This is a genomic window from Methylothermus subterraneus, from assembly GCF_054656915.1.
Genome location: NZ_BAAHXK010000002.1, coordinates 1 through 56,738, shown reverse-complemented (window position 1 = coordinate 56,738; position 56,738 = coordinate 1). Strand labels below are relative to the sequence as shown.

55 protein-coding genes (1 of these 55 running past the window's edge) are annotated in these 56,738 nt (G+C 61.6%); 20 read left to right on the top strand and 35 right to left on the bottom strand.

What is annotated here, in order from left to right:
• The 6 genes in view from tsaB to rpmH are tightly spaced (at most 41 nt apart) and all read right to left on the bottom strand, a layout consistent with a single transcriptional unit that may run on beyond the window.
• Positions 1-60 carry the beginning of a tRNA (adenosine(37)-N6)-threonylcarbamoyltransferase complex dimerization subunit type 1 TsaB gene (gene tsaB / locus ACYQ3M_RS02110; RefSeq protein ID WP_460034395.1) on the bottom strand. It extends 609 nt beyond the left edge of the window, so 60 of the gene's 669 nt are visible here — the first part of the coding sequence; its start codon is at positions 58-60; the stop codon falls past the left edge of the window.
• Between the two features lie 3 nt (positions 61-63).
• Complete coding sequence (mnmE, locus tag ACYQ3M_RS02105) at positions 64-1,410, bottom strand: tRNA uridine-5-carboxymethylaminomethyl(34) synthesis GTPase MnmE (RefSeq protein ID WP_460034394.1); 1,347 nt, start codon at positions 1,408-1,410, stop codon at positions 64-66.
• A complete protein-coding gene (gene yidC / locus ACYQ3M_RS02100; protein WP_460034393.1) occupies positions 1,394-3,013 on the bottom strand; it encodes a membrane protein insertase YidC in 1,620 nt (539 codons plus the stop codon). The genes mnmE and yidC overlap by 17 nt, the downstream gene beginning before the upstream one ends.
• Entirely contained in the window at positions 3,006-3,284 is a 279-nt protein-coding gene (gene yidD, locus ACYQ3M_RS02095; protein WP_460034392.1) for a membrane protein insertion efficiency factor YidD, read from the bottom strand. The genes yidC and yidD overlap by 8 nt, the downstream gene beginning before the upstream one ends.
• Positions 3,227-3,550: a ribonuclease P protein component gene (gene rnpA / locus ACYQ3M_RS02090; protein WP_460034635.1), complete on the bottom strand. Its 324-nt coding sequence runs from the start codon at positions 3,548-3,550 to the stop codon at positions 3,227-3,229. The genes yidD and rnpA overlap by 58 nt, the downstream gene beginning before the upstream one ends.
• Before the next feature lie 41 nt (positions 3,551-3,591).
• On the bottom strand, positions 3,592-3,726 hold the full coding sequence (rpmH, locus tag ACYQ3M_RS02085; RefSeq protein WP_460034391.1) for a 50S ribosomal protein L34: 135 nt from the start codon (positions 3,724-3,726) through the stop codon (positions 3,592-3,594).
• 182 nt (positions 3,727-3,908) lie between these two features.
• On the opposite strand from rpmH, the gene dnaA reads away from it, so the two are divergent.
• Both dnaA and dnaN read left to right on the top strand, forming a co-directional pair.
• Positions 3,909-5,243 carry a chromosomal replication initiator protein DnaA gene (gene dnaA / locus ACYQ3M_RS02080; RefSeq protein WP_460034390.1) on the top strand — a complete coding sequence of 445 codons (1,335 nt, stop codon included), beginning with the start codon at positions 3,909-3,911 and terminating at the stop codon, positions 5,241-5,243.
• 5 nt (positions 5,244-5,248) lie between these two features.
• A complete protein-coding gene (dnaN, locus tag ACYQ3M_RS02075) occupies positions 5,249-6,352 on the top strand; it encodes a DNA polymerase III subunit beta (protein WP_460034389.1) in 1,104 nt (367 codons plus the stop codon).
• Positions 6,353-6,400: 48 nt separating this feature from the next.
• Here dnaN and ftsZ read toward each other — a convergent pair whose 3' ends face one another.
• The 17 genes from ftsZ to ACYQ3M_RS01990 form a co-directional block, all read right to left on the bottom strand.
• Entirely contained in the window at positions 6,401-7,567 is a 1,167-nt protein-coding gene (gene ftsZ, locus ACYQ3M_RS02070; protein ID WP_460034388.1) for a cell division protein FtsZ, read from the bottom strand.
• Positions 7,568-7,614: 47 nt separating this feature from the next.
• Positions 7,615-8,850: a cell division protein FtsA gene (gene ftsA, locus ACYQ3M_RS02065; protein ID WP_460034387.1), complete on the bottom strand. Its 1,236-nt coding sequence runs from the start codon at positions 8,848-8,850 to the stop codon at positions 7,615-7,617.
• 2 nt (positions 8,851-8,852) lie between these two features.
• Positions 8,853-9,551 carry a cell division protein FtsQ/DivIB gene (locus ACYQ3M_RS02060; RefSeq protein WP_460034386.1) on the bottom strand — a complete coding sequence of 233 codons (699 nt, stop codon included), beginning with the start codon at positions 9,549-9,551 and terminating at the stop codon, positions 8,853-8,855.
• Positions 9,544-10,470, bottom strand: a complete 927-nt coding sequence (locus ACYQ3M_RS02055; protein ID WP_460034385.1) for a D-alanine--D-alanine ligase — start codon at positions 10,468-10,470, stop codon at positions 9,544-9,546. The genes ACYQ3M_RS02060 and ACYQ3M_RS02055 overlap by 8 nt, the downstream gene beginning before the upstream one ends.
• Complete coding sequence (gene murB / locus ACYQ3M_RS02050; protein ID WP_460034384.1) at positions 10,467-11,345, bottom strand: UDP-N-acetylmuramate dehydrogenase; 879 nt, start codon at positions 11,343-11,345, stop codon at positions 10,467-10,469. The genes ACYQ3M_RS02055 and murB overlap by 4 nt, the downstream gene beginning before the upstream one ends.
• A complete protein-coding gene (murC, locus tag ACYQ3M_RS02045; RefSeq protein ID WP_460034634.1) occupies positions 11,342-12,733 on the bottom strand; it encodes a UDP-N-acetylmuramate--L-alanine ligase in 1,392 nt (463 codons plus the stop codon). The genes murB and murC overlap by 4 nt, the downstream gene beginning before the upstream one ends.
• 68 nt (positions 12,734-12,801) lie before the next feature.
• Positions 12,802-13,860, bottom strand: a complete 1,059-nt coding sequence (gene murG / locus ACYQ3M_RS02040) for an undecaprenyldiphospho-muramoylpentapeptide beta-N-acetylglucosaminyltransferase (protein WP_460034383.1) — start codon at positions 13,858-13,860, stop codon at positions 12,802-12,804.
• Positions 13,848-15,035 (bottom strand): putative lipid II flippase FtsW, encoded by a 1,188-nt coding sequence (gene ftsW, locus ACYQ3M_RS02035; RefSeq protein WP_460034382.1) that lies wholly within the window; start codon positions 15,033-15,035, stop codon positions 13,848-13,850. Before ftsW ends, murG begins: the two co-directional genes overlap by 13 nt.
• Entirely contained in the window at positions 15,026-16,372 is a 1,347-nt protein-coding gene (murD, locus tag ACYQ3M_RS02030) for a UDP-N-acetylmuramoyl-L-alanine--D-glutamate ligase (protein ID WP_460034381.1), read from the bottom strand. The genes ftsW and murD overlap by 10 nt, the downstream gene beginning before the upstream one ends.
• Before the next feature lie 2 nt (positions 16,373-16,374).
• Positions 16,375-17,457 (bottom strand): phospho-N-acetylmuramoyl-pentapeptide-transferase, encoded by a 1,083-nt coding sequence (gene mraY, locus ACYQ3M_RS02025; protein WP_460034380.1) that lies wholly within the window; start codon positions 17,455-17,457, stop codon positions 16,375-16,377.
• Between the two features lies 1 nt (position 17,458).
• Positions 17,459-18,796 (bottom strand): UDP-N-acetylmuramoyl-tripeptide--D-alanyl-D-alanine ligase, encoded by a 1,338-nt coding sequence (locus ACYQ3M_RS02020; RefSeq protein ID WP_460034379.1) that lies wholly within the window; start codon positions 18,794-18,796, stop codon positions 17,459-17,461.
• Entirely contained in the window at positions 18,787-20,238 is a 1,452-nt protein-coding gene (locus ACYQ3M_RS02015) for a UDP-N-acetylmuramoyl-L-alanyl-D-glutamate--2,6-diaminopimelate ligase (protein ID WP_460034378.1), read from the bottom strand. The genes ACYQ3M_RS02020 and ACYQ3M_RS02015 overlap by 10 nt, the downstream gene beginning before the upstream one ends.
• A gap of 1 nt (position 20,239) precedes the next feature.
• Positions 20,240-21,964: a peptidoglycan D,D-transpeptidase FtsI family protein gene (locus ACYQ3M_RS02010; RefSeq protein ID WP_460034377.1), complete on the bottom strand. Its 1,725-nt coding sequence runs from the start codon at positions 21,962-21,964 to the stop codon at positions 20,240-20,242.
• A gap of 5 nt (positions 21,965-21,969) precedes the next feature.
• A complete protein-coding gene (gene ftsL / locus ACYQ3M_RS02005; RefSeq protein WP_460034376.1) occupies positions 21,970-22,254 on the bottom strand; it encodes a cell division protein FtsL in 285 nt (94 codons plus the stop codon).
• Positions 22,251-23,129 (bottom strand): 16S rRNA (cytosine(1402)-N(4))-methyltransferase RsmH, encoded by an 879-nt coding sequence (gene rsmH, locus ACYQ3M_RS02000; protein ID WP_460034375.1) that lies wholly within the window; start codon positions 23,127-23,129, stop codon positions 22,251-22,253. Before rsmH ends, ftsL begins: the two co-directional genes overlap by 4 nt.
• Positions 23,130-23,131: 2 nt before the next feature.
• Entirely contained in the window at positions 23,132-23,638 is a 507-nt protein-coding gene (gene mraZ / locus ACYQ3M_RS01995; protein ID WP_460034374.1) for a division/cell wall cluster transcriptional repressor MraZ, read from the bottom strand.
• A gap of 71 nt (positions 23,639-23,709) precedes the next feature.
• On the bottom strand, positions 23,710-24,288 hold the full coding sequence (locus ACYQ3M_RS01990) for a CPBP family intramembrane glutamic endopeptidase (RefSeq protein WP_460034373.1): 579 nt from the start codon (positions 24,286-24,288) through the stop codon (positions 23,710-23,712).
• A gap of 77 nt (positions 24,289-24,365) precedes the next feature.
• Between ACYQ3M_RS01990 and ACYQ3M_RS01985 the strand changes: the two genes are divergently transcribed.
• The 4 genes from ACYQ3M_RS01985 (at position 24,366) to glnA (ending at position 28,361) form a co-directional block, all read left to right on the top strand.
• Complete coding sequence (locus ACYQ3M_RS01985; protein ID WP_460034372.1) at positions 24,366-25,406, top strand: tRNA (5-methylaminomethyl-2-thiouridylate)-methyltransferase; 1,041 nt, start codon at positions 24,366-24,368, stop codon at positions 25,404-25,406.
• The gene (locus tag ACYQ3M_RS01980; protein ID WP_460034371.1) at positions 25,403-25,627 is read left to right on the top strand and encodes a sulfurtransferase TusA family protein; all 225 of its coding nucleotides are present in this window, start codon (positions 25,403-25,405) and stop codon (positions 25,625-25,627) included. The genes ACYQ3M_RS01985 and ACYQ3M_RS01980 overlap by 4 nt, the downstream gene beginning before the upstream one ends.
• Positions 25,624-26,775, top strand: a complete 1,152-nt coding sequence (locus ACYQ3M_RS01975) for a cation diffusion facilitator family transporter (protein ID WP_460034370.1) — start codon at positions 25,624-25,626, stop codon at positions 26,773-26,775. The genes ACYQ3M_RS01980 and ACYQ3M_RS01975 overlap by 4 nt, the downstream gene beginning before the upstream one ends.
• A gap of 176 nt (positions 26,776-26,951) precedes the next feature.
• Positions 26,952-28,361, top strand: a complete 1,410-nt coding sequence (gene glnA / locus ACYQ3M_RS01970) for a glutamate--ammonia ligase (RefSeq protein WP_460034369.1) — start codon at positions 26,952-26,954, stop codon at positions 28,359-28,361.
• Positions 28,362-28,364: 3 nt separating this feature from the next.
• On the opposite strand, the gene ACYQ3M_RS01965 is transcribed toward glnA, so the two are convergent.
• The 3 genes from ACYQ3M_RS01965 to glnK form a co-directional block, all read right to left on the bottom strand.
• On the bottom strand, positions 28,365-29,564 hold the full coding sequence (locus ACYQ3M_RS01965) for an ammonium transporter family protein (protein WP_460034368.1): 1,200 nt from the start codon (positions 29,562-29,564) through the stop codon (positions 28,365-28,367).
• Positions 29,565-29,658: 94 nt separating this feature from the next.
• On the bottom strand, positions 29,659-31,020 hold the full coding sequence (locus tag ACYQ3M_RS01960; protein WP_460034367.1) for an ammonium transporter: 1,362 nt from the start codon (positions 31,018-31,020) through the stop codon (positions 29,659-29,661).
• A 23-nt stretch (positions 31,021-31,043) separates the two neighbouring features.
• Positions 31,044-31,382, bottom strand: coding sequence for a P-II family nitrogen regulator (glnK, locus tag ACYQ3M_RS01955; protein ID WP_460034366.1), 339 nt, complete (start codon positions 31,380-31,382; stop codon positions 31,044-31,046).
• Between the two features lie 201 nt (positions 31,383-31,583).
• On the opposite strand from glnK, the gene glnL reads away from it, so the two are divergent.
• Both glnL and ntrC read left to right on the top strand, forming a co-directional pair.
• A complete protein-coding gene (gene glnL, locus ACYQ3M_RS01950; protein ID WP_460034365.1) occupies positions 31,584-32,645 on the top strand; it encodes a nitrogen regulation protein NR(II) in 1,062 nt (353 codons plus the stop codon).
• The gene (gene ntrC, locus ACYQ3M_RS01945; RefSeq protein ID WP_460034364.1) at positions 32,638-34,065 is read left to right on the top strand and encodes a nitrogen regulation protein NR(I); all 1,428 of its coding nucleotides are present in this window, start codon (positions 32,638-32,640) and stop codon (positions 34,063-34,065) included. Before glnL ends, ntrC begins: the two co-directional genes overlap by 8 nt.
• 58 nt (positions 34,066-34,123) lie before the next feature.
• Here ntrC and ACYQ3M_RS01940 read toward each other — a convergent pair whose 3' ends face one another.
• A complete protein-coding gene (locus ACYQ3M_RS01940) occupies positions 34,124-34,378 on the bottom strand; it encodes a type II toxin-antitoxin system HicB family antitoxin (protein WP_460034363.1) in 255 nt (84 codons plus the stop codon).
• Between the two features lie 121 nt (positions 34,379-34,499).
• Between ACYQ3M_RS01940 and ACYQ3M_RS01935 the strand changes: the two genes are divergently transcribed.
• The 11 genes from ACYQ3M_RS01935 (at position 34,500) to ACYQ3M_RS01885 (ending at position 48,230) form a co-directional block, all read left to right on the top strand.
• Positions 34,500-34,820 (top strand): hypothetical protein, encoded by a 321-nt coding sequence (locus ACYQ3M_RS01935; protein WP_460034362.1) that lies wholly within the window; start codon positions 34,500-34,502, stop codon positions 34,818-34,820.
• Positions 34,821-34,829: 9 nt separating this feature from the next.
• On the top strand, positions 34,830-37,379 hold the full coding sequence (nirB, locus tag ACYQ3M_RS01930; protein ID WP_460034361.1) for a nitrite reductase large subunit NirB: 2,550 nt from the start codon (positions 34,830-34,832) through the stop codon (positions 37,377-37,379).
• The gene (gene nirD / locus ACYQ3M_RS01925; RefSeq protein ID WP_460034360.1) at positions 37,376-37,741 is read left to right on the top strand and encodes a nitrite reductase small subunit NirD; all 366 of its coding nucleotides are present in this window, start codon (positions 37,376-37,378) and stop codon (positions 37,739-37,741) included. The genes nirB and nirD overlap by 4 nt, the downstream gene beginning before the upstream one ends.
• Positions 37,738-38,655 (top strand): PhzF family phenazine biosynthesis protein, encoded by a 918-nt coding sequence (locus ACYQ3M_RS01920; protein WP_460034359.1) that lies wholly within the window; start codon positions 37,738-37,740, stop codon positions 38,653-38,655. The genes nirD and ACYQ3M_RS01920 overlap by 4 nt, the downstream gene beginning before the upstream one ends.
• An 82-nt stretch (positions 38,656-38,737) precedes the next feature.
• Positions 38,738-40,591: a RelA/SpoT family protein gene (locus tag ACYQ3M_RS01915; RefSeq protein WP_460034358.1), complete on the top strand. Its 1,854-nt coding sequence runs from the start codon at positions 38,738-38,740 to the stop codon at positions 40,589-40,591.
• 27 nt (positions 40,592-40,618) lie between these two features.
• Positions 40,619-44,437: a nitrate reductase subunit alpha gene (locus ACYQ3M_RS01910; protein WP_460034357.1), complete on the top strand. Its 3,819-nt coding sequence runs from the start codon at positions 40,619-40,621 to the stop codon at positions 44,435-44,437.
• 3 nt (positions 44,438-44,440) lie between these two features.
• On the top strand, positions 44,441-46,018 hold the full coding sequence (gene narH / locus ACYQ3M_RS01905) for a nitrate reductase subunit beta (protein ID WP_460034356.1): 1,578 nt from the start codon (positions 44,441-44,443) through the stop codon (positions 46,016-46,018).
• Entirely contained in the window at positions 46,018-46,572 is a 555-nt protein-coding gene (gene narJ, locus ACYQ3M_RS01900) for a nitrate reductase molybdenum cofactor assembly chaperone (protein ID WP_460034355.1), read from the top strand. Before narH ends, narJ begins: the two co-directional genes overlap by 1 nt.
• Before the next feature lie 25 nt (positions 46,573-46,597).
• The gene (narI, locus tag ACYQ3M_RS01895; RefSeq protein WP_460034354.1) at positions 46,598-47,296 is read left to right on the top strand and encodes a respiratory nitrate reductase subunit gamma; all 699 of its coding nucleotides are present in this window, start codon (positions 46,598-46,600) and stop codon (positions 47,294-47,296) included.
• Positions 47,293-47,826: a hemerythrin domain-containing protein gene (locus ACYQ3M_RS01890; RefSeq protein WP_460034353.1), complete on the top strand. Its 534-nt coding sequence runs from the start codon at positions 47,293-47,295 to the stop codon at positions 47,824-47,826. The genes narI and ACYQ3M_RS01890 overlap by 4 nt, the downstream gene beginning before the upstream one ends.
• 53 nt (positions 47,827-47,879) lie before the next feature.
• Positions 47,880-48,230, top strand: a complete 351-nt coding sequence (locus tag ACYQ3M_RS01885) for a hypothetical protein (protein WP_460034352.1) — start codon at positions 47,880-47,882, stop codon at positions 48,228-48,230.
• Here the strand turns inward: ACYQ3M_RS01885 and lptB are convergent.
• Genes lptB through ACYQ3M_RS01860 form a run of 5 tightly spaced genes read right to left on the bottom strand, consistent with a single transcriptional unit; the run spans position 48,203 to position 51,286 of the window.
• Positions 48,203-48,928: an LPS export ABC transporter ATP-binding protein gene (gene lptB / locus ACYQ3M_RS01880; protein ID WP_460034351.1), complete on the bottom strand. Its 726-nt coding sequence runs from the start codon at positions 48,926-48,928 to the stop codon at positions 48,203-48,205. The two genes, ACYQ3M_RS01885 and lptB, sit on opposite strands and share 28 nt — an antisense overlap.
• Before the next feature lie 9 nt (positions 48,929-48,937).
• Complete coding sequence (gene lptA / locus ACYQ3M_RS01875; protein WP_460034350.1) at positions 48,938-49,450, bottom strand: lipopolysaccharide transport periplasmic protein LptA; 513 nt, start codon at positions 49,448-49,450, stop codon at positions 48,938-48,940.
• Positions 49,447-49,977, bottom strand: coding sequence for a KdsC family phosphatase (locus tag ACYQ3M_RS01870; protein WP_460034349.1), 531 nt, complete (start codon positions 49,975-49,977; stop codon positions 49,447-49,449). Before ACYQ3M_RS01870 ends, lptA begins: the two co-directional genes overlap by 4 nt.
• Positions 49,977-50,960 (bottom strand): KpsF/GutQ family sugar-phosphate isomerase, encoded by a 984-nt coding sequence (locus ACYQ3M_RS01865; RefSeq protein ID WP_460034348.1) that lies wholly within the window; start codon positions 50,958-50,960, stop codon positions 49,977-49,979. Before ACYQ3M_RS01865 ends, ACYQ3M_RS01870 begins: the two co-directional genes overlap by 1 nt.
• Positions 50,961-50,965: 5 nt before the next feature.
• On the bottom strand, positions 50,966-51,286 hold the full coding sequence (locus tag ACYQ3M_RS01860; RefSeq protein ID WP_460034347.1) for a hypothetical protein: 321 nt from the start codon (positions 51,284-51,286) through the stop codon (positions 50,966-50,968).
• A 110-nt stretch (positions 51,287-51,396) separates the two neighbouring features.
• On the opposite strand from ACYQ3M_RS01860, the gene prlC reads away from it, so the two are divergent.
• Entirely contained in the window at positions 51,397-53,448 is a 2,052-nt protein-coding gene (gene prlC / locus ACYQ3M_RS01855; protein WP_460034346.1) for an oligopeptidase A, read from the top strand.
• Here the strand turns inward: prlC and ACYQ3M_RS01850 are convergent.
• The 3 genes from ACYQ3M_RS01850 to ACYQ3M_RS01840 form a co-directional block, all read right to left on the bottom strand.
• The gene (locus ACYQ3M_RS01850) at positions 53,440-54,108 is read right to left on the bottom strand and encodes a hypothetical protein (protein ID WP_460034345.1); all 669 of its coding nucleotides are present in this window, start codon (positions 54,106-54,108) and stop codon (positions 53,440-53,442) included. The two genes, prlC and ACYQ3M_RS01850, sit on opposite strands and share 9 nt — an antisense overlap.
• On the bottom strand, positions 54,105-56,510 hold the full coding sequence (locus ACYQ3M_RS01845) for a Lon protease family protein (RefSeq protein WP_460034344.1): 2,406 nt from the start codon (positions 56,508-56,510) through the stop codon (positions 54,105-54,107). Before ACYQ3M_RS01845 ends, ACYQ3M_RS01850 begins: the two co-directional genes overlap by 4 nt.
• Before the next feature lie 47 nt (positions 56,511-56,557).
• Positions 56,558-56,738 (bottom strand): hypothetical protein (locus tag ACYQ3M_RS01840; protein ID WP_460034343.1); only part of this gene is annotated, 181 nt, incomplete at its 5' end.

Below are 56,738 nucleotides of genomic sequence, written 5' to 3'. Positions count from 1 at the left end.
GTGGCAATACAAGGCCGCCGAGCACGCGTCGGTAGCAGTTTCCAGGGCGAGAATTCGCATAAATTACTTGCCGATGCAAAACTCGGAAAAAATCCGGCCCAATAGGTCCTCGCAGGTCACCTCGCCGGTGATTTCAGCCAGCGCCTGCTGGGCCAGGCGAAGGTTCTCGGCCAAAAGTTCGGCGCGGCCTTGCAGTTCCTCGTAGCCTTTAAGGCAAAAATCCTCCGCCCGCTCTAAGGCGTACAGATGGCGGCGGCGAGCGGCGAGGGCGTCTTCAGCCTCGGCCTCAAACCCAGCGCTGCGCTTTAGGTGTTGTTTGAGCAGCTCGACCCCGGCGCCGGTTTGGGCAGAAAGGTAAACCGCCGCGGAGGGGGTTTCGGTAACGGCAGGAGGCAGGCCGCTCAGGTCGATCTTGTTGTAGATCCGGGTCACCGGGATGCCTGTGGGAAGCTCGGCCAGCAAGGATTCGCCCTCGCTTGGATCGCGGCTGTCTAAAACCAAGAGGATGCGGTCGGCGCTTTCCATGGCTTGGCGCGCACGGCGCATCCCTTCGCGCTCGATTGGATCCTCGCTGTTGCGCAGGCCCGCCGTATCGATGAGGTACAGCACGAATCCATCGAGATTGAGGTATTCGGCGACCAGGTCGCGGGTGGTTCCGGGGATTTCGGTGACGATCGCCGCCTCCCGCTCGGCCAAGCGATTGAGCAAGCTGGACTTGCCCACATTGGGGGGACCTGCGATCACCACGCGCATTCCTTCCCGTAAAAGGCGTCCCTGCCGGGCGCGGCTTGTTAAGTCTTTGAGGTCTTCCAACCAATTCCGCAGGCGCTCGGCGACTTCCCCCTGGCCTAATAGGTCCAGGTCCTGGTCGCTAAAATCGATGCTTGCCTCCACGTACACCCGAATTTGGGTCAGCGCTTCCATCAGGCGATGCACCTGTTTCGAAAACACCCCTTCCAGGGAGCGCAAGGCGGCGCGGGCCGCCGCTTCCGAGGCGCTTTCGATCAGCGCCGCCACCGCCTCGGCCTGGGCTAGGTCGAGTTTGCCGTTGAGGAAAGCGCGGCGGCTAAATTCCCCCGGCTGGGCCGGCCTTGCCCCCAACTGGAACAGCCGCTTAAGGAGCATTTCGACCACGACCGGGCTGCCGTGGCAATGCAGCTCCAACATATCTTCCCCGGTGTAGGAGCGCGGAGCAGGGAAATAAAGCGCCAGCCCCCGGTCGATGGCGCTGCCGTCTTCGGCCAAAAAGGCCACGTAATGGGCGTGGCGGGGCTTTAAATTCGGTTTGCCGGTAAGCTCCAAAGCCAAAGATTTGAGGTCGGGGCCGGACACCCGCACCACCGCCACCGCCCCCCGGCCGGGAGGAGTGGCAGGCGCAGCGATGATGTGGTCGCTAGATACGCTTGGCACCTTCGATCTGGCGGTTGATCCACCACTGCTGGACGATAGACAAGGCGTTGTTCACCACCCAATAGAGCACCAAGCCGGCCGGGAAGAAAGCGAAAAACACGGTGAAGATCAACGGAAACATTTTCATCACCTGCGCCTGAACCGGATCGGCAGGAGGTGGGCTGAGCTTCTGCTGGATCCACATGGTCACCCCCATCAGCGCCGGCAGGACAAAATAAGGATCCTTGGCGGTCAGGTCGGTAATCCACCCGAGAAACGCCGCCTGGCGCAGCTCCACGCTTTCTACCAGCACCCAGTAGAGGGAAATGAACACCGGGATCTGGACCAAGATCGGCAAACACCCGCCCAAGGGGTTGACCCTCTCCTCGCGGTAGAGCTGCATCAGCGCCTGATGGAACTTTTGCTTGTCCTCGCCAAAGCGCTCCTTCAAGGCCTGCATCTTGGGCTGGAGCGCGCGCATCTTGGCCATGGAGCGAAAACTGGCGGCAGACAGCGGGTAAAACAAAGCCTTGATCACCACGGTGGTGGCGACGATCGCCCAACCCCAGTTGCCAAACAGCTTGTCAAACTGCTCTAGCAGCCAGAAGATGGGCTTGGCGATGAGGGTAAAGACGCCGTAATCGACGGTCAGCTCCAGCCCCGGCGCGACCTTGTCCAACACCCGCTGGAGCTTGGGGCCAATGTAGTAGCGCACGCTGAAAGTCTTGGTCTCACCCGTCGCCACCCGGTACTCGGGGGAATAGGAGCCGACGAGGTAAACCCGATTGGGCAGCGCCTTAGTGTAAAAATGGTTGATTTGCTCGGCAGGCGGCAGCCACGCGGCGATAAAATAATGTTGGATCATGGCGCACCAGCCCCCTTCGGTCTCCCAGTTCCGCGGGGCGTCTTCGATGTCGCCAAAGGGGATTTTTTCGTAAGGCTCGTCGGCGCGCCGGCAAGCCACCCCCGTGTAGGTACGGATGAAGGCGTTGTCGTCCTCTTTCTGAGCTGCCGGTGCAGTGCGCTTGAGTTGACCGTACAGGCGGGCAGTCCAAGGCGCCGGCGAGGTGTTGGTGACTTGGAAGTCGATCTTGATTTCGTAACTGCCTGGCTCAAAAGTGAAGGTCTTGACGATCTCGACCCCGTCGCCGCGCCAAACCAGAGGCACTTTCAGCGCCTGCGACCCCTGCATGCGGTATTCCTGCGCCTCAGCCTGCCACAGTTCGGTGTGCTGGGGGGCGATCTTCGCCTCGCCCAACAGGCCGGTCTGGGTGACGAACAGCCGCTCGGGCGCGTCGGAAAGCAGGCGGACCGGTTCATCCGGCTTGTTCTTGGCAATCGGATATTTGAGCAAATCCACTGTCTTGAGGTCGCCGCCGGCCAGGGCGATCTCGGCACGTAAGACATCGGTTTGCACCACGACCCGGCCGCCGGCTTGGGAACCCAGGCCCGCTTTCGCGCTCGAGGCGGCCTCGGCCGCAACTTGCGGAGGCAGCAGCGGTTGGGCGGCCGATTCGGACCGGAGCTCGGGGGGCTTGGGGCCGTAGTCGCGCTGCCAGGCTTCCCACAACATATAGCCCAGCAGGATGGTCATCAGGATCAAAAAAAATCGCAGATTATCCATTTTTGTTATTCCAAAATTGCTCTGGGACCGGATCGACTCCCCCTGGATGCCAAGGGTGACAGCGCAGCAGGCGGCGCACCGCCAGCCACGCGCCGCGCGCCGCGCCGAACCGCTCGATGGCGGTCAAGGCATAGACTGAACAGGTGGGATAAAAGCGGCACTGGTTCCCTAGCCAAGGGCTGAAGAGGAAACGATACCATCTAATCCCTGCGATCAAAAAGATCCGGCAAGCGCGCTCAAGCGTCGCCAATGCTCGGCTAAGGATTGCCATAATACGCTCCGCTCGGCGGTGGCTGCCGCAGATTTTGCAAGCACTACGATGTCGACCGCGGGAAGATTCGATTGATTCAAACGGAAACTTTCGCGCACTAAGCGTTTGATCCGATTGCGTTCGACGGCTTTTTTTAGCTTGCGTTTGGGAACCGCCAACCCCAGCCGCGCATAACCTCTGTCGTTAGGCCGCGCCAACACCTTAAACCACTCGTCTGCCGATATCGTAGGTTGATCGAAAACCCGGCTAAATTCGGCAGGGTGCAGCAGCCTCGAAGTTTTAGGGAAGGTAAATCCCGCCAGAACCCTTACGGCGCTAACCGGATTCGACCTTTTGCGCGCCGGGAGGCGATGACTTTACGACCCCCCCGAGTACGCATCCTCGCTCGAAACCCGTGGGTTCGGGCACGGCGGATTTTGCTGGGCTGATAAGTTCTTTTCATCTTCCTGCAGCTCCTAATTATTTGAAAAACTTAATAAAAATAGCTTGAATGATACTTTAGTACAGGCTCCATGTCAAGGCTGTGAGGGGGCCGCAAATCCGGTATAGTATCTCCCCCGGCTCGTAGGACTCTCCTCGACGACCGGAGTCGGCGGTTCAATCCCATGGTTTCATGGCCAACCTATGAGCGATCTGTGGAATCGGTGTATCCAAAAACTCGAAAACGAAATTCCCATTCAGCAGTTCAATACTTGGATCCGCCCCCTGCAGGCCGTCGAGAACGGTTCCGAGCTCAAGCTCTTGGCTCCCAATCAGTTCGTGCTCGACTGGGTCAAGGAGCATTTCATCGACCAGATCGAGGCCGCCCTGCCGCAAAACGCCGACGGTGCCCCCCAACTCGTTCTCGAAGTTGGAACCCGCAGAGACGGAGCCAACAAGACGCCTGCTGTCCTTTCCTTTAGCGCCCAAAGCAAACGAGGACGCCGCAAAAAACCGAGCACGAACAACCTCAACCCGAGCTTTACCTTCGCCAACTTCGTCGAAGGCAAATCCAACCAGTTTGCCAAAGCCGCCGCCTTGCAGGTGGCCGAAAACGTAGGTCGGACCCACAACCCCTTGTTCATCTACGGTGGGGTAGGACTGGGCAAAACCCACCTCATGCACGCCATCGGCAATCTGATCGTCGCTCGCAACTCATCCGCGTCGGTGGTTTATCTTCATTCGGAACGCTTTGTCGCGGATATGATCACTGCCCTGCAACACAATGCCATCGACGCGTTTAAAGATTATTACCGCTCGGTGGACGCGCTTTTGATCGACGACATTCAGTTCTTTGCCGGCAAGGAGCGCTCGCAAGAAGAGTTTTTCCACACCTTCAACGCCTTGTTAGAAAGCAAACGCCAGGTAGTCCTCACCTGCGACCGCTACCCTAAAGAGATCAAAGGCTTGGAAGAACGGCTCAAATCCCGCTTCGGTTGGGGGCTTTCGGTGGCGATCGAGCCGCCGGATCTGGAAACCCGGGTGGCGATCTTGCTGAGCAAAGCCGAGCAGTGGGGAGTGGCTCTGCCCGAGGAGGTGGCTTTTTTCATCGGCACTCGGATCCGTTCCAACGTACGCGAGCTGGAAGGCGCCTTGCGCCGGGTCACCGCCCGCGCCCAATTCACTGGCGAACCGATCACGCTGCTGTTCGCCAAGGAAGCGCTGCGCGATTTAATCGCGGTTCAAGACAAGCTGATCAACGTGGAAAACATTCAAAGGACGGTAGCCGAGTATTATAAAATCCGGGTCGCCGACCTTCTCTCCACCAAACGCAGCCGTCCCATCGCCCGCCCGCGGCAGATCGCGATGGCGCTCGCCAAAGAATTGACCAACCACAGCCTGCCGGAGATCGGCCAGCTGTTCGGCGGCCGCGACCACACCACGGTGCTGCACGCCTGCCGTAAAGTCGAAGAACTCAAAAAAACCGACGGCAAAATCGCCGAGGATTATGCTACTTTGTTAAACCTTCTGATCAGCTGATACTTATGCATTTTGTCATCGCCCGCGAATCCTTGCTCGAAGCCCTGCAAAAGGTATCCGGCGTCATCGAGCGCCGCTCCACCTTGCCGATCCTGGCCAACGTTCTGCTCCGGCTCAAAGACGGGCAGCTCCTGCTTGTGGGCACTGACCTGGAGATCGAGCTCATCGCCTCCACTTCGGCCTCCGGCCAAAACGGGGAGACTACCGTCTCGGCCCGCAAGCTTCTAGACATCTGCCGGCTGCTGCCGGCCGGAACGCCGCTTCAGTGCGCGTTAAAAACCAACAAACTCTTAGAGATCAAAGCCGGAAGCTCCCGTTTTGCCCTTGCCACCTTGCCTTGCGACAATTTTCCCGAATTTAGCTTCCACGGCAGCGAAACGCTCACGACGAAGGTGAGCGATGCGGCGCTCAAAAAGCTTCTGACCAAAACCACGTACGCCATGGCCCAGCAGGACGTGCGCTATTACCTCAACGGCCTGCTGTTGGAGCTGGACGGATCTTACATCCGCGCGGTCGCTTCCGACGGCCACCGCCTGGCCTGGTGCGAGCAATCCCTGGAAACCGAGGTGGACGGCATCCATCAGATCATCCTGCCGCGCAAGGGGGTGCAGGAATTGTTGCGCCTGCTCACCGGAGATCAATCCCCCCTCAGGGTGCGAATCACCGCCAGCACGATTCGCGTGGAACTCGATACGGCGGTGTTTTCGGCCAAACTGATCGACGCCCGGTATCCCGATTACAAGCGGGTCTTTCCGACGGAATTTCGCCACGTGCTAAGCTGCAACCGGACAGCGCTCAAGGAAGCCATCGGCCGAGTCGCCATCCTTTCCAACGAGCAGTACCGCGGCATCCGTTTAGACGTCGGGCCGGGAGTCTTACGCCTTTCTGCCCACAATCCAGAGCAAGAAGAAGCGGAAGAAGCGGTGGAAATCGCCTACGCGGGCGAACCGTTTACAGTCGGCTTTAACGCCGCTTATCTCTTAGATGCAGTCTCTCACTTGGACGCGGAAACCATCCGCCTTTCGTTTGCAGAGCAAACCTTAAGCTGTCTGGCGGAAAACCCGGAAGACCCCTCTGTCCGCCATCTCATCATGCCTATGCGACTGTGACCAACCCAAAGGGCAGGCTTTTAGCCTGCCCTCGGTGTCCGCTCTCCGTCAATCGGCCTGCCGCCGCAGGAAGGCGGGAATATCTAAGTAATCCAAATCGTCGTCCGTGGTCGGGGTGGAAGCGCTGGAAGAGACATTGAGTTTGCGCACCCGCTCCGGCTGCTGGCGGATGACTGTGGGCCGTTCCAGCTTGTCGTAATCGACTCTGCCATCGCTGGCTTTCTCCACCAGCCGCACCGGCGCCTCCGCCGCGCGCGAGCCTTCGAGGCCCGTGGCCACCACCGTCACCCGGATTTCGTCCTGCAACTCGGGATCGATCACGGTACCGATTACCACCACGGCGTCCTCGGAAGCAAACTCCTTGACCACGTTGCCGACCACGTCGAATTCGCCGATGGACAGATCCAAACCGCCGGTGATGTTGACCAGGATCCCCCGCGCGCCGTGCAGGTTGATGTTTTCCAGCAACGGACTGGCGACGGCGCGTTCGGCGGCTTCGCGGGCGCGGTTCTCGCCGCTCGCCGAACCGGTTCCCATCATCGCCATCCCCATCTCCGCCATCACCGTGCGCACGTCGGCAAAGTCCACGTTGATCAAGCCCGGCCGGGTGATGAGATCGGCAATGCCCTGCACCGCTCCGAGCAGCACGTTGTTGGCCGCGGCAAACGCCTGCAACAAGGAAGTATCCTTGCCCAACACCGGCAGGAGCTTTTCGTTGGGAATGGTGATCAGCGAGTCTACGTACCGGCTTAGTTCCTCGATTCCGCGCTCGGCGATCATGCGCCGCTTGCTCCCTTCAAACGGGAACGGCTTGGTGACTACCGCCACTGTCAAAACCCCAAGATCCTTGGCGATCTCGGCGAATACCGGCGCGGCTCCGGTGCCGGTGCCGCCCCCCATCCCCGCGGTCAGAAAGACCATATCGGCGCCGCGGATCACCTCTTGAATACGATCGCGATCGTCCATCGCCGCCTGTTTTCCGACTTCCGGGTTGGCGCCTGCGCCAAGGCCCTTGGTCAACTCGCCTCCAATCTGGAGTTTGACTTTCGCCGAGGCTCTCCGCAGCGCCTGCGCGTCGGTATTGGCGCAGATAAATTCCACGCCTTCGATGTTGCTGCTGACCATATAGTCCACGGCGTTGCAGCCCCCGCCGCCAATGCCGATCACCTTGATGACCGCGTTCTGGCCAAACTCATCTACCATCTCGAATTTCATAACGGCTTCTCCTCAAGAAAGTTGTCGAAAACCAAAAACCCTCGCGCTTAAAAATTCCCCTGAAACCAACTGCACATCCGCCTCCAAATCGCCAGCCAGCCGGATTCTCCCTCCATCGCTCCCAAAGCCGCATGGTGCTCATACCCAAACAGCAACAGCCCCACGCCCGTCGCAAACGCCGGATTGCGCACCACTTCGGTCAGACCGGTCACGTGGCGAGGGAGACCTAAACGCACCGGCATGTGGAAGATCTCTTCCGCCAACTCGACCAGGCCCTCCAATTTGGCGCTGCCTCCGGTTAGGACAATGCCGCCGGCGATCAAATCCTCAAACCCGCTGCGGCGGAGTTCCGCCTGGATCAACAGCAGCAGTTCCTCACAGCGCGGCTCGACGATCTCGGCCAAGTTGTGGCGGGAAATCCGCCGCGGCGGGCGGTCGCCGATGCTCGGCACCTCGATCATGTCGTCGATATCGGCCAACTTGGTCAAGGCGCAGGCGTATTCGACCTTGATCCTCTCCGCGTGGTGAATCGGAGTACGCAAAGCGACGGCAATATCGTTGGTGATCTGGTCGCCGGCGATCGGGATCACCGCGGTGTGGCGAATGGCGCCGTCGGTGTATACGGCGATATCGGTGGTCCCACCCCCGATGTCCACCAAGCACACCCCGAGGCTTTTCTCGTCTTCGCTCAAGACCGCCTGCGCCGAGGCCAGTTGCTCCAGGATGATGTCTTCGACCTCCAGACCGCAGCGGCGCACGCATTTGATCAGATTCTGGGCCGCGCTGACGGCGCCCGAGACGATGTGCACCTTAGCTTCCAGCCGGATCCCCGTCATCCCAACCGGCTCTTTGATCCCCGCCTGGCTGTCGATGATGTATTCTTGGGGTAAAACGTGGAGGATTTTCTGATCGGCCGGGATCGCCACCGCCCGCGCGGAATCGAGCACCCGATCCACGTCCGCTTGGGTGACCTCCTTGTCCTTGATCGCCACGATCCCGTGGGAATTGAGGCTGCGGATATGGCTGCCGGCGATTCCCACATACGCCGAATGGATCTGAAACCCGGCCATCAGTTCGGCCTCTTCCACCGCCCGCTGGATCGCCTGCACGGTGGACTCGAGATTGACCACTACCCCCCGCTTCAACCCAGTCGAAGGATGGACGCCGACACCGATGATCTCGATCTCGCCTTCCCGGGGTTGATACTCCCCCACGATCACCGCGACCTTAGAGGTGCCGATATCTAGCCCAACAACGATGTTTCTGTCTTTACGCTTTGCCATTGTTATTTACCTGAAACCACCGCAGACTTGCGCCAACGCACAGCAAACCCGTGTTCGTAGCGAGCATCCAGCCGCTCGATGCGTTGCCTTTGCGCCGGGGTCAAGCGCGCCAAAAATTCCACGACTCTAAAGAAGACTTCCTCAGGTTGGATCCGCCCCAGTACGATCACCATGCCTGAATCCAAGGTAAGTTGCCAGGAGCGCCGCGCGTTCACTTCGAGCGTGCGGATCTTGAGCTGCAAGGGCAAAAGTGCCTCGCTCATCTTGCGATAAGCGGAAAACAATTGCCCCTCGTGCCCTTCCGGGCCGCAAAGAAGGGGCAAAGCGGCAAACTCGGCAAGTTGATCGGGAGCCGGGGTAAACCTTTCCCCTTTTGCGTTAAGCAAGTCTCTTTCTCCCCAACGCGCGTAAGCCACTTGCTCTTCGACCTGAACCACCAGCACGTCCGGGAAGACCCGTTCCATTCGCACGTCGTCGACCCAGGGAAACTGTTTGGCCGCTTTCACCAAGGGGGCAAGATTCCATCCCAAATAACCGTCTGCCAGCAAGGGTTTTAAGGCTTGCTCCAAATCGGCGGGATCCAGGTGCCGGAACTGGCCTTCCAGCCGCACGTACCGGACCGGAGTTCCTCGATACAAGAAAGCGACCAGCGCGATCATCAAAATCAGCCCCACCATCCAAGCGACGGTCCTTTTACGCAACACTGGTTTCTAGAATCCGCCATACCAATTCGTCGAATTCGATTCCCGCCGCGCGCGCCGCCATAGGCATTAGGCTGTGATCGGTCATCCCCGGCACCGTGTTCACTTCGATCAACCAGGGCTGGCCTTGCCGGTCGAGGAACAAATCCACTCGCCCCCAACCGCTTACCTTAAGCACCTCACACGCACGCTTCGCCAGTGCCTTAAGGCGCTGCTCCTGCGCTTCAGGCAGTCCACACGGGCACACGTAGCGCGTCGAGTCGGCCCGATACTTGGCCTCGAAGTCGTAGAAAGTCCGCGGCGTCTCCAGCCGGATCAGCGGCAGCACTTCCGCATGGAGCAGGGCGGCGGTGTATTCGTCGCCCTCGATCCAGCGTTCGGCGAACACCGAACAACGGTACCGTCTTGCTTCCTGCCAGGCCCAGGCCAGGCTCGCCCGGTCTTGGGCCTTGTTCGTCCCCAGGCTGGAACCCTCCAGCGCCGGCTTGACGATCACCGGAAACCCCAAAACGGCGGCGCAACGCTCAAGGTCCTCCTCGGTCTCAAGCACCATCCAATCGGGAGTCGGGAGTCCCGCGCCGCGCCAGCACAGCTTAGCCGCCAGTTTGTCCATGCTTAAGGCCGAACCGAGCACCCCGCTGCCGGTGTAAGGCAGCCCTATCGCCTCCAGCAACCCCTGCAGCACCCCGTCTTCGCCGCCGCGGCCGTGGACCACGTTAAATACCCGCGCGAAACCTTTTCCCCAAAGCGCTTCCAGAGGCTTATCGCCGATATCCACCGCCACCGCATCCACCCCTCGGCGCTTGAGCGCCGCCCACACCTGTTGCCCCGAAAGCAGGGAAATCTCGCGCTCGGCGCTTGCCCCGCCCATCGCCACCGCGACCCGGCCAAATTGCTTTGGATCCTCGATCCGTCTCATGTCTCACCCGCTTTGCCCAAAATCCGAACCTCCGGCTCCAGCTCGATGCCAAAACGCCGCTCCACTTCTTCTTTCGCGAGCCAAATCAAGGCTTCGATGTCGGCCGCCTTGGCGCCGCCGAGGTTGAGGATGAAATTAGCGTGCCTCCTCGAAATCTCCGCCCCCCCGATCCGCTTCCCCTTGAGCCCGCAGGCTTCGATCAAACGCCCCGCCTTTTCCTCGGCAGGATTTTTAAACACCGACCCCGCGCTCGGCCATCCGGTCGGCTGCGTCTGACTGCGCCGGGCCAAAAGCTCGCGAATCCGGCGCAACCCTGCCTCCGGATCGCCCGGTACAAAGCGCATCCAGGCCGCTAAGAAATACTCGCCTGCCGGCCCTTGCACGCGGCGGTAACCGACCTCATACGCCTCGCGGCGGCGCAGATAGGTCTTGCCATACCGATCCACCGTTTCCACCGCCTCCACCCAGTCCCAGGTCTCCCCGCCAAAGGCGCCGGCGTTCATCGCCAACGCTCCCCCCACGGTGCCGGGAATGCCGGCCAAAAACTCGGCCCCGGCCAGCCCCAAACCGGCGCAGAAGCGCGCCAGGCGCGCGCACGGAACCCCGGCCTCCACGTAAACCCGCCCTTCCACCAAAGCGCTCAGGCCGCGCAAAGAGGAAGTCAAGATCACGGTGCCGGGAAGGCCGCCGTCGCGCACCAAAACGTTGCTCCCAAGCCCGAGCAAAGTCAGCGGCTCCTCCGCCGGCAGAGCGCTCAAAAAACGCTTAAGATCGTCCTTATCCGCCGGCCTAAACAGGCGCTCGGCCATCCCGCCCACCCGCCACGAGGTCAACTCGGCAAGCCGAACGCCCACCTGCACTTGGCCGCGGATCATCGCTCAAGCTCCTGCAAAGCCTGCGGCAAACCGGCGGCCACCTGGCCGATGCTCCCCGCGCCTAGGACCAGCACCACATCTTTAGGTTCGAGGCACTCCGCCAAGGCGCTCGGCACCTCCTTAAGCGATGCAAGCTGCCGGCAAGTTCGGCCGCGGCGGCCAAGCGCTCGTGCCAAGGCGGCGCTGTCGCCCTCAGGAAGCGGCGCCTCCCCGGCCGGATAGACCGGGAGCAGGAGGAGTTCGGCAGGCTCGCTCAAGACCTCGGCAAACTCGTGGAGCAGCGCCTGGGTGCGGGTATAGCGATGAGGCTGGAACACGACCACCTGGCGCCGTTCGGGCCAGGCCTGGCGGGCCGCGGCGAACACCGCCGCCAATTCGCGCGGATGATGACCGTAATCGTCGACCACGACCACCTCGCCGCCCCGCCAGGGTACGTGGCGGACCTGGAACCTGCGGCCGATGCCGGCGAAATGTTGAAGCGCCTTTTGGATCGCCGCCGGCGGCACGTCCAACTCGCGCGCGACCGCGATCGCCGCCAGCGCGTTCAATAAATTGTGACGGCCTGGAAGGTTCAGCTCCACTTGCAAGGGGCGTTCAAGGCCACGGCCTTCAGCCACGAAATACGTCTTCAATCCAGCCAGGACGACGTCGCGCGCGCGCAGATCCGCTTGCGGATCCAAACCGTAGGTGAAAAGCGGCTTTTGGATCCTGGGCAAAAGCTGCGCCACCCCCGGATCGTCCCGGCAGACCACCGCCAACCCGTAGAACGGAACCGCGCTCAAAAATTCGAGGAAGGTCTCTTGAAGGCGCGCAAAGCTTCCCCCGTAAGTCTCCATGTGGTCGCGATCGACGTTGGTGACCACGGCGATGATCGGTTTTAAATGCAAAAACGAAGCATCGCTCTCGTCGGCTTCGGCGACCAGGTAAGGGCCTAGCCCTAAACCGGCGTGGCTGCCCCGGCTTTCGAGCCGGCCGCCGATCACAAAGGTCGGATCGAGGCCACCTTCCGCCAGGATGCTGGCGATCAGGCTGGTGGTCGTGGTCTTGCCGTGGGTGCCGGCCACCGCGATCCCAAACCGAAAGCGCATGAGCTCGGCCAGCATCTCCGCGCGCGAGATCACGGGGATGCGCATCGCGCGCGCGGCCTGCCATTCGGGATTGTCTTGCGCCACCGCGCTCGACACCACGACCACGTCGGCGCCGACCACCTGCTCGGCGGCGTGGCCCAAAAATACTTTTACCCCTAAGCCGCGCAGGCGTTGGAGGGCAACGCTCTCGCGTAGGTCCGAACCAGACACGCTATACCCCAAATTGGCCAGCACTTCGGCGATTCCGCTCATCCCAGCCCCGCCGATGCCGACTAGATGAATCCGCTCGACTCGGGCCATGCGCCTAAGCTCCCACTCCCCGCTCACCCGCAAGACCGGTTCTCGATTCTTTAATTTGGGCACCACTTTCAAACCTCCTCCAAACAAATCCGCGCCACCGTTTCGGTAGCGTCCAGGCGCGCGACTTTACGCGCCGCCGCCCCCATGCGCTCAAGCTGCTCGGGCCGGTGCACTAGAAAGGCCACTTTTTCCTGCAATCGCGCCGGGGTCAGCTCGCGTTGCGGCAACAGCCAAGCCGCTCCCTGCTCGAGGAGATATTCGGCGTTGCGGGTCTGATGATCGTCTTTAGCGTGCGGGTAAGGCACTAAAATCGCTCCCACCCCAGCCGCCGCCAGTTCGCTCACCGTCATCGCTCCCGCGCGGCAGATCGCCAAGTCGGCAAAGGCGTAAGCCTCCTCCATGCGCTCGATGAATGCCTCCACCCGGGCGGCAACTCCCGCGTTTTGGTAGCTCGCGCGCACGGCCGCCTGCATCGGCGCGCCGGTCTGGTGCCAGACTTCGATTTTTGCCGCCAGCCCGGCCAAGGCGGCGGGAACGACTTCGTTCAGCGCCTGCGCGCCCTGGCTGCCGCCCAAGACCAAAATCCTCACCTTGCGCGCTCCTAAGGGTTCTTTATCCCCAGCCAAAGCTTCGATCTCGCGCCTTAAAGGGTTGCCCGTCCAGCACGGGCGCACGTTTAGAGCGAACGTCCCCGGAAACGCCTCCAGCACCCGCCGCGCCCAGCGCGCCAGAACCCGGTTGGTGAGCCCCGGAACCCGGTTCTGCTCGTGGATCACCAAGGGAATTCCCATCGCGATGGCGGCCAAGCCTCCGGGACCTGAGACAAACCCCCCCATTCCCAAAACCACTTCAGGACGTCGGCGGCGCAGGTGGCTTACGGCCTGCGCGAAGGCTTGCCCCAGCATCCCCGGGGCTTTCAGCTTGGCCGTAAAACTTGTACCGCGCAGACCGTGGACCGCCAGGGCATCGAGGGTAAAACCGGCTTCTCTAACCACGCGCGCCTCCAGTCCCTGGCGCGTCCCCATCCAGCTCACCGAATGGCCGTGGGCGCGAAGCCACAGGGCCACCGCCAACGCCGGGAAAACGTGACCGCCGGTCCCGCCGGCTAAGATCATCACCTTCGCCACGGCTCCCTCCACCGGCCTGCCCGGGCTTCCCTCGCTTCCGAATAGATCCGAAGCACCTGCCCCAGAGCTAGACAATCCACCACCAAACTCCCCCCGCCGTAGCTCATCAGCGGCAAGGTCAAGCCTTTGGTCGGCAGCACGCCTAAGTTGACGCCCATGTTGACGAGCGCCTGCAATCCTAACCAAATCCCGATTCCGTAAGCCAGCCAGGTGCCAAAGGCCTGACCTGCCGCCTGGGCCAACCGGGCGGCGGCAAAGATTCGCCACACCAGCCAGGCAAACCCGGCGCCCACGCCAAGCACCCCGACAAATCCCAACTCTTCCCCGATCACCGCGAGCAGAAAATCGGTATGCCCTTCCGGCAGATAAAACATCTTCTGCACGCTGTTACCCAGTCCCACCCCGAACAGGCCGCCGCGCCCAAAAGCGATCAGCGCCTGAACCAACTGATACGCAGAATCCTGAGCGTGGGCAAAGGGATCGAGGAAGGCCTCGAGGCGTCTGAACCGATAAGCCTCGACGACCAGCAATCCTGCCCCCGTGCCCGCAAGCCCTAAGACCACAGCCAACAGCGGCACCAGCCGAGCGCCGGCCAAAAACAGCATCCCGATGGCGGTCGCCAGCAAGATCGCCGCCGCGCCGAAATCCGGCTCCCACAACAACAGCCCCGCTCCCAAGCCGAGCAGGATCAGCGGGTAAAGCACGGCCCGCGCCTGCTCCGCCAAGGCTTTGGCGTGACGAACGGCGTAACCGGCCAGATAAACGCACGCGATCCACTTAAACAGCTCCGAAACCTGAACGCGCATCCCGCCCACGTTCAACCAGCGCGTGCTGCCGTTAACGCTCACCCCGACCCCGGGCAGCTTAACCGCCACCAGCAAGCAAAATCCCACAATCAACAGCCCAGGACCCAACTTGTACCACCAGCGCAACGGGACCGCGAAAGCCAATCCTCCGGCCACCAGACCCAGCGCCAGGTGCAATAACTGGCGCCGGGCGAAATAAAAGCCGTCGCTGCCCAGATGCAGCGAAGCCGAGGTCATCATCACGTAGCCCCCAAGCAGCAATCCTGCCGCCGCCAGGAGCAGCTGCCGATCCACAAAGAAAGCCCGCCGTGGCTTGGACTGGGCTTCGGTTGCCGGAGGAGTGACGGCGCCGGGATGGATCACCGCCATTTTTGGACCTCCCGCACAAAACATTCGCCGCGCGCCTGATAATTCTCAAACTGGTCAAAGCTGGCGCAGGCAGGGGAGAGCAACACCGTATCGCCTTCCTGGGCAAGCGCTCTTGCGACGGTAACCGCTTGGGGCAAGGTCTCGACGACGTGGACGGCAGTCGCCCCGGAAAGGGCCTCGGCGAGCAGTAAGCGGTCGCGGCCGTACAATATGGCCGCCTTGACCTTGCCGGTTACCGCCGGGCGGAGCAAGGAGAAATCCGCCCCTTTGCCGTCCCCACCGGCCAAAAGGATCACCGGCCCATCCAGTCCCAAAAGCGCCGCTTCGGTCGCCCCGACGTTGGTGCCTTTGGAATCGTTGATCCACACCACCCCGTCGATTTCGGCCACTTTTTGCATCCGATGGGGCAGCCCCTCGAAGCGAGACAACACCTCGCAGCCCACCGCCGGCGGAATTCCTACCGCCTCCGCCAGCGCCAGGGCGGCCAGCGCATTGGCCAGATTGTGGCGACCGACCAGCCGAACCTGGGCGGCAGGGAGCAAGGGCTCGCCCCGGCGCGCCAACCAAACCTCGCCGCGGTAACGGACCAGCCCGTAGTCGGCCTGCTCGCTGAGGCTAAACCAAAGCGGGTGAGGAATTCCTTCCGCCATCCGCCGCACCTCGGGATCGTCGCCGTTGACCACCGCCACTTGGCTCCATTTGAGCAAGCGCGCTTTGATCGCCGCGTAGGTTTTCATATCCGGATGGCGGTCAAGATGATCCGGGCTTAGGTTCAAAACCGCCCCCGCCTTAGGCCGCAGCCTAAAGGTCCGCTCCAGCTGAAAACTCGATAGTTCCAGGACGTACAGCTCCACGCCCGCATCCAGCAGCTCAAGCGCCGGCGTCCCTAAGTTGCCTCCGGCGACGGCACAGATCCCGGCCGCTTTGGCCATTTCCGCCACCAAAGTGGTGACCGTGCTTTTGCCGTTGGATCCGGTCACGCCGACCACCTCCGCCTGGGCTTTCGCTTCGGCGAACAGGTCGAGGTCGCTGATCAGCGCCGCGCCGCGCTCTAAAGCCGCGCGGATTTCCGCCTGTTCTAGCCCGACCCCGGGACTGACTAAGAGATGAGTCGCCCAGCTCAGCCAGTCGGAACGCAACCCACCGCAGGCCACCGGCACCTTAAGCGCCTGCGCCTCGGCCAAACCCGGCGGATGGGTGCGGGTGTCCATGGCAAGACAGGCGACGCCGTGAGCGTGCAAAAACCGCAGCGCCGACACCCCGGTTTTGCCCAATCCCACCACCGCGACTCGGGCCTTAGCCCCAAGGTCCATAGGTTTCTCGGTAACCGCCGTCATAACTACCTTAGCTTGAGCGTTGCCAGGCCAATCAACACCAAAACCACGGTGATGATCCAAAACCGCACGATCACCCGCGGTTCCGGCCAACCCTGGAGTTCAAAATGGTGGTGCAAAGGCGCCATGCGAAAAATTCGCCGGCCGGTCAGCTTGAAGGAAGCCACCTGCAGGATGACCGAGAGCGTTTCCATCACGAACACTCCACCCATTATCATCAGCACGACCTCCTGCCGCACCAGCACCGCCAGCGTCCCCAACGCCGCCCCCAGCGCCAGAGCGCCGATGTCGCCCATGAACACCTGCGCCGGATAGGCGTTGAACCACAAAAATCCCAATCCCGCCCCCACCAGCGCCCCACAGAACACCACCAGCTCGCCGGCTCCGGGAACGTGCGGCACCGCAAGGTACGTGGCGAAATTCACGTTGCCGGAAGCGTAAGCAAAAATTCCTAGGCTGCCGCCCACCAAAACCGCAGGCAAAATCGCCAGACCGTCCAAACCGTCGGTTAGGTTGACCGCGTTGCTCGAGCCCACGATCACCAACCAGGTCACCAGCGTAAACCCCAACAAGCCTAGATCGAAGCCCACCTGTTTGAAAAACGGCACGATGTAGGTCGTCTCCGCCGGCGTTTTGGCGGTGGCGTACAAACCGACGGCGGCTAAAAGCGCCACCGCCGTCTGCCAACCCAGCTTCTGGCGCGCGGACAAACCCTTGCTGTTGCCCAAAACCAGCTTTTTGTAGTCGTCGGCAAAACCGATCGCCCCAAACGCCAAAGTCACCAGCAGCACGACCCAGATCTGGCGGTTGCGTAGGTCCGCCCAAAGCAGCGTGGCCAGGGTGAGCGCGAGCAGGATGAGCAGCCCGCCCATGGTCGGCGTCCCCGCCTTGGCAAAGTGGTTTTGCGGGCCGTCTTGGCGAATCGGTTGCCGGCCCAAACGCCCGAGTCTCTGAATCAACGGCGGTCCCAAAAGCAACGCGGCCGTCAGCGCCGTCAGCACCCCCAAGATGGCGCGCAAGGTCAGATACTGAAAGACCCGAAACGGGCCATACCAATGGCTCAGCCAATCCGTCAGAAAATACAGCACCTTATTCTTGCCTCAAAGCCAAAACCGTCTTCTCCAGTTGTTGCGCGCGCGAGCCTTTGATCAAAACGCGCGCCTGAGGATGCAGCCGGCGCGCTGCCGCCTCGATCAGTTCCGCCTGGGACGCAAACCACTGCCCCCCGACCCCGAACGCGGCCACCGCCGCCTTGCTCTCCTCCCCTACGGCGAACAGGCGGCAGACTCCGAACTCGCGCGCCAATCTTCCCACGTGGGCGTGAAAGGTCGCGCTCTCTGAACCCAGCTCGGCAAACGCTCCCAGAATCACCCAAGGTTCCCCTCCCAGCGCCTTGAGCGCCTCCAGTCCGGCCTCAAACGAGGCCGGATTGGCGTTGTAGCAGTCGTCGAGCAGCCATGCCCCTCCTTTCGCCGGCACCGGCCGGAGCCTGCCTGCCACCGGCCTCAGCCGAGAAAGCGCGGCGCCGATCTCGGCGCCGGTCTTGCCTAACGCGACGCCCACCGCGATCGCCGCGAGCGCGTTGGTCACGTTGTGGCGCCCAGCCAGCCCGAGCTCGACCTCAAACCGCTCGCCCAGGGCGCGCACCGAGAACCGCAGCCGGAACTTGCCTTCAATAAACTTAAGCGGCGCGATCTCTTCGGCGCGCACCGAGGCCTTTTCGCTCCAGCCAAAGGTCAGCACCGTGCGCCCCCGGGCCAGTTCCTGCCAATAGCCGCTAAACCGATCGTCGGCCGGAAGCACGGCGATCCCGTCAGCCGGCAGGGCGGCGATCAACTCGCCCTTGGCCCGCGCCACCCCCTCGAGCGAGCCAAAGCCTTCAAGGTGCGCCGGTCCCGCGTTGGTGATCACGCCGATCCGAGGCTCGGCAAGACGCGCCACATAGTCGATCTCGCCCGGGTGGTTGGCGCCCATCTCGATCACCGCAAAGCGATGCTCGGATCTCAAGCGCAGCAAGGTCAAAGGCACGCCGATGGCGTTGTTGAGATTGCCTTCGGTCTTGAGTCCCCCCAAAACTTCGGCGATCATCTCCTTGACCGTGGTCTTGCCGTTGCTGCCGGTCACCCCGACCAACTCGCCTGCAAACGCCATCCGTCGCCAGTAGTTGGCCAAGCGTCCCAGACCGGCGCGGGTGTCGGCGACCTGAAGCTGCGGCAGGCCGGCCACCGGCCGCTCCACCAAAGCCGCCGTTGCCCCCGCCGCTTGCGCCTTAGCGATGAAGTCGTGGCCGTCGAAGCGCGTCCCGCGCAGGGCGACGAACAATTGCCCGCGCAAATCCTGCCGGCTGTCGATCCCAACCCCGGCAAATTCCGCGTCTTCTCCCAGCAACCTGCCGTTGAGCACCGGCGCCAACTCGCTCAAACGCATTGCAACGCCTCCTGCAACCACTCCGCCACCACCTTTCGGTCGCTAAACGGCCGCTTCTCGCCTTGGACCTCTTGGACCTCTTCGTGCCCCTTGCCCGCCACCAACACCACATCCATTGCCCCGGCCTGCCTGAGGGCGGCGACAATCGCTTCGCGGCGGTCGCGGATGACAAGCGGGGTGCGCCTCATGCCGGCGCGGATGTCGGCAAGGATCGCCTCTGCCGGCTCGCCCCGAGGATTGTCGTCGGTGAGGATCACCTGATCGGCCAGCGTCTCGGCGATCTTGCCCATTCGCTTGCGCTTGCCGCGGTCGCGCTCCCCACCGCAGCCAAACACCACCCACAGCTGGCCGCGGCAGTGGCGGCGCAGAGACCTAAGCGCCAACTCCAACGCCGCCGGCGTGTGGGCATAATCCACCACCACCTGCGGTCGGCCTTCGGCGCGAAAGCACTCCATCCGCCCCGGCACCGGCGCGATCGTCTTCAGGCGGGCGACCGCACGTCCAAGCGTCTCCCCGCGGGCGAGCAAGGTGGCCAAAACCGCCAAGGTGTTGGCCAGATTGAATTCGCCAAGCAGCGGCACCCGCACTGAAACGCGTTCCTTTCCCCACACCGCTTCAAATGCGATCCCATCTGGGCGATAAGCCACCTTGGCCGCGGTAAGGCAGGGAAAAGGGGCATTGCCCTTTACTCCATAACCGATCACCGCCGCCTGCGGCGCAACTGCTCGCCAAAAGTGCGGCCAGGCGGGGTCGTCCAGGTTGAGCACCGCCGCTTTTAGCGTTGGCCAGCGGAAAAGCTTAAGCTTGGCGGCGCGATACGCGTCGATGCCGGGGTGATAATCCAGGTGGTCGCGGCTCAAGTTGGTCCAGAGCGCGAAATCAAATTCGACGCCGGCAACCCGCCCCTGGTCCAAGGCATGGGAGGAAACCTCCATGGCGACCGCGCCCACCCCTTGCGCGCGCAATTTTGCCAAGCGCCTCTGAGTCTCGATCGCCGGGGCGGTGGTGTGGGCGGTCGGCGCCAAGGCCGGCGGCCTTCCCCACCCCAAAGTCCCCATCACCCCCCCGGCCAGGGCTTGGGCCAGAAACCAAGTGGAGGAGGTCTTGCCGTTGGTGCCGGTGACCCCGATGACCTCCATCGCCCGCGACGGATGCCCGTAAAAGCGCGCCGCGATCTCGCCCAGCCGTTGCTTGAGCCCGGGAACGGCGATGGCGGGAATCGCCCGCGCATTTACCCACTCGGTTTCGGCGGGGTCGTACAGCACCGCCACCGCCCCGCGGTTTTCCGCTTCCTGGGCGAACTCGGCGCCGTGACGGCGGACGCCGGAAAGCGCCACGAACGCATCTCCCGGACGCACCGCCCCGCTGTCCTCGCACAACCCCCCGATCTCGATCGGCGGGCAAAAAACCCCAGGCAACAACTCGTCCAAGCGGCGCCGCATTTCAATCCCCCGCTTCGTCCAACTCCGCCAGGCGCGTCCGCCAATCGGTCTCCGGCACCGCATCCGGCGGCACGCCGAGCAACTTCAGCGCCATTTCCATCACCCGCGCGAACACCGGCGCGGCCACCTCGCCTCCGTAGTACTGCCCTCCTTGAGGTTCCTCGATCACCACCAAAAGTACTAACCGCGGCCTAGAAGCGGGCGCGATCCCTAGGAACAAGGAGCGATAGCGGTCGTCGGCGTAGCCACCCGGGACGGCGATCTTGGCCGTTCCGGTTTTACCCGCCACGCGGTACCCGGCCACCTGCGCCTTGACCGCGGTCCCTTGCCGGCTGACCACGCCCTCCAGCATCTGCAGCACCGTCTTTGCCACCGCGGGTGGCAGAATTGTGCGCGCGTGGGGGTCGTGGTCGCGCGGCAATAAGGTCAAGCTGTGGAGGACTCCACCGTCGGCCAGTGCGGTATAAGCGCGCACCAGCTGCACGGCCGAGACCGAAATCCCGTAGCCAAACGCCACCGTCGCCTGCTCGAACTTCCCCCAGCCGGAAGGGTCAGGCAAAACTCCCCGCGCTTCGCTGGGAAACTCGATGCCGGTCGGCTGCGCCAGCCCAAACTCTTTAAGGCACGCGGCGAACGCTTGCGGCGGCATCCGCAAAGCCACCTGGGTGATCCCGACGTTGCTCGACTTGTGCAGAATCCCGGCCAGATCGAGCACGCCGTAATCCTGATGATCGCGCACGATATGGCGTCCCACACGCAGCCAACCCGGGTGGGTATCGAGCCTAAAATCCGCCGCCACCGCTCGTTCACGCAAGGCGCACGCCAAAGCCAAAGGTTTTAAAGTCGAGCCCGGTTCGAAGCTGTCGACGACCGCGCGATTGCGAAAATGCCCGCTTTTCAGCGAGCGGCGTCGATTGGGATTGAATGCGGGCTGGTTGGCAAGCGCGAGAATCTCGCCGGTGCGCGCGTCGGCAAGCGCCAGCATGCCGCCTTTGGCTCGATGGGCCGCCACCGCGTGTTTAAGCTCAAGGTACCCAAAATACTGCAAGCGCCGGTCGATGCTTAAGACTACGTCGCGACCCGGGCGGACCTCTTGCAAGGCTTCGATGGCCTCGATGATCCGCCCGCGCCGGTCCTGCATTACCCGCATGCGTCCTGGAATTCCCCGCAATTGGGATTCGAACTGTTTTTCCAACCCTTCCTGGCCGCGTTGATCGATATCCGTAAACCCCAAAAGCTGCGAGGTCACCTCCGCGGACGGGTAATACCGCTTGAATTCGGGTTTTAAAAACAGCCCCTCGATCTCCAGCTTGGCGATCTCCTCCGCCTCCGCCGGGGGCAGGTGCCGCTTGAGGTAGAGGAAGGCGCGGTCGCGGCGGGCGGAGATCCTGGCGGCTAGATTTCGCTCGCTGGTCCTCAGAAGCCGAGCCAGGGCCCGCAGTTGCTCAGGACTGGCACGGAATTTGCGCGGATCGACGCACACCGACTCCACCTTGGCGCTGACCGCCAGCGGCACGCCTTCCCGGTCCAACAATTGCCCGCGGTGGGCAGGCAAACTCACCACGCGGATTTGCTGCCTGTCCGCGCGGCGTTGATAGAATTCCCGCTGCCACACCTGGACGTAGAACGCCCGTACCATCAGCCCCACTAACCCCAAGCCAAACCCCGTCAGGACCAATATTCGCCGCCAAGGCGCAAGCTCAACTGGGGAGACATCGGCGGCCATATCCGTCAATCGAGCTTTCGGGACAGAGGGAGGTAGGCGATCTCATCGGCTTGGGGGACCCCCATCCGCAACCGGCTTCGGGCCAAGCGTTCGATCCGCGCCGGATCGGCAAAAGCGTGTTCTTCCAGCAATAACTGTTCCCATTCGACTTCAAACGCATCCAATTGCGCCTGCAGTTGTTGAATTTCGTTGACTAACAGGCGGCTGCGATATTTGCCATGCACCACGATCACCGCCGACGCAGTCACCAAAAGCGCCAGCGCCACACCTGCCCACGCCCACGCGTTCATCCTCGCCGCTCGGCGACCCTAAGGAGGGCGCTGCGCGCGCGGGGATTGTGAGCTATCTCCCACGCGCTCGGCCGCTGTTTGCCCAAGGCGTGCAGGGACAAAGCCTCCCGGAGGAAGCGTTTGACGATCCGGTCCTCTAGCGAATGAAACGCGATCGTCACCAGCCGTCCGCCCGGGGCCAGGATCTCCCCCGCCTGCGCCAGCACCGCTTCGAGGCACTCGAGCTCGCGGTTGACAAAAATGCGCAGCGCTTGGAAAGCGCGGGTAGCCGGGTGCTTGCGCCATTTTTGCCGCGGGACGCTGCGCTCGATCAACTGCGCCAACTGCCGGGTGCGGGTGAGGGGCTCAAGCGCGCGCGCCGCCACGATCGCCCGCGCGATCCGACGGGCAAAGCGCTCTTCCCCGTAGCGCCACAAAACCTCGGCGATCTCGCGTTCCCCGGCGCGCGCCAGCCAGTCCGCGGCGCTCATCCCAGCGCGCGGATCCATACGCATATCCAAAGGACCATCGCGAAGAAAGGCAAAGCCGCGCTCGGGGTTGTCCAACTGCGGCGAAGAAACGCCAAGATCGAGCAGCACGCCCAAAACCTTGCCTCTATAACCCAGCGCTTCGACGATTTCTTTAAGCTGGCTAAAATCCGCATGGATCAAGGTAAATCGCAGATCCTGCCTTAAACCTTGCGCCTCGGGCGAGGCGATGGCCTCCGGATCCTTGTCCAGCGCGATCAAGCGCCCGGAAGATCCTAGCCGCTCGAGAATCGCCCGACTGTGTCCTCCGCGCCCGAAGGTGCAATCTACGTACACCCCGTCTTCACGAATCGCCAACCCCGCCAGCGCTTCTTCCAGCATGACGGGTCGATGAACGGTCGCATCCATGGTCAAAGCTTAAGAGCGCTCCAATCCAAAGAATCCGGAAGCTCGGTCAGATTGGTTTCTTCCACCCAGACGTTGCGGCGGATGTCCCAGGTCTGCGCGTCCCAAATTTCAAACTTGCCGCCCACACCGACCAAGGCCACGGCTTTGTCCAAATTGGCGTATTTACGCAACGGGGGAACCACCAGAACACGCCCCTGTCCGTCCAAGGCGCACTCGCTGGCGTGGCCGATCAACAGCCGCTGCAGACGGCGGACATGGGAGTTGACAGAGGGTAGGGAAAGCAACTGCCGCTCGAGCGCCTGCCATTGGGATAAGCCGTACAACCAAAGACAACGATTGTCGATCGCGATGGTGATTACCGCTTGGCCATCGTGCTCACGCTGCAAAACCTCGCGGTATTTGGCGGGGATGGCCAAACGCCCTTTTTCATCCAAGGTAAGCGCATAAATTCCACGAAACACCCCCCACTCTCCACAAAATCCCACAATTCCCCACAAAGTTTGAGGCACTATAAAAAGCTGGCCGCGCTTCGTCAAGCGTGCCTTTGAACAACAAAAGTTGCCTTAAAACGACTTAGAACTTAAGCGGTGCGCTCAGAGCGATAGGCCGCCGCGACGATGAAGAAAGCGGCCAAATCGTAGGCGGCGTGCACGAACATCGGGATCAGTAGGTTGCGTTCTCCTCCTGCATCCAGGAGCCAACCAAGATACATCCCGGTCAGCGCCGCCAGCAAGGTGTACAAGGGGCTCACCGCGTGCGCCAGACCAAACAGGAGATTGCTGAGCAACAAGGCCGGAAGTTTTCCCCACATCCCTTCCAACCAAGGTTGCAGAACGCCGCGGAACAAGATTTCCTCACCGACTCCGGCCAGGACGGCGACGTAGGCCAACTCGTACCAACGGCAAGAGGCCAGTACCCCACCTAGGATATCGAGCAACAGCCGTTTAATCTTCTCAAGCTCCGTCCACGAACAGCGATACAAAACGCCAAAAAAGACCAGCAGCCCCAACGTGCCGAGCAAGCCCAAAGCGATCGCATCGGCACGCCAGCGAAATGCGGCCCAGGGATCGATCCCCACCCACACCCCCAGCAAATACGCCACACCTATCAATCCGCCCTCAAAAGCCGTAGCCAGGCTTAAAAATCGGGTTTTATTCATCCTTATTGTCCTGCCGAACTCAATCGGGTTTGAGGTGGTACAATTCGTTTTTTAATCGATACGACAAGATTTGCGTTATGAGCCAGCAACGCAAAGCCATCGCCCTGATCTCCGGCGGCTTAGATTCCATGCTCGCCGCTAAAGTCATCCAGGCCCAGGGCATTTACGTGGAAGGGATCAACTTCTTTACGGGTTTTTGCGTGGAAGGCCACACGCACGCCATTCGCCAGCGCGATCGCAAAAAAGCAAAGCGCAACAACGCCTTATGGGTGGCCGAGCAGCTTGGGATCAAACTCCACATTCTAGACGTCAGCGAAGAATACAAAGAAATCGTCATCAATCCCAAATACGGCTATGGCGCCCACCTTAACCCGTGTTTAGACTGCAAGATCTTTATGGTACGCAAGGCCAAGCAATGGCTGATCGAGCATGGGTTCGATTTTATCGTCACCGGGGAGGTAATCGGCCAGCGCCCCAAATCCCAGCGCAAGGATACCATGCCGTTGGTCGCGTGCGAATCGGGCGCCGACGACCTGCTGCTTAGACCTTTGTGCGCCAAGCACCTGCCGCCCACCAAACCGGAGCGGGAAGGTTGGGTGGACCGCAACCGGCTCTATGATTTTTGCGGGCGCAATCGCAAACCCCAGATGGAACTGGCCAAGGCGTTCGGCCTGACCGATTATGCCCAGCCCGCCGGCGGCTGTTGTTTTCTCACCGACGAGAATTATTCCCGCAAGCTCGCCGATCTGTGGCAAGCCCGCGGCGACAAGCGCTACGAGCTGGACGACATCCTGCTCCTCAAAGTCGGCCGTCACCTTCGCCCCCGCCCTCAATTCAAGTTGATCATCGCCCGCGAAGAAGGCGAGAGCCGCTTTTTAAGCGGCTACAAAAAACGGTTCGCGCATCTTTATCCGCTCAGCCATCCCGGCCCGCTCGCCTTGATCGACGGCCACCCTACCGCCGAAGACCTGATCCTGGCCGCCCGCATCGTCGCCCGCTACAGTCAAGGGCGCGAGGCCGAGGAGGTCGAGGTCCTCGCAGCCACCCCGCAAGAGGAATACCGCTTCCGCATTGCTCCCCTCAAGCCTTACGAGATCCCAGAAGAGTGGCTGCTATGACCTACGAACGCATCGATGCGCGCGGTTTGTTGTGCCCGCTGCCGGTGATCCGCCTCCAAGACGCCGCCAAGCGCTTTCCTCCTGGCACTCGGGTGGAACTGATCGGCACCGACCCCGGAATTTTCCAGGACGTTCCCGCCTGGTGCCGGGTCCACGGCCATGAGCTACTAAAGACCTGGCAGCAAGGCGACCAATACCACGTCCTGCTCGCGCTTAGATGAGCACCACCTTGCACCGCGCCAAGCTGCTTGAGGCCAAGCTGCACGTTACCCTGATGGGGGCAGCGGTCAATGTGCTGTTGGCGGCGGGCAAAATCGCCGGCGGGATTTATGGCCGGTCCGAAGCCTTGATCGTGGACGGCATCCACTCGGTTTCCGACCTGGCCACCGACGCCTTGGTCTTCTTCACCTTGCGCCTCGCCGGCCGAGGCGCCGACGAGACCCACCCGTACGGTCACGGCCGATTCGAGACCGCGGCGGCGATCGGGTTGGGGCTGGTCCTTGCGGCGGTGGCCGCCGGCGTGATCTTGGACGCCGCTGAGCGCCTGCAGCAGGAGGCCTCCTTGTGGCTACCGAGCCGCTGGACGCTCCTCGCTGCCGGCGCCTCGATCCTGGTCAAAGAGGGGCTGTACCGCTATACCCTCAAGGTAGCCCACCGCACCGGCTCGCGCTTGTTACGCGCCAACGCCTGGCACCATCGCTCGGACGCGGTGTCCTCGCTCGTGGTCGTGGCCGGCATCGTCGGAAGCTTGTACGGCTACCGCTTTGCCGACGCGGTGGCCGCGATCGTCGTTGGCCTGATGATCGCCAAAATCGGCTTCGAACTGATCCTAGACAGCGCCCGCGAGCTGGTGGATACGGGCCTACCGGCGACCCGGGTGCGGCAGATCGAAAAGGCCATCCTGAGCACCGAAGGCGTCAAATCCTTACACTCCCTGCGCAGCCGCCAGATGGCCGGCGAAGCTTTGCTGGACGTACACATCCAAGTCTCGCCGGAAATTTCTGTCTCCGAAGGCCACGCCATCGCCGACAAAGTGCGCGACCTTTTGCTCGAGCAATTTGAAGAGATCAGCGACGTGACCGTCCACATCGACGCCGAGCGCGATCTAAACCAACCCCCGTTGCGCCTGCCGCTGCGCCCTCAAGTCCTGGCCGAACTCCAAAAAGCCTGGAGCCATTTGCCTTACGCCCGCCAGATCCAAAAGATCAACCTGCATTATTTGGAAGGCAAAATCGCTGTAGACGTTTATCTTCCCCTTGCGCTTTTGAGTTCCGAGACTTCTGCGGAAGACATCCTGAACCAACTTCGGCAAGCCGCCGCCACACTTCCTTTCATCGGCAACGTGCAGGTATACTTTGGGCTGTCTTAAAAAAATCTGCCCTGGATTGGTGCAAATAACGCTCAAAAACTGCTTCAAATTAGGGCAAGCAAATCGAAAATCTTAAAAACCGGCACAAAAAAACGATGCCCTGTTTATGGCACAATTTGTGCTTAATTCCCTTAAGGCCGTGCGCCGAATCAAGCCCTAACTCATAGAGGATAACCATGTCTGTAGATAAGGTATTTGAAATCATCAAAGAAAAAGAAATCAAGTTTGTCGATCTGCGCTTTGCCGACACCCGCGGCAAAGAGCAGCACCTGACCGTCCCAGCCCACACCGTCGACGAGGAATTCTTCGAATCCGGCAAGATGTTTGACGGCTCGTCGATCGCCGGCTGGAAAGGCATCCAAGAATCGGACATGATCTTGATGCCGGATCCGGACACCGCGGTGGTCGATCCGTTCTTCGAGACGCCCACCTTGATCCTGCGCTGCGACATCGTCGAGCCCTCGACCATGGAAGGCTACAGCCGCTGCCCGCGCTCTTTGGCCAAGCGCGCTGAAGCCTATTTGAAATCCACCGGCATCGCCGACACCGCCCTGTTCGGCCCGGAAAACGAGTTTTTCATCTTCGACGACGTGCGCTGGGCCGCCGACATTCACCGCTGCTTCTACGAAATCGACTCGGAAGAAGCCTCGTGGAACACCGAGAAGGTTTACGAGGGCGGCAACATCGGCCACCGCCCGGCCGTCAAGGGCGGCTACTTCCCGGTTCCGCCGGTGGACTCGTTGCAGGACATCCGCACGACCATATGCGAAACCCTGGAAGAGATGGGGCTCAAAACCGAAGTCCATCACCACGAGGTGGCTACCGCCGGGCAGTGCGAGATCGGCGTGCGCTGTAATACTCTGACCAAAAAGGCCGACGAAGTCTTGATCCTCAAATACGTGGTCCAGAACGTCGCCCACTCCTTTGGTAAGACCGCCACCTTCATGCCCAAACCCTTGGTCGGCGACAACGGCAGCGGGATGCACGTGCACCAGTCGTTGAGCAAGAACGGAGTTAACCTATTTAGCGGCGATCTCTACGGCGGGCTGTCGGAACTTGCCTTGTACTACATCGGCGGCATCTTAAAGCACGCGCGCGCCCTGAATGCCTTCACCAACGCTTCGACCAACAGTTACAAGCGCCTGGTGCCGGGCTTTGAAGCGCCGGTGATGCTCGCCTACTCGGCCCGCAACCGCTCGGCCTCCATCCGCGTGCCGTTCATCGCCAACCCCAAAGCGCGCCGGATCGAGGTGCGCTTCCCGGATTCCACCGCCAACCCTTACCTGGCCTTCGCGGCGATGCTGATGGCCGGCCTGGACGGGATCCAAAACAAGATCCATCCGGGCGACGCGATGGACAAGAACTTGTACGACCTCCCGCCGGAAGAAGAACGGGAAATCCCCAAGGTTTGCTTCTCCTTGGATCAGGCGCTGGAGCATCTGGATAAAGACCGCGCCTTCCTCAAGGCCGGGGGAGTGTTCAGCGACGACCTGATCGATGCCTACATCGAGCTCAAAATGCAGGAAGTCACGCGCCTTAGGATGAGCACCCATCCGGTCGAATTCGACCTGTACTACAGCTTATAAGTCCTATTCAAACGCGTTTTGCCGCTCGCCTGTTGGCTCCGGGCCGATTCCGACCGTAAGCTTGAGCGCCCACCAAACCAGAAGGCTTGCGGCAAACGCAAACCCTAAAATCGCCGCCGCGCCGAGCAGCTGGATGCCGAACCTGGCTTGCGGATGGGTCAGGCATACCGCGGCCAATCCCCAAAGGGCGGCTGCGCCGTGAATGGACAGAACACCGATCGGATCGTCTAGGCCCAGTTTGTCCAGACCCATCCTGAAAAGCACCGCAATCGCCCCGGCAACCGCCCCCACACCCAAACTTTGCCAAGGCAATGGAGTCAAAGGTTCGGCGGCAATCGCCACCAGCCCCGCCAGCAGACCGCTAAGCAACGCGCGCCAATCGACCTTGCCGGACCAGGCACGGGCAGCAAGGAGTGCGGTAACCGCGCCTCCGGCGGCGGCGGTTTGCGTGTTGACGAACACCCGGGCGACCGCGTTGGCCTCGGCGATATCGGAAACCTTAAGCTCCGCCCCGCCGGTGAAGCCAAACCAGCCAAGCCACAGAATCAAAGCGCCCAGGCCCGCCAAAGGCAGATTGTGGCGAGAAGGATCAACCTCGTTTTCCACCCCTTCTTTACCCGCGCGCGGGCCAAGGAGCAGCACGCCGGCTAAAGCGGCCCCGGCGCCGCACAGATGCACCACTCCGGCGCCGGCAAAATCCAAAAAACCCAACTCGTCCAAAAATCCTCCCCCCCATTTCCAATAGCCTTGCAGGGGATAAATAAAGCCGGTCAGAACGAGCGCGAATACCAAGGAAGGAAGTAACCTCGCCCGACCGGCCAGCGCCCCGGCGACGATGGCGACGACGGTCACAACGAAGGCCGCCTGAAAAAAGAAATCGGCCATTTTCGAATAGTAAAAGACCCCTTGGCTCTGCAAGATTTCCTGCGCCCTATGGTCTTGCCCGATCCCCCAACCGATCCCCGGCCAGAGCGGATTTAAGGGGGCCTCGGGATACATGAGGCGGTAGCCGACCAGCAAGTAAGCAAGGTAGGCTACAGCATACAAAGCCAGATTTGCGGTCCAAACCTCAGCGGCGTTTCTCACCTGCATCAGGCCCGTCTGAAAGAGAGCAAACCCTATCCCCAGGCTCATCACCAGCACCCCGCTGAGGAGCAGATAAAAGGTATCCAAAGCGTATCGGGTCTCGACGATTTGTTCCACGCTGGCCTCTCGACAAAGCAAAAATCGGCTTTATAATATCGGGAAAGCACAAAAAAAGGGCGCCTTAAGGCGCCCTCGTCCCCACGAGGAGGGGTCAATTGTAGGCTTTCTCGCCGTGGGAGCTGATGTCTAGGCCTTCGCGCTCTTCCTCCTCGCTGACCCTAAGCCCCAAGAGCACATCGATCGCCTTGTAAAGAACGAAGCTCAAAATGCCGGTCCACACGATCGCAGTTACGGTAGCGATGACCTGCTTGCTTACCTGGCCACCCATGGAGACGCCGTCGGGATAACCCACGCCTCCCAGTTCGGAAGCCATGAAAACGCCAGTCAGGATCGCGCCGATCATCCCGCCTATTCCGTGAACGCCGAAAACGTCCAAGGAATCGTCGTAACCCAAAGCCGGTTTGAGCCCGACCACCGCCCAAAAGCAGACGATTCCCGCCAACGCGCCGATGACGATCGCCCCCATCGGCCCGACGAAACCGCACGCCGGGGTGATCGCCACCAGACCCGCCACCGCCCCAGACGCGGCGCCCAGCATGCTGGGCTTGCCCTTGGCGATCCATTCTACCCCCATCCAGCCGAGCACGGCGGCCGCCGTGGCAAATTGCGTGTTGGCCAGGACCATCCCGGCGATGCCGTCGGCGGCAAGTTCAGAACCCACGTTGAAACCGAACCAGCCTACCCACAAAAGCGATGCCCCCACCATGGTCAGGCCCAAGTTGTGAGGCGGCATGGCCTCCCGTCCGTAGCGCAAGCGTTTGCCCAACACGAGCGCCCCCACCAAACCGGCAATCCCTGCGTTGACGTGGACCACCGTGCCGCCGGCGAAATCTTTGGCCCCAAGGTCTGCCAGCCAGCCACCTCCCCACACCATGTGGGCGATGGGAACGTAGCAGAGGATTAGCCACCCCGCCATAAACCACAGCACGGCGGAAAACTTGATCCGCTCCGCAAAGGAACCAACGATGAGCGCCGGGGTAATCGCGGCAAAGGTCATCTGGAAGGTTAAAAACACGTATTCCGGAATGACTCCGTTTAGGGTATCCGGCGTCAAGCCTTTCAAGAAAGCTTTGGAAAATCCGCCGATCACCGCATCGAGTTTTGCGGGTCCTTCAGTGAACGCCAGGCTGTAACCAACCAGCGCCCATAGCACCGACACTAGGCAAAAGGTGATGAACACCTGCATCAAGATCGACAACACGTTCTTGGCCCGCACCAATCCGCCATAGAACAGGGCCAATCCCGGAATGGTCATCATGATGACCAACACGGTCGCGACGATCATCCAGGCCGTGCTTCCCGTATCCAAAGCCGGCGGTTTCTCTTCGGCCAAAGGTGCAGTTACCGCCTGCGTTTCCGGAGCGGTGAGGGTGGTGCCTTCCTCGGCATGCCCCAATCCGGGAGGCACCAAGCCCCAAAAAGCCAGAATAAACAGAACTATGAATTTTCTCATGATATCTCCTGATCCTTGTTTTACTATAGAGCCTCTGCCCCGGTTTCTCCGGTGCGGATGCGCAGCACGTGCTCTAAGTTCGAAATGAAAATCTTGCCGTCCCCGATCCTGCCGGTGCGGGCGGCGTTGCTGATGGCCTCCACCACCCGTTCCACCTGCTCGTCGGTGACCGCCACTTCGATCTTGATCTTGGGCAGGAAATCGACCACGTATTCGGCGCCCCGATAGAGTTCGGTATGGCCTTTTTGGCGGCCAAATCCCTTGACCTCGGTCACGGTGATCCCAGAGACGCCCACTTCCGACAAGGCCTCGCGCACGTCGTCCAATTTAAAGGGCTTGATGATCGCAGTTACCAGTTTCATCGCCATTCCTCATGCTTTGACCGTTGTCAAAGAAACCAAGGCATCTTTTGTGCCATTTAGGAATGAGGTTAATTCGAATTGAATTGAATTCCAGCGTGCGCTTTTTTGAATTTTTTTGCACCATTGTGGGGCAAGCCACTGCCTTTACTTTTTAAAACCGCTTTTAAAATTCAGGCATTTTATTTGCTTAAAAACTTTTTGATGGCGCAAGAATCGCTCTACCAACGCATCCTCGAGCACCTGGGCAACGCGGTATTGCTGTTCGACCGCAGCGGGCGCCTGCGTTACCTTAACCCCGCGGGAGAAATGCTGCTGCAGATCAGCGCTCGCCAAAGCCTGGGACTTTCGGCGGTGGAGTTGTTCGGCCCCCAGGGGGAGAAGCTCGCCCTAGACCTGGCCCACACCATCGCCAGCGGCGCCCCGCGGGTAGAGCGCAACCTGCCTTTGCAGTTGCCGGGGCGTCTCCTTCCGGTACACTGCGCCATGACCCCCTTGTTTCAAGGCGAGCAAGTGGAGGCGGTGGTGATGGAAATCGAAGACGTGGAGCGCTACCAGCAACTCTCCCGGGACGAGCGCGGCTTAATCCAACAGAACATCGTGCATCAACTGCTGCGCGGCCTAGCCCACGAGATCAAAAACCCTTTGGGGGGGCTGCGCGGCGCGGCCCAACTTTTGGCCGCCGAACTGGCCGATCCGGCGTTGACCGAGTACACCGACGTGATCATCGCCGAAGCCGACCGCCTAAGCGCTCTGATCGACCGCCTGTTGGCGCCGGATCAGCCGCTCAAGCGGGTCGAGCTCAACATCCACCAAGTCCTGGAACGGGTGCGCCAGATCCTCATGGCGGAATACCCCAAGCTTTCCGTCCGGCGCGATTACGACCCCAGCCTGCCGCCGATCTCAGGCGACTTGAACCAACTCATCCAGGCCTTCCTCAACATCGCCCGCAACGCCGCCCAAGCCTTAGAGGGCGTAGGCGAGATCACCCTGCGCACCCGCATCCAGCGCCGCGTCACCATCCGCCAGCGCCATTACCGGCAGGTGGTGCGGGTGGAGGTGATCGACCCGGGCCCGGGCATTCCTCCGGAACTCATCGACCAGATTTTCTATCCCATGATCACCGGCCGCGTGGGCGGCACTGGGCTGGGACTGCCCATCGCCCAGACCCTGATCACCCGCCACGGCGGGATGATCGAGTGCCAGTCGCAGCCTGGCCGGACGTGTTTTGCCGTCTATTTACCGTTGGAGGGCTCTCATGCCTGATGAAGTCTGGGTAATCGACGACGATCAGTCAATCCGCTGGGTCCTGGACAAGGCCCTGAAAAAAGCCGGTTTCAAGGTCCGTTGTTTTGCCGATGCGGCCGAGCCTGAGTTTTTACTGCGCCGCCAAAGGCCTAAAGCGCTGCTCACCGACATCCGCATGCCGGGCATCGACGGTCTGGAGCTGTTACAGCGCCTTCAGGGCAGCCACCCCGACCTGCCGGTGATCGTGATGACCGCACACTCGGACTTGGACAGCGCGGTCGCCTCCCTGCACGGGGGCGCGTTCGAGTACCTGCCCAAGCCGTTCGACTTGGAAGAGGTGGTGCAGGTAGTGCAGCGGGCCTGCCAGAGCCGCCCCGTCCCGGAAGCGGGAGACGCCGACCACGGCCCTATCCCCGAGATCATCGGCGAAGCCCCCGCCATGCAGGAGGTGTTCCGCGCCATCGGCCGCCTCGCCCGCTCGCCGATCACCGTGCTGATCACCGGCGAGTCCGGCACCGGCAAGGAACTCATTGCCCGCGCCCTGCACCGCCACAGCCCCCGCCGCGAGGCGCCTTTCATTGCCCTGAACATGGCGGCCATCCCCAAGGATCTTTTGGAGTCGGAGCTGTTCGGGCACGAGAAAGGCGCGTTCACCGGCGCCATCCAGCGCCGCATCGGGCGCTTCGAACAGGCCGACGGCGGCACGCTGTTCTTAGACGAAATCGGCGACATGCCCGCCGAGCTCCAGACCCGTTTGCTTCGGGTGCTGGCGGATGGGGAATTCTATCCGCTTGGCTCCTACACTCCACGCCGGGTGGACGTGCGCATCATCGCCGCCACCCATCAGAACCTCGAGGAACGAGTCGCCCAAGGCCGCTTTCGCGAGGACCTCTACCACCGCCTCAACGTCATCCGCATCCACACCCCAGCGCTGCGAGAACGGCGCGAAGACATCCCGCTGCTGCTGCGCCATTTCTTAACGCGCATCGCCAAAGAACTTGGCACCGAACCCAAAACCCTGCGTCCCGAAGTGGAGGAGTACCTCAGCCGCCTCGACTGGCCCGGCAACGTGCGCCAGCTGGAAAACACCTGCCGCTGGTTGACGGTGATGGCGCCCGGTCAAACCGTCTACCTGGAAGACCTGCCGCCGGAGCTGATGGCAAAACCCTCCCCCGCCCCGACCGCCGCCACCGCCGGCGATTGGCAGGCGCACCTGTCGCAGTGGGCCGTCCAACAGCTGCGCGAGGGCAAACGCAACGTCGCCAAACGGGCCATCGCCGAAGCCGAACGCATCCTGATCCAGGCCGCCTTAAGCCACACCCGCGGGCGCCGCCAAGACGCCGCCCGGCTGTTGGGTTATGGGCGCAACACCTTAACCCGCAAGATCAGCGAACTAAACCTGGAAGGGGACGCGCTCAAAGACACCCGCCACCGATGAAATCGAGGACGCCGCGGGGGATGGGGCACAGCGCGCGGTCGTACTCCTTGGGGCGCCGTCAGGTGGTAGCCGCCGGGCGCGTAGTCCCCGTATAAGGCCCCCGCCGATTTGCGGCAGCTTGGTCACACCGCCACCACGATGTCTCGAACCGCTCCGGCGGCACCGGCAGGTGGTCCTCCTCCAGCGCCGCGACATACGCCGCGATCGCCTCCTTGACGTGGGCGATGGCCTCTTCTTTCGTCTTTCCTTGGCTCACGCAGCCGGGAAGACTCGGGCACTCCGCGACCCAGCAGCCGTCTTCTCCGGGGTACAAAACTACTTGTCTCGCGACACCTCCTCGAAATGTTCCTCTCGCGTTTCTCGGACATCGATTTTACCCGTTACCTCGGCGGAGATAAGGGCGGTGCAGCAGGAACAGAAGCTGTCCGTCGCTGATGCGCGGCAGCCCTGGGCCGAACCGACCGCTTGCGCCTTTCGTGTTCGGCGCGAACCGCCTCTTCGTCGCGCTTCCAATCCTTGCCGTAGGGTGGATTGACGATCAGATAATCGAACGTGCGCCTGGCGTACTTGTCGTTGGAGAGCACGCTGCCGAAAGCGAGAAGGGATCGCTTTGTCTTACCGGCACCGCCGCTTCTTTGGGCAGACGTCCTTGCGGCTGCACGGTGATGGTGCACATTGCCGAACGCTGGTTCGCCCTCAAGCGGTTTTTATTATTGGCACAATTAATGCCTATATCAATATTGCAATCTAATTGAGGTGCCAATATGCCACGCAAAACCCTGATCGTCATCGGCAACGGCATGGTCGGCCACCACTTCGTCGAATCCCTGGTGCAATCCGAGCGCGCCGGCGAGTTCAACTTAGTGATCTTCGGCGAAGAACCGCGCCCCGCCTACGACCGGGTGCATCTGACCGCGTATTTTGCCAGCCGCAATCCCGAAGACCTCGCGCTCGCAAGCCTGGATTTTTACCGCGCCCACGGCATTACCTGCCACTTGGGCGACAAGGTGATCGAGATCGACCGCAGCCAAAAGCTCATCCGCTCCCAAAAAGGGGCGGTATGTTCTTACGATCTTTTGGTGTTGGCGACCGGCTCGTATCCTTTCGTACCGCCCATCCCTGGCCACGACCGGGAAAGATGCTTTGTCTATCGCACCATCGAGGACCTAAGACACATCGCCGAAGCCGCAGCTAAAAGCCGCATCGGGGCGGTGGTGGGCGGCGGCCTGCTTGGCCTGGAGGCGGCCAAGGCACTGCAGGACTTAGGGCTTGAGACCCACGTGGTGGAATTTGCCCCGCGCCTGATGGCGGTGCAACTGGACGACGGCGGCGGCGCTTTGCTGCGGCGTAAGATCGAAGCCTTGGGAGTCAAGGTGCACACCGGCAAGAACACCGTCAACATCGCTTCCGGCACCTCTCGGCGCTTGCGGATGGAGTTTGCTGACGGCGAAAGCCTGGAAACCGACCTGATCGTCTTCTCCGCCGGGATCCGCCCGCGCGATGAGCTGGCCCGCAAGTGTGGTTTAGAGGTCGGATCGCGCGGCGGCATCGTCGTCGACGATTGCCTGAGGACCTCCGACCCCGAGATCTACGCCATCGGCGAATGCGCGCTGTGGCACAACCAAATCTTCGGACTGGTGGCGCCGGGCTATCGGATGGCGCGCGTGTTGGTGGACCACCTAAACGGCAAGGACGTCCGCTTCACCGGTGCCGATCTTTCCACCAAGCTCAAGTTGCTTGGGGTAGAAGTCGGCAGCATCGGCGACTCCCACGGCCGCACTCCGGGTTCCCTGAACTGCGTGTACCAAAACGAACGCGACGGGATCTACAAGCGCCTGATCGTCAGCGCCGACGGCAAAAAGCTCCTGGGCGCGATCCTGGTGGGGGACACATCCCAATACGACACCCTCCTTCAGTATTATTTAAACGGCCTGGATCTTCCCGAACCACCAGATCGCTTGATCCTTCCTGACTTGGCAGAAAAACCCGCCGGACTTGGGCCGGAGGCGCTTCCGGCCGGCGCCACGGTATGCTCGTGCCACAACGTCACCAAGGGTAAGATCGTCGAGCTGATCGACCAAGGGGTGCTCGCCCTGGCCGAGATCAAGGCCCAAACCAAGGCTTCCACCGGCTGCGGCGGCTGCGCCGGACTGTTAAAGTCGCTGGTGGAACACGAGCTCAAAAAGCGCGGGGTCGCGGTCAAAAAGGACCTGTGCGAGCACTTCCCTTATAGCCGCCAAGAGCTTTACCACCTCGTCCGGGTGGAGGAAATCAAAACCTTCGACGAACTGCTCGCCAAACACGGCCGAGGCTTGGGCTGCGACGTGTGCAAGCCGGCGGTGGCCTCGATCCTGGCGTCCTACTGGAACGAATACGTCCTGTCCGACAAGCACTTCAAGCTGCAGGACACCAACGACTACCGGCTGGCCAATATGCAAAAAGACGGCACCTATTCGGTCGTACCGCGCGTCCCGGGCGGGGAGATCACCCCGGACAAGCTGATTGTCTTAGGGCGGGTGGCGAAAAAATACGGCCTCTACACCAAAATCACCGGCGCCCAGAGGATAGACATGTTCGGCGCGCGCTTGGAGCAGCTTCCGGCGATCTGGCGGGATCTGATCGCAGCCGGGTTCGAGTCCGGCCACGCCTACGCCAAGGCGCTGCGCACGGTCAAATCCTGCGTCGGTTCCACCTGGTGCCGCTACGGCGTGCAAGACAGCGTAGGGCTGGCGATCCTGCTCGAGAACCGCTATAAGGGCCTGCGCGCCCCCCACAAGATCAAGATGGCCGTCTCCGGCTGCACCCGCGAATGCGCCGAAGCCCAGGGCAAGGACGTGGGTGTGATCGCCACCGACAAGGGCTGGAACCTGTACGTGGGCGGCAACGGCGGGATGAAGCCGCGCCACGCGGACCTATTCGCCACCGATTTGGATACTGAAACCCTGATCAAGTATATCGACCGTTTCCTGATGTTCTACGTGCGCACCGCCGACCGCCTGCAGCGCACCTCGGTGTGGCTGGAGAACTTAGAAGGCGGCTTAGAGTACCTGCGCGAGGTGATCATCGAGGACAAATTAGGCATCTGTGCCGAATTAGAACAACAGATGCAGCGCCTGATCGCTACCTATGAGTGCGAGTGGAAAAAGACTTTGGAAAACGAGGAAATCTTAAGGCGGCGCTTTCGTTTCTTCGTCAACAGCGAAGCCAGCGACGACAACGTGGTCTTCGTTAAGGAGCGCGGCCAGATCCGCCCGGCCACGTTGGCAGAAAAACAGCGCCTGAGGAAAATTCCGATCGCAGAGGAGGCCTCTTGAGCGGAAAATGCCCCCAAACCGCCTGGATCTCGGTTTGCCGAGTCGAGGATTTGGAACCCGATGCCGGGGTGTGCGCCCTGGTGAACGGCGAGCAGGTGGCGATTTTTTACCTTACCCAACTGAATCAGGTGTATGCTATTGGCAACTACGATCCGTTCAGCGGCGCCAACGTGCTGTCGCGTGGGCTGACCGGCAGCCTCGGTGGGGAGCCGGTAGTCGCCTCGCCGATTTATAAGCAGCACTTCAGCTTGAAGAGCGGGCGTTGCCTGGAAGACGCCAGCCAAGCTGTCCCCACCTACCCGGTGCGGATCGTCGACGGCTGGGTTCAGGTCGGCCTGCCAAAACAGGGGGAAAACGCATGACGGCGGTGATCTATTACCTCGCCGACGCCTTTACCCGCGAGCCGTTCAACGGCGCTCAGGTCGGGGTATTCCCCAAGGCCGAATCCTTGAGCGAGCGGCAGATGCAGCAGCTGGCCGGCGAATTAAATCTTCCCCACAGCGTTTTTCTGTTGCCCCCGGAAAACCCACAGGCCAGCTATCTAGCACGTCTTTTCACCCCGTACCGGGAGGTCGAGTTCGCCGCGCAAGCGTTCATCGCCGCCGGATTCGTCCTCGCCCAAAGCGGGACAGTGGCGGAAAGTGCTGGCGCTACCCGCATTCTGCTAGAAACCCGGCGCGGCCTTTTGCCCATGCACTTTCTTTGCGATTCGACGGGGCTAAAGCAAGTCGCCCTGGCGTTGACTGTCGAGCCGATCGTAGACTCGTTTACCCCGCCGATCGAGGAGCTGGCGGCGATGTTGGGGCTCAAGTCCACCCTGATCGAAACCAAGCGCTTTACCCCCAAAATCGCTTCCTGCGGGCGGCCGTTTTTGATCGTTCCACTGGTGCGCGCCGAGGCCGTAGAACAAGTCGTCTTCGATTTCAAACGCTGGTCTGAGTCCACCGCGCCGGCCACCGCCGCACAAGAGATCCTGCTGTTTAGCCCGCGCACGCGCGAACCGCAAGCCGATTTCCGCGCGCGCCTAGTCGGCCCCAATATCGGCCCCAAAGAAGACCCGCCGGTAGGTGAAGCGATGCCTGCGTTTTGCGGCTATCTGTGTTCTTTTCCCCAGCTGCGCCAAGGGACTTACGCGTTCACCGTGGAACGGGGCAGCAAGAGCAGCCGCCGCAGCCTACTTAACCTGGAGATGGACCACAAAGGCCAAGACAAGCTCAGCTTGCGCATCGGCGGCAAAGCGGTAGTGATCGCCGCAGGCACGATCCGAATCCCTTAAGATTTTTATTCATGCAACGAGCGAACTTTACTCCTGCCCCGGTCTCAAAGAAAACGATCTCGCCTACTTAAGGAGTGCCCCGATGGCTTTTGAGCTGCTAGAGTACGCGCCGCGGTCCGTGAAGCCGACCTTCAGCTTGCAGCAGAGCTTAGGCTGCGGCTATCCGCCCCAGGAAAAAGAAGCCCTCGGGCGCGCCTTGGCGCATACGCTGGCGGCCGATCCTAAGCGCCGCTCTTTGGCCCTCGCCGTCGCCCAGGCGCTAAAGGAAATCTGGGCCGATGCGTTCACCCTGCAGGCAGCGCTGCTCGCCGATACAGGCCTTGAGCGTGCGCTTCTGGCGGAAGATTTTGGCCCGCGCGTGGCCGAATGGGTGGAGAAAATCCATCGCCTAGAGCAGCTCGCGTGCCCAGAGGAAAGGTTGGACCAGCCGCGCCAGGCGGAAATGTGGCGACGCCTGCTACTGGCCCTGGCCAACGACGTGCGCCCGCTGCTCATCGTCCTCGCCCGCCGGTTGGAAACTCTACGCCTGGCTTTAGGCGAGCACGACCCCAACACGCGCCTTTTTGCTCGGGAAACCTTAAGCATCCACGCGCCCTTGGCCAGCCGGCTGGGGGTGCACCGGCTCAAGTGGGAACTCGAAGATCTGGCGTTTTCCATTCTGGAGCCTGAAACCTACCGCCAGCTCGCTCTCCAGCTGGCTGCCAGCCGCGCCAGCCGGGAAGAGTACGTGCGCGACTTCATCGCCAAGCTCAAATCGCTCCTCGAGCGCGCCGGCATAGCGGCCAACATCCAGGGACGCCCCAAGCACCTTTACAGCATTTGGAAAAAGATGCAGCGCAAGCACGTGGGCTTTTCCGGCTTGTACGACCTCAACGCGGTGCGCGCGATCGTGGCCGACATCCCCACCTGCTACCGCGTCCTGGCGCTCGTCCACGAACACTGGGAGCCTATCCTGGAGGAGTACGACGATTACATCGCCCGCCCCAAAGACAACGGCTACCAGTCGCTCCACACCGTGATCCAAGGGCCTAAGGGGTTGCCGGTGGAGATCCAGATCCGCACCGAGGCCATGCACGCCTTGGCAGAATACGGGGTAGCGGCCCACTGGCGCTACAAAGAAGGCGGCCGTCGGGACCCGGTGCTGGAGCACACGATCGCCGCCTTGCGCCGCTCTCTCAAGACCGGGGAAGGGGGGGACTGGTTCGCCGGCCGGGTTTTCGTGCTCACTCCCAGGCAAGAGGTCCTCTGCCTGCCCGAGGGGGCAACGCCCGTCGACTTCGCCTACGCCATCCACACCGAGGTCGGCCACCGCTGCCGCGGTGCGCGCGTGGACGGGCGCATCGTGCCGCTCGACTACCGGCTCAAGACGGGCGAGCAAGTCGAGATCCTGACCGCCAAAGAGGGCGGCCCGAACCGAGGCTGGCTGGAGTGGGTCCGAACCGACCCTGCCCGCCATCGCATCCGCCAGTGGTTCAAACAGAAAGAAGCCGAAACTCTCTGCCGCGTAGGCCGGGCGCGCCTGGAGCGGGAATTGCGCCGGCTAGGCCTTAAGGCGATTGGCTGGCCAGAGCTCCTCCAGCGCTTCCGCCTTAATCGGCCGGAAGAACTGTGGCAAGCCTTAGGCCGCGGGGAAATCACGCGCGCTCAGCTGACCACCGCTTTGCGCTTTCTTGGCGCCTCGACTGCAGTCCAAACCGCTCGCCCTAAATCCCAGGAGAGCGCTCAAGCCAGAACCTCTTTGAGCCTTCAGGTCCAAGGCGTCTGCCGCCTGTTGACCCAGCTCGCCCGCTGCTGCAGGCCGGCCCCCGGAGAGGAAGTGATCGGCTACCTGACTGTGCATCACCGCATCACCATCCACCGTCGGGACTGCCCCAACGTCGTGCATTTGCCCGAGGCGCGGCGCCGCCGGCTGGTGGAGGTAGGATGGGAATCTTAACCTACCGCAATCGATAAGGGGTCTGTCATGAGTCACTTTCTCGATCGCCTGAAGTTTTTCCAGTCAACCAACCCGACTTTCGCTGCCGGCCACGGGGTCGTCACCCGGGAAGACCGCCAGTGGGAGGACGCCTACCGAAGCCGCTGGCGCTTCGACAAGGTGGTGCGCTCCACCCACGGGGTCAACTGCACCGGCGGCTGTTCCTGGAACATCCACGTCAAGAACGGGCTGGTAGCGTTCGAGCTTCAGGCCACCGACTATCCCCGAACCCGCCCGGACCTCCCTGACCACGAGCCGCGCGGTTGCCAGCGCGGCGCCAGCTACTCCTGGTACCTGTACAGCCCGCACCGGGTCAAATACCCCCTGATCCGCGGGCGGCTGCTCGAACTGTACCGCGCGCTGCGCCAGAGCGGCAAGGACCCGGTCGAGGCCTGGGCGGCGCTCCAGGCCGATCCGGAAAAACGCGCCTCCTACACCCGGGTGCGGGGCTTAGGCGGTTTTGTCCGCTTAAGCTGGGACGAGGCGGTGGAAATCATCGCCGCCGCCAACGTTTACACCATCCAGCGCTTTGGACCTGACCGGATCGTTGGGTTTTCCCCTATCCCGGCCATGTCGATGATCTCCTACGCCGCCGGCACCCGCTATCTCTCTTTGATCGGCGGGGTGTGCCTGTCGTTCTACGATTGGTACTGCGACCTGCCACCTTCCTCGCCGCAGGTATGGGGGGAGCAGACCGACGTGCCGGAAGCGGCCGATTGGTACAACTCAGGCTACATCATCGTCTGCGGGGCCAATCTGCCGATGACCCGCACCCCGGACGCCCATTTCTATTCCGAGGTGCGCTACAAAGGCACCAAGGTCGTTGCCATCGCCCCCGACTACGCCGAATACGTCAAGTTCGCCGACCTGTGGATGCCGGTCAGGCAAGGCACCGACGCGGCGGTATTCCTGGCGATGGCCCACGTGGTGCTGAAGGAATTCTTCCTCGACCACCCGACCCCGTATTTCCTCGACTACGTCCGCACCTACACCGACCTGCCCATGCTGGTGCGCCTGGAGACCTTAGGCGACGGCTTTACCCCCGGGCCTTTCCTTAGGGCCTCGGACTTTGAAGGCGCGCTGGGCCAGACCAACCGGCCGGAGTGGAAAACGGTGGCGTTCGACGAAACCACCGGCACCCTCGTCGTCCCCCAAGGCTCGATTGGCTTTCGCTGGGGCGAGGAAGGCAAATGGACCTTGGAGCCCAAGGACGCCGCAGGCCGTCTCGTCGTCCTTCAACTAAGCTTGCTCGGCACAGAGGATGCGGTCGTTCCCGTGCACTTTGCGCGCTTCGACAACGGCGACAAAACTCTTATCCGCCACGTGCCGACGCGCCGGCTGACCCTGAAGAACGGCGAAGAGGCATTGGTCGCCACGGTGTTCGACCTGGTGCTGGCTCACTACGGCCTTGACCGAGGACTTGGGGGGGAGTGCGCGCACAGCTTCGACGATCCGATTCCCTTCACCCCCGCCTGGGCCGAGGCCGTCTCGGGGGTGAAGCGCGCCGCCATCATTCGCACCGCCCGCGAGTTCGCCGCCAACGCCGCAAAGACCCAAGGCCGGTCGATGGTGATCCTGGGCGCCGGGGTCAACCACTGGTACCACAACGACATGACCTACCGTGCGATCATGAACCTCTTGCACCTGTGCGGCTGCGTCGGCAAGTCCGGCGGCGGCTGGGCCCATTACGTCGGCCAGGAAAAGCTTCGCCCCCAGGCCGGCTGGGCGCCGATCGCCTTCGCCCTGGACTGGCACCGGCCGCCGCGGCAGATGAACGGCACTTCGTTCTTCTACTTCCACACCGACCAGTGGCGCTACGAGACCCTAAGCCCCGACGAGCTCCTAGCCGCCACCGCCACCGGCAAGTATCGCGGCTATACTTTGGCCGATTACAACGTAGTAGCGCAGCGCCTAGGCTGGCTCCCCTCGGCGCCGCATTTTAACCGCTCGCCGATCGCGCTCTGCCAAGAGGCTTTGGCTTCAGGTTGCACGAGCGAGGAGGAGATCGCCCGCTACGTCGTCCGGCAGCTCAAATCCGGCAGGCTCAAATTCGCCGTCCAAGACATCGACGCTCCCGAAAACTTTCCGCGCAACCTGTTCGTCTGGCGCGCCAACCTGTTGGGATCCAGCGCCAAGGGGCACGAGTATTTCCTAAAGCACCTGCTCGGCGCTCAAAACGGCGTGCTGCAGGACGTACGCGAGGAGGCGAGAGCAAGGGAGATCCAATGGCGCACCCCCGCCCCCATCGCCAAACTGGACCTGTTGGTGGACATCAACTTCCGCTTGAATTCCACCGGGGCTTACGCGGACATCATCCTGCCCACCGCCACCTGGTACGAGAAGCACGATCTTAACACCACCGACATGCATCCGTTCATCCACCCGCTGACGGCGGCGGTGGATCCGGCCTGGGAGTCGCGCACCGACTGGCAGATCTTCCAGACGATCGCGCACAAGTTCTCGCAGCTTGCAGCAAAGCACCTAGGCACCTTGCCGGACTTGGTGGCACAGCCTTTGCTTCACGACACCCCCTCTGAGCTGGCCCAGCCGCTTGGCGTTTGCGATTGGCAAAAGGGCGAGTGCGAGCCGATCCCCGGCAAGACCTTGCCCATCCTGAAGGTGGTGGAGCGCGATTACCCAAACACCTACCAAAAATTTATCTCCTTAGGCCCCCTGCTCGACAAGCTGGGCAACGGCGTCAAGGGGTTGACCTGGGAAACCCGGGAGGAGATCGAGCGCCTCAAAGCCATCTGCGGCGTGGTCGAAGAGGCAGGGCCGGCCCAAGGGCGGCCCAAGCTCCGTGAGGACATCGCGGTGTGCGAGGCGATTTTGACCTTGGCCCCGGAGACCAACGGCCACGTCGCCTACAAGGCGTGGCAGGCGCTGGAGAAGAAGACCGGGCGGGCGCACACCCACTTGGCCGAGGCCCGGCGCGAGGACCGCCTGCGCTTCCACGACCTAGTGGTGCAGCCTAGGAAGATCATCACCTCCCCCACCTGGAGCGGGGTCGAATCCGAGGAGGTCAGCTACAACGCGGGCTACACCAACATTCACGAGTACATCCCGTTCCGCACCCTGACCGGCCGGGCGCACTTTTACCTGGACCACGAATGGATGCGGGAATTCGGCGAGAACCTGTGTACCTTCCGCCCGCCGGTGGACCTCAAGGCCACCCGAGCCGTGCAGGAAAAGTTCAAGGACAGGCCGCATCTTGTGCTGAACTGGATCACCCCCCACTCCAAATGGGGCATACACAGCACCTACAACGATAACCTCAGGATGCTGCACCTGTTCCGCGGGGGGCCGGTGGTGTGGATCTCCGAACAGGACGCGGCCAAGATCGGCCTTAAGGACAACGACTGGGTCGAGGCGGTCAACGCCAACGGCGCCACCGTAGCGCGGGCGGTGGTCAGCCAAAGGATTCCTGCAGGGATGGCGATGATGTACCACGCCCAGGAGAAGATCGTGAATGTCCCAGGTTCTCCCACCACCGGCAAGCGCGGTGGGATCTTGAACAGCGTCACCCGGGTGACGGTAAAGCCGACCCACATGATCGGCGGCTACGCTCAGTTCAGCTACGGCTTCAACTACTACGGCACGGTCGGTTCCCAGCGCGACGAATTCGTGATTCTCTTGCCGATTCCCGACGAGCAGGTGGATTGGCTTGAACGGGAGCTGACCCCCGAACGGGAAGCCCAACTCAACCCCGCAGGGGTGCCGCAAGGGGCTTATCCAACCATGGAACCGGGCTTCGAGGAGGCGCCTGAGCGGGAAGTGGAAGTGGAATTCAATGGGATGGGGAAATAACGCATGAAAGTACGCGCCAATTTCGCCTTAGTGTTCAATCTGGACAAGTGCATCGGCTGCCACACCTGCTCGGTGACCTGCAAGAACGTCTGGACCAACCGCAAAGGGGTCGAATACGCCTGGTTCAACAACGTCGAGTCCAAACCCGGGATAGGCTACCCCAAGCACTGGGAAGACCAGGAAAAATGGCACGGCGGCTGGGAGGTCAAAGGCGGCCAGCTCAAGCTCAAGTCTGGCTCGCGTTTAAAGCGGCTGGTCAATCTGTTCGCCAATCCCGACCTTCCCACCTTGGACGACTATTACGAACCGTTCGACTACGATTACGCCAGCCTGCAGCACAGCCCCTTACGCGAGGCAGCACCGGTAGCCCGCCCGTATTCGCTGATCGACGGATCGGTGCTCGACAAGATCGAATGGGGCCCCAACTGGGAAGACGACATGGCCGGCGAGTTCGAAAAGCGCGCGCGCGACGTCAACTTCAACGAAGTCCAAAAGGCCGTCTACGCCGAGTTCGAAAACTCGTTCAATATCTATTTGCCCAGGATCTGCAACCACTGCCTCAATCCTTCGTGCGTGGCCTCTTGCCCTTCGGGGGCGATGTACAAACGCGAAGAAGACGGCATCGTGCTGGTGGATCAGAACCGCTGCCGCAGCTGGCGCATGTGCATCTCCAACTGCCCGTACAAGAAGGTCTATTACAACTGGGAATCGGGCAAGGCGGAAAAGTGCACCGCCTGCTATCCCAGGGTGGAAGCGGGCCTGCCGACGGTGTGCTCGGAGACCTGCGTAGGCCGCATCCGCTACAACGGCATCCTGCTGTATGATGCCGACCGCATCGCCGAATTGGCCGCCACCGAGGACCCCAAAGAGCTGTACCAGGCCCAGCGCCGGATTTTCCTGGATCCCAACGACCCGGAGGTGATCGCCCAAGCGCTGGCGGACGGCATCCCCCAGGCCTGGATCGAGGCCGCGCAAAAATCGCCGATTCTAAAGCTGGTGGTGGAATGGGAACTTGCCTTTCCCCTGCACCCTGAGTTCCGCACCCTGCCGATGGTCTTTTATATCCCACCCCTCTCGCCGGTGCAGACCCAGATCGACCAAGGGAACCTGCCGGTGCACGAGGACGGCGCCATCCCCAAACTCGAAGCCTTGAAGCTGCCGATCCGGTACCTGGCCAACTTCTTAACTGCTGGCAACGAGGCGCCCGTTGTCCTGGCGCTCAAACGGATGCTGGCGATGCGCAGCTACATGCGCTCGCTCCACGTGGAGGGCCAACCTAACCGCAAAGTCTTATTTGACGTGGGCCTGACCGAAACCCAGGTCAAGGAAATGTACCAACTGCTGGCGATCGCCAACTACGAGGACCGCTTCGTCATCCCCACCGCGCCCGAGTACCGCGCCCACCAGGACATCTACGCCTTCCAAGGCCAGATGGGGTTTGCCTTCGGCAACGAAGCCTGCTCGGTCAGCGCCTACGAGGACGGTTTTTCCCTGTTTCCGGAAAAGCGCAAAGGCTTTACCCAGCCGATCCGGTTCACGCCGATGCGCGAACTTAGGTCCAAAGCCAAGCCGGTAAAGTGATGGCGATTCCACTTTCAGGCCTCCCCCGACTCTACCGGCTGCTTTCTCGGCTGCTGGATTACCCAGACCAAGAGCTTGCCGACTACCTGCAAGCGGGTGATGCCCTTAAAGAGCTGCCTGAATCCGCCCACCGCGTGCTCGCCGTTTTCCGGGAGTGGGCGCTGGGTCAAGATTTACTCGCCTGGCAGGCCCAATACGTGCGCACTTTCGATCTCAATCCCGACCACAGCCTGCACCTGACCTGGCACCTGTTCGAGGAGCAGGACCGAAGACGCGGCCTGACCCTGGCGAATCTGGCCGAGTTCTACCAGCGGCAGGGGCTGGAAATCAAGCGGGGCGAACTGCCCGACTACCTGCCCTTGATCCTCGAATACGCCTCCACTTTGCCTTCGGATCAGGGCGGCACGTTCCTGGCCCAGTGCCAACAGGCGCTGGAGGTGCTGGCGGCCAACCTTTACAAAGTGGAAAGCCCCTATGCCCCGCTGGTTCGGCTGTTGATCGCACGACTCACCGCCGAGGATGCGAGAGAACCCCAGAATCTATTGATCGAATGAGAGTCCTCGAATTGGAGGTTTCCCCATGACGTTTTCCCATTTTCTCTTCGGCGTCTATCCCTTCATCGCCGGTACCGTGTTTTTGCTCGGCAGCCTGATCCGCTACGACCGCGAGCAGTACACCTTCAAAGCCGACTCCAGCCAGCTTTTAGAAAAAGAAAAGCTTATGCGCGGCAGCCGGCTGTTCCATGCGGGGGTCATCCTGTTGTTCTTCGGCCACCTGATCGGCCTTTTGACCCCGCGTCCGGTATTTTTGGCGCTGGGCGTCTCCGACCTGGCCCACCAGCACCTCGCGATCGCTTTGGGCGCTTTGTTCGGCACTTTGGGGATGATCGGCGGGGTGATCCTGTGGCGGCGGCGCATGTTCCACCCGCGCATCCGCGCTATTTCCCGCTTCATGGACATCTTCATCCTCGACTGGCTGCTTCTCACTTTGGCTTTAGGCCTTTTCACCATTCCCTTCTCCCTATACCACGCCGTCTTGGGAGATGCCACCATCATGGTGAACCTGGCCGCCTGGGCCCAGAGCATCGTCACCTGGTCCCCAAGACCTGAGCTTTTGGATTCGGTTCCGCTGGCGTACAAACTGCATCTGTTCTTCGGGCTGACGGTGTTTTTGCTGTTTCCTTTCACCCGCCTGGTGCACGTGCTCGTGATCCCCTTGAACTACTTGACCCGGCCGTACCAAGTTGTGCGCGCCAAGTTCGTCTTCTACCGGCGATGAAGATCCAGTTCCAAGAGCCAGCGGGGGACTTTACTGACGGGATCGAAGTCATCCACCGCTACCACCAAAGCTTCTTTACCCGCGGCGCGCAGCTTCTGGCGCTCGCCCAAGCTATCGACCAGGCCGGGCTAAATGAGGAACGCGCCTTGCGCCTGGCCGAACTCTACGTCTTCTACCGACAAGCCGGCCCGCTGCATCACCTCGACGAGGAGCGCGCCCTGTTCCCGCTCGTGGTGGGCCAGGACCTGCTCCTTGACGGCATGCTCGAGCGCCTTGCTTTGGATCACGAGGAAATCGAAGAAGCCTGGCGGGTGCTGGTCATCGCCGTGCACGAGGTACTGGAGCGGCGGCAAGTGCCGGAAAAGTTCTTAGAGCAAGCCGCTCGCTTCGAGAGGCTCCAGCGCGAACACCTGATCCGGGAGAACGAAGATTTCCTGCCCCGGGTGGAAGGCCTGTTGGCCTCCAGCCAGCGCCGCCGGGCGGCAGCGGCGATGGCAAGCATGCGGGGTCTAAAGCCTGGATTGACTTAAGGTCTTTTAAATTGCGTATAAGCACCCCTGTGGCAGGTATTTAAGCAGGTGAGATGCGGCGATTGGCTTGTCTGTTGGCGGTGGTACTGCTTAGTTGGTCCCTGGACGGCTTGGGCTATGGCGGCAGCAAGGGCGGCGGGCAAAGCTGTCCGCAGCCCAAGTTTGCCCACTTCAACCCTCTCGAGATGGCGAAAGAAAGCGCCGGGGGCGAGGTTTTCTTTCTCACCTGGTCGGTTTTACCCGAAACCATCGAGGTGACGGTCAAGGGGCAAAAGGTGGCGCTGGAGATCGCATCCTCGGGTCCCAACTACGTGGTTTCCGCGACCCTGCCCCAAGATTTGACCGGCCCGGCGCGGACACCCCTGATGAAGCCAGCTCAAAGATTGAAATGCTCCCCCAAGTAGACCTGCCGTACCTTGGGGTTCTCCAGCACTTGCCGGGGTTCGCCTTGGGCGATCACGCGGCCGTGGCTGATGATGTAGGCGCGGTTGACCACCGTTAGGGTTTCGCGCACGTTGTGGTCGGTGATGAGCACGCCGATGCCTTTAGCGCTCAAGTCGCGGATGAGCTTTTGCAGATCGAGGATAGAAATCGGATCGACTCCGGCAAAAGGTTCGTCTAGGAGGATAAACCGCGGCTCCAAGGCCAAGGCCCGGGCGATCTCCAGCCGCCTCCGCTCCCCTCCCGAAAGGCTCGCGGCCGGTTGTTCGCGCACAGAATCCAAACCGAATTCTTGCAGCAACTCGGTGGCGATCAGCTCGCGCTGGCCTTGGGTCAAATCCGGCCTGAGCTCGAGCACGCCGATTAGGTTCTGGATCACGGTCAAGCGGCGAAACACCGAGGCCTCCTGGGGCAGATAGCCTAGCCCCAGGCGGGCGCGCCTGTGGATGGGAAGCTCGGTGATCTCTCGACCGTCCAATTCGATCCGCCCCCCATCCGGTTGGAGCAAGCCGACGATCAAGTAAAAACAGGTGGTCTTGCCGGCGCCGTTTGGCCCCAAAAGCCCTACGATTTCCCCCCCCTGAACCTTGAGCGACACCCCATCGACCACAGTGCGCTTGGCAAAGCGTTTGACCAGATCCCAGGCTTCTAAGATCGCCATCGGCTTGCCTTATTGTTTTTTTGGGGGAGGCGAGGATTCGGTCTTCGGGTGCAGGATGATCTTGACCCGCTTGGCGTCGGAGCTGGCCTCGCCGGCCTTGACGATGTCGTTAATCTGGTCGTATTCAATCCGGTCGCTGGTGTACTCGTTTTTCCCCTGCCACACCACCGCCTCGCCGATCAGGACGATGTATTTCTTCTCCATATAGTATTCGGCCTGCTTGGATTGGCCGCGGATCTCCTCGGCGCCGGGCTTGGGCTGCTGCCGGAAGCGGACCGGATTGCCGTAGGCGACCACTTTCTCCACCTTGCCCCCAGGGCTGTAGGCGACCAGCTTGTCGGCCTGCAAATGCAGGCTTCCCTGGACCAGGACCACGTTCCCGGTATAGGTGCTCTGGTCGATCTTCTTGTCGTAATAGGCGCTGTTGGCTTCGATGTAGACCGGTTGCGCCGAATCTTCCTCCAGGCCGAAGGCGAACTCGGCCCACAATAAACTCAAGCAAAACGCGATTTTTAGCTTCATTGCAGGTACCGGCCGACGATCGCATCGAAAGTGCCTTGGGCGTGCATGATCAGATCGCACACCTCGCGCGCCGCGCCCAATCCGCCGGAGTTTTCGGTGATCCAGTGGGCGTAGCGCTTGACGACGAAATGCGCATCTTGCACCGCGATCGCCAGCTGAACCCGGCGCATGACCGGCAGATCCAACACGTCGTCGCCCACATAGGCGATTTGCGAAAATTCCACCCCGGTGATCTGCCGCAGGTGCTCTAAGGCCGCCAGCTTGTCCAGGTAGCCTTGGTAGACGTGACGAATCCCTAAGCTTTCGCAGCGCAACGCCACCGCCGCCGAAGTGCGCCCCGAGATCACCGCGGTCTCGACCCCGCTCAACTGCAGCAATCTCAAGCCGTGGCCGTCGCGGGCGTGGAAGGCCTTGAACTCGTGCCCTTCGTGATCGAAGAACAGGCGCCCGTCGGTGAGCACGCCGTCCACGTCAAAGATCGCCAGCCGCACCTTGGCGGCGCGTTCCAAAACCTGAGGGTCGTACATCAGAACACTCCCGCGCGTAACAAATCGTGCATGTTGAGCGCCCCGACCAGGCGGCCTTGAGCATCGACGACGAGCAAGGCGTTGATCTTTTTCTCTTGCATCAATTTGACCGCTTCCGCGGCCAGGATGCCGGTCGGGACGGTGGTGCAATTTTTGGTCATGACCTCGCCGATCGGCGTGGTGCGCACGTCGTAGTTGCCGTGCTCGAATAGGCGCCTTAAGTCCCCGTCGGTGAAAATCCCCCGCACCCGCCGCTCGCCGTCGATCACCGCGGTCATGCCGAGCTTCTTCGCCGTCATCTCGAGCAACGCCTCGCTTAAACTCGCGTTCTCATACACCGCCGGAATATCGGTCCCGGTGTGCATCACGTCGTCGATCTTAAGCAGCAGTCTGCGCCCTAGACTGCCCGCCGGGTGGGAGCGGGCAAAATCGTCCCGGGTGAAACCGCGCGCCGAAAGCAAGGCCACCGCCAGGGCGTCGCCCATCGCCAACGCGGCCGTGGTGCTCGCGGTCGGGGCCAGCCCCAAAGGACAGGCCTCCTGGCGCACGCTGACGTCGATGTGCACGGTGGCCTGCTGCGCCAAGGTAGAATCCGGGCGGCCGGTCATGGCGATCAAGGGCACACCGAGGCGCTTGATGAGCGGGATGATGGTGATGAGCTCTGCGGTCTCGCCGGAATTGGACAGGGCCAAAACCACGTCGTGCGCGGTGATCATCCCCAAGTCCCCGTGGCTGGCCTCGCCCGGATGGACGAAAAAAGCCGGCGTGCCGGTGCTGGCCAGAGTCGAGGCGATCTTGCCGCAAATGTGGCCGGATTTGCCCATGCCGGTGACGATCACCCGCCCCCGGCACTTGAGCATCAGCTCGCACGCGCGGCTAAAGTTCGCATCGATGCGCGCGGCCAAAGCCGCCACCGCCTCGGCCTCCAGGCGGATGACCTCCAGCCCGAGCTGGCGCAGGCGTTCGGGATCAAAGCCGGTCATAGGTTTCAACGCCCCCGCAGGCTGAGCCAAAAAAATTCCAACCAGCGCTTGAGCTTGCGCAAACGGCGGAAGAACGGCGGATGGCCGGCGCGAAAGCGCTCAAATTCGGCCTCGAAAAACGCCCGGCTCAACTGCTCCGGCGTCGGCGAAAATCCATACCTCCGTTGCCAATGGCTTGCCGCCTCCTGCACCAAGCGGTAAAACAGCAAATCGTAAGGCGTGTTGCCCTCATAACTCAACTCTACGCCAAGGGAGGCGCGTTCCTGCTTTAGGCGGCGCTTGAACCAACGGCGCAATTCTTCCGGCAATCCAGGGGGTTGGGTCATCGAACAGGCTAAGTTTTTAAAAGTTTATCATTATACTCATCTATGCAGTTGTGTTTTTAGTGATCCCGACTAAGATGGGAAGCCCTTCTCAACGCTTAACGAGGGTCCCCATGAGCAATCCTTTACTCGAAGCTTACGAACTTCCTCCTTTCGCGCGCATCCGCCCCGAGCACGTAGAGCCGGCCATAGACCAGATCCTGGCGGAGAACCGCGCCCGGATCGCCGAACTTTTGCGCACTCCCAACTACACCTGGGACAACCTGATCCGCCCGCTCGAGGATCTGGACGATAGGCTAGACAAAGCGTGGGCGCCGGTCCGGCACTTGAACGCGGTGGTCAACAGCGAGCCCTTGCGCCAGGCTTACAACGCCTGCTTGCCCAAACTGAGCGCGTACGCCACCGAACTAGGCCAAAACTTAAGCCTGTACGAAGCCCATCGCGCCCTTGCGGAAAGCGAGGAATTCGGCCGGCTCGACGCCGCTCAGCGGAAAATCCTCCAAGACGCTTTGCGCGATTTTCGCCTCGCCGGCGTGGACTTGCCGGAGGCGCAAAAAGCCCGCTTTAAAGAAATCGAGCAAAGGCTGGCGCAGCTTATGAGTCAATTTGAGGAGAACGTGCTCGACGCAACCAACGCCTGGACCAAGCACTTTACCGACCTCAAACCGCTCGCCGGACTGCCCGAAACCGCTTTGGCCGTTGCCCGCCAGGCGGCGGCAGCCAAAGGTCTAGACGGCTGGCTGTTGACCTTGGAGTTTCCCTGTTACGCGGCGGTGATGACCTTTGCCGAAAACCGCGACCTGCGGCGGGAAATGTACGAAGCTTACGTCACCCGCGCCTCCGACCAAGGGCCCTTGGCCGGACGCTTCGACAACACCGCCTGCATGGAAGAAATCCTGCGCCTGCGCCACGAAAAGGCGCAGCTTTTGGGCTATGCCAACTTTGCCGAGCTGTCCTTGGCGACCAAGATGGCTCAAACCCCGACCCAAGTTCTTAAATTCCTTAAGGAGCTTGCCGCCCGCGCCAAACCGAAAGCCCAAGAGGAGTTGGCCGAGCTTGAGCAGTTCGCCCGCGAACACGGCGGGATTCAGGAGCTTAAAGCGTGGGATCTCATGTATTTCTCAGAGAAATTGCGCCAAACCCGCTTTCAACTGTCTCAGGAGGAAGTCAAGCAATACTTTCCTGCCCCCAAGGTCGTGGCGGGGCTGTTTGCAGTCGTCGAACGCCTGTATGGCTTCACCGTCCGCGAACTTGAAGGCGTTGAAGTCTGGCATCCTGAGGTGCGGGCTTACGAAATCCTAGACCGGCAGGGAGAAGTGCGCGGCCGGTTTTACCTGGATCTTTACGCGCGCCCGAAAAAACGCGGCGGCGCCTGGATGGACGAGTGCGTCGCCCGGCGTAAATTTCAAGGCCAGGTGCAAATCCCCGTGGCCTTCCTCACCTGCAACTTTACCCCGCCTACCGCAGACGCCCCGGCCTTGTTGACCCACGACGAGGTCTTGACGCTGTTTCACGAGTTCGGCCACGGCCTCCACCACCTGTTGACCCAGGTGGATTACTTGGCCGCCTCCGGGATCCGCGGGGTGGAGTGGGACGCGGTGGAGCTGCCCAGCCAGTTCATGGAAAACTTCTGTTGGCAAAAAGAAGCTCTTGCACACATCTCCGGCCACTACTTAAGCGGCCAGCCGTTGCCGGACGAGCTGCTTTCCAAGATGCTTGCCGCCCGCCACTTTCAGGCCGGCATGCAGATGGTCCGCCAGCTCGAATTTGCCCTGTTCGACTTCCGCCTCCACTTGGAATACGATCCCGCTCAGGGTGGGCGGATTTACGAGCTGTTGGACCAGGTCCGCGACGAGGTCGCGGTATTCAAACCGCCCGCCTTCAACCGCTTCGCCCACAGTTTTACCCACATCTTCGGCGGCGGCTACGCGGCCGGCTACTACAGCTACAAGTGGGCGGAAGTGCTGGCGGCGGATGCGTTCTCGCGCTTTGAGGAAGAAGGGATCTTCGACCCCCTCACCGGCCGCGCGTTTTTAGAGCACATCCTGGAGACCGGCGGCAGCCGCCCGGCCTTGGAATCGTTCATTGCGTTCCGCGGCCGCAAGCCCAAAATCGACGCTTTGCTTCGCCACACTGGGATCCTTCCGGACACGACTTCAGACTAGGATCACCGGGCAGCGCGCGCGTAAAGGTAAAAGCTCGGCCAAAGGACTGGAGCGAGGGCAGACCACCGCAGTGCATCCCTGGCGTTCGAGCAGCTTTAAAAAACCTTCTCCGTCGGTGGCGACGAACTCCTCGCCGGCCGCCGGGGCGCTGCCGGCGAGCACCAGCCGACAGCCTTCCTCGCGCGCCAGCTCGCGCCCTATGGCCAGCGCCCGCTCGGCCGAGGGCCCACCCTCGTACCAGACCCAGACCGGAGCGCGGCGCGCCGCCAGCCACTCGCGGTAGGCGCCGAAGATCAAAAGATCCCCTTCTTGGGCGGCGGCCAACGCCGTCTCCAAATAGCGCCCGCGCCGGATCTCCAAACCGCCGGGCAAGGCCAGACGCGTCTCGATCTCCGCCAACCACGTGCGGATCTGGGCGAGGTTGCGCTGCCACAGGGCTTCCAAGCGCGAAGTCTCAAACGGCCGCAGGCTTCCCAAAAGGCGATCGACCTCTTGCACCCAAGGCAGGCTGGCCGCGTGCCAAAGCTCGATGTTTTCAACGAGCAAGATCGTAAGCCTCAGTCCCTCCCGCGCTGCCATCCGGGCGCCCAAATCCAGCGCCGGCCGCCTCGGGCAAAAAGAATCAAACGCCACCGTCACCCTGGGCTTGACCTCGGTCACTGGCTCGCCTCCTTCGCCAAGAAACGCTTGCGGAACTCGGCGAATTGCTCAAGCTGCCGCTCCACCCGCCCGTTCACCGTCTCCGGCGGGAAGCGGCCATCTTCAGAACGGGTTCCGGCGGGAACGCCGAGCAAAAGCTCCAACGCCTCGTCCACGGTCTGGACCGCGTAGACGTGGAATTTACCGGCCGCCGCCGCAGCGACCACGTCCTGACGCAGCATCAAATTTTGGACGTTGGCCTGCGGGATGATGACCCCTTGGGTTCCGGTCAAACCCTTGCGGCTGCAGGTATCGAAGAAACCTTCGATTTTCTCGTTGACCCCGCCGATGGGCTGGACCTGGCCCAGTTGATTGACCGAACCGGTCACCGCCAAGTCCTGCCGCACCGGCAAATCCGCCAGCGAGGACAACAGCGCGCACAATTCCGCCAGCGAGGCGCTGTCTCCTTCCACCGGCCCGTAGGACTGCTCGAACACCAGGCTGGCGGCCATGGACAAAGGCCGAACGCGGGCGTAGCGCGCGGCTAAGAAGTTGGACAGGATCATCACCCCCTTGGAGTGGATGGCGCCGCCCAGCTCTGCCTCGCGCTCGATGTCGATCACCTCGCCCTCCCCTAGCCGGGTGGTGGCGGTGATCCGCGCCGGCCGACCGAAGCTAAAGCTCCCTAGAGAGATCACCGTCAGGCCGTTGATCTGCCCCACCCGTGCGCCGGCCGTGTCGATCAGCAAGGCGTCGCGCGCGATCAGCTCCTGGATTCGGGTGCGTAGGCGGTCGCTGCGATCGATCCGGGCGTCGATCGCCGCCTGCACGTCGGCGCGGGCGATGCACTCGCGTCCGGCCTTTCTGGCCTGATAGTCGGCTTCCTTGAGCAGGTCGGTCAGGGTGCGCAGATGGACGCTGACTTTAAGCGCGTCCTCGAGTTCGCGCGCGCCCTGCTCGATCACCCGCGCCACCGCCTCCGCGGTGAGCGGCAACAAACCTTCCTTGCGCGCCAAGGTGGCCAGCACCTGGGCATAGAGCCTCAAACTCGCTTGGGTTCTCGGCAGCTCCTCCTCAAAATCGGCCGCGACTTTAAACAGGTCTTTGAATTCCGGATCGAGCGCCTCCAAAAGGTAATACAGCAGCCGGTCGCCGACTAGGATCACCCGCACTTTAAGCGGGATCGGGTCGGGTTCCAGCGGCAAGGTGCTGATCAGGCTTAAGGTTTTCTCCAACGACTCGATCTTGATCTCGCGCGCCTTTAGGGTGCGTTTGAGGGTGTCCCAGGCGTGGGGTTGGGTCAGCACCTTAAGCGCGTCCAGAACCAAATACCCACCGTTGGCCCGATGCAAGGCCCCGGGTTTGATCAGGCTGAAATCGGTCACCAGCGTGCCCATGAAGGCGTGGTAATCGATGCGCCCGATCAGGTTGGCGTGATTGGGCAGGGCCTCGTAGATCACCGGGGCGCCTTGTTGTTCGCTGTGATCGACCAGCAGGTTGACCTGGTAGCGCTTGAGCCGTTCCTCCGCTTTGGAGACCCAGAACGGCAGGGGAACCGGCGGCGGAGGCTGGGGCAAGAAATCTTCCACGTGCTCGAGGATGTCCTGCTCAACCGCGTCCAAATGCGCTAACACCTCCTTAATTTCTAGATAAGACTGCTTGACTTCCTCGATTAACGGATCGACGGCGTAGCGGGTGATTTCGCGGTTCAATTGCCGCAATTTTTCCCGCGCCTCCTTGCGCCAGCGGGGAAACTGCCTAAGCAACTTTTGCAGCTGCTGCTGGAGCTCCTCGACCGTCGCCTCGATGCGCTCTTGCACCTCGGGCGGAAGCTGACGGAACACCTCCGGACTCATCACCTGGCCTTCGTGGGTGAGAGGCGCAAAGGCAAAGCCGGTGGGCGTCTCCAGCAGCGCCACGCCCTGCTTGCGGGCCTGTTCGCGCAGCGCTTCGAGGGCGTGGATTTCCCTCGCCTTGGCCTCTTGTTCCAACTCCTCCACCCGCGCCCGGTATTCCTCGCCCTCAAAAGCCGCCGGGATGGCATTGCGCAGTTCTTCGATCAGCTGCGCCAAGTCCTGGCGAAGGCGCCGACCGCTCCCCGCAGGCAATTCGATCGCTTTAGGTCGGACCGGGTCCTGAAAGTTGTAAACGTAGCACCAATCGCTCGGAACCGGTTGGCGCAAGGCGTGTGCTCCCACCACCTCGCGCACCGCGGTCAACTTGCCGCAGCCTTCGGGACCTAAGACGAAGACGTTAAAATCCGCATCGGCGATCTCGATCCCGAAGCGCAAGGCCGAAAGCGCCCGCGCCTGCTCGAACACCAAGGGGACATCGGGCAGTTCGGCCGTGGTTTCAAAATCGAAATCGCGCGGATCGACGCCGGCATACAAACGCTCGGGCGGCAACGGAACAACCGATCGCATCTTCCTCACTCCTTTTTTTAGCGCATTGTACACTCGTTTGCCGTTGCTCAAACCCTACCCAAATAGGACAGGTTTGATTCCTGCTTCAACGAGGCCGGTTTCACTTCGATCCTAAGATCGAAGCCAGAGCCTTCCTCTCCACAGGCGTCACTTCCCGTGCAACTCACGGTAGTGAGCGCTAAGCGCTCAAGATTCTTTGCCGCATTGATGTCGCGGTCGTGACGCGCG

Coding starts and splice junctions, on each gene's coding strand:
- yidC (WP_460034393.1), bottom strand. CDS start 3,013: ATGGATAATCTGCGATTTTTTTTGATCCTGATGACCATCCTGCTGGGC.
- yidD (WP_460034392.1), bottom strand. CDS start 3,284: ATGGCAATCCTTAGCCGAGCATTGGCGACGCTTGAGCGCGCTTGCCGG.
- rpmH (WP_460034391.1), bottom strand. CDS start 3,726: ATGAAAAGAACTTATCAGCCCAGCAAAATCCGCCGTGCCCGAACCCAC.
- dnaA (WP_460034390.1), top strand. CDS start 3,909: ATGAGCGATCTGTGGAATCGGTGTATCCAAAAACTCGAAAACGAAATT.
- dnaN (WP_460034389.1), top strand. CDS start 5,249: ATGCATTTTGTCATCGCCCGCGAATCCTTGCTCGAAGCCCTGCAAAAG.
- ftsZ (WP_460034388.1), bottom strand. CDS start 7,567: ATGAAATTCGAGATGGTAGATGAGTTTGGCCAGAACGCGGTCATCAAG.
- ftsA (WP_460034387.1), bottom strand. CDS start 8,850: ATGGCAAAGCGTAAAGACAGAAACATCGTTGTTGGGCTAGATATCGGC.
- ACYQ3M_RS02055 (WP_460034385.1), bottom strand. CDS start 10,470: ATGAGACGGATCGAGGATCCAAAGCAATTTGGCCGGGTCGCGGTGGCG.
- murB (WP_460034384.1), bottom strand. CDS start 11,345: ATGATCCGCGGCCAAGTGCAGGTGGGCGTTCGGCTTGCCGAGTTGACC.
- murC (WP_460034634.1), bottom strand. CDS start 12,733: ATGGCCCGAGTCGAGCGGATTCATCTAGTCGGCATCGGCGGGGCTGGG.
- ftsW (WP_460034382.1), bottom strand. CDS start 15,035: ATGGCGGTGATCCATCCCGGCGCCGTCACTCCTCCGGCAACCGAAGCC.
- murD (WP_460034381.1), bottom strand. CDS start 16,372: ATGACGGCGGTTACCGAGAAACCTATGGACCTTGGGGCTAAGGCCCGA.
- ACYQ3M_RS02020 (WP_460034379.1), bottom strand. CDS start 18,796: ATGCGTTTGAGCGAGTTGGCGCCGGTGCTCAACGGCAGGTTGCTGGGA.
- ACYQ3M_RS02015 (WP_460034378.1), bottom strand. CDS start 20,238: ATGCGGCGCCGCTTGGACGAGTTGTTGCCTGGGGTTTTTTGCCCGCCG.
- ACYQ3M_RS02010 (WP_460034377.1), bottom strand. CDS start 21,964: ATGGCCGCCGATGTCTCCCCAGTTGAGCTTGCGCCTTGGCGGCGAATA.
- ftsL (WP_460034376.1), bottom strand. CDS start 22,254: ATGAACGCGTGGGCGTGGGCAGGTGTGGCGCTGGCGCTTTTGGTGACT.
- rsmH (WP_460034375.1), bottom strand. CDS start 23,129: ATGGATGCGACCGTTCATCGACCCGTCATGCTGGAAGAAGCGCTGGCG.
- ACYQ3M_RS01990 (WP_460034373.1), bottom strand. CDS start 24,288: ATGAATAAAACCCGATTTTTAAGCCTGGCTACGGCTTTTGAGGGCGGA.
- ACYQ3M_RS01985 (WP_460034372.1), top strand. CDS start 24,366: ATGAGCCAGCAACGCAAAGCCATCGCCCTGATCTCCGGCGGCTTAGAT.
- ACYQ3M_RS01980 (WP_460034371.1), top strand. CDS start 25,403: ATGACCTACGAACGCATCGATGCGCGCGGTTTGTTGTGCCCGCTGCCG.
- ACYQ3M_RS01975 (WP_460034370.1), top strand. CDS start 25,624: ATGAGCACCACCTTGCACCGCGCCAAGCTGCTTGAGGCCAAGCTGCAC.
- glnA (WP_460034369.1), top strand. CDS start 26,952: ATGTCTGTAGATAAGGTATTTGAAATCATCAAAGAAAAAGAAATCAAG.
- ACYQ3M_RS01960 (WP_460034367.1), bottom strand. CDS start 31,020: ATGAGAAAATTCATAGTTCTGTTTATTCTGGCTTTTTGGGGCTTGGTG.
- glnK (WP_460034366.1), bottom strand. CDS start 31,382: ATGAAACTGGTAACTGCGATCATCAAGCCCTTTAAATTGGACGACGTG.
- glnL (WP_460034365.1), top strand. CDS start 31,584: ATGGCGCAAGAATCGCTCTACCAACGCATCCTCGAGCACCTGGGCAAC.
- ntrC (WP_460034364.1), top strand. CDS start 32,638: ATGCCTGATGAAGTCTGGGTAATCGACGACGATCAGTCAATCCGCTGG.
- ACYQ3M_RS01935 (WP_460034362.1), top strand. CDS start 34,500: ATGCGCGGCAGCCCTGGGCCGAACCGACCGCTTGCGCCTTTCGTGTTC.
- nirB (WP_460034361.1), top strand. CDS start 34,830: ATGCCACGCAAAACCCTGATCGTCATCGGCAACGGCATGGTCGGCCAC.
- ACYQ3M_RS01920 (WP_460034359.1), top strand. CDS start 37,738: ATGACGGCGGTGATCTATTACCTCGCCGACGCCTTTACCCGCGAGCCG.
- ACYQ3M_RS01915 (WP_460034358.1), top strand. CDS start 38,738: ATGGCTTTTGAGCTGCTAGAGTACGCGCCGCGGTCCGTGAAGCCGACC.
- ACYQ3M_RS01910 (WP_460034357.1), top strand. CDS start 40,619: ATGAGTCACTTTCTCGATCGCCTGAAGTTTTTCCAGTCAACCAACCCG.
- narH (WP_460034356.1), top strand. CDS start 44,441: ATGAAAGTACGCGCCAATTTCGCCTTAGTGTTCAATCTGGACAAGTGC.
- narJ (WP_460034355.1), top strand. CDS start 46,018: ATGGCGATTCCACTTTCAGGCCTCCCCCGACTCTACCGGCTGCTTTCT.
- narI (WP_460034354.1), top strand. CDS start 46,598: ATGACGTTTTCCCATTTTCTCTTCGGCGTCTATCCCTTCATCGCCGGT.
- ACYQ3M_RS01890 (WP_460034353.1), top strand. CDS start 47,293: ATGAAGATCCAGTTCCAAGAGCCAGCGGGGGACTTTACTGACGGGATC.
- ACYQ3M_RS01885 (WP_460034352.1), top strand. CDS start 47,880: ATGCGGCGATTGGCTTGTCTGTTGGCGGTGGTACTGCTTAGTTGGTCC.
- lptB (WP_460034351.1), bottom strand. CDS start 48,928: ATGGCGATCTTAGAAGCCTGGGATCTGGTCAAACGCTTTGCCAAGCGC.
- lptA (WP_460034350.1), bottom strand. CDS start 49,450: ATGAAGCTAAAAATCGCGTTTTGCTTGAGTTTATTGTGGGCCGAGTTC.
- ACYQ3M_RS01870 (WP_460034349.1), bottom strand. CDS start 49,977: ATGTACGACCCTCAGGTTTTGGAACGCGCCGCCAAGGTGCGGCTGGCG.
- ACYQ3M_RS01865 (WP_460034348.1), bottom strand. CDS start 50,960: ATGACCGGCTTTGATCCCGAACGCCTGCGCCAGCTCGGGCTGGAGGTC.
- ACYQ3M_RS01860 (WP_460034347.1), bottom strand. CDS start 51,286: ATGACCCAACCCCCTGGATTGCCGGAAGAATTGCGCCGTTGGTTCAAG.
- prlC (WP_460034346.1), top strand. CDS start 51,397: ATGAGCAATCCTTTACTCGAAGCTTACGAACTTCCTCCTTTCGCGCGC.
- ACYQ3M_RS01845 (WP_460034344.1), bottom strand. CDS start 56,510: ATGCGATCGGTTGTTCCGTTGCCGCCCGAGCGTTTGTATGCCGGCGTC.